A 57258-nucleotide genomic window follows, 5' to 3' on the forward strand; every position below is an offset into this window, starting at 1 on the left:
CCGGCGACGGACGGGTCAGCGCGCGGTGAGGGCCATCGTCGTCGGGAGGATGGGGGACGGGAGGAACGTGGAGCCGGCCAGGTGCTTGTCGACCGCGGCGGCGGTGGCTCGGCCCTCGGCGATCGCCCAGACGATCAGCGACTGGCCGCGCCCGGCGTCGCCGGTGACGAACACGTTGTCGGCGGTCGTCTTCCAGTTCTGGTCACGCACGACCCGGCCCCGCTCGTCGATCTCGACGCCGAGGTCGTCGTAGAGCGCGCCCTTCTCGACGCCGACGAAGCCCATCGCGAGGAAGATCGCCTCGGCCGGGATCTCGCGCGACGAGCCCTCGACCGGCACGAACCTGCCGCCCTCGGAGACGACCTCGTGGAGCACGAGCGCCTTCACGTTGCCGTCCTCGTCACCGACGAACTTCTCGGTGTTGACGGCGTAGACGCGCTCGCCGCCCTCCTCGTGCGCGGACGTCACCCGGTAGAGCATCGGGTAGGTCGGCCAGGGCATGTGCCCGGCCCGCACCGCCGGCGGCTGCGGCATGATCTCCAGCTGCGTGACGCTCTTCGCGCCCTGCCGGTGGGCGGTGCCCAGGCAGTCCGCGCCGGTGTCACCGCCGCCGATGATCACGACGTGCTTGCCGCGGACGTCGATGTGACCGTCCGGGTTCGGGTCCCCGAGCGCGGCCTTGTTCGCGGGCACCAGGTACTCCATGGCCGCGTAGATGCCGTTGAGCTCCCGGCCGGGCGCCGGCAGGTTACGCGGCACGGTGGAGCCGGTGGCGATCACGATCGCGTCGGCGTCGAGCTCCGACACCGGCAGGTCGGTGCCGACCGCGACCCCGGTGACGAACTTCGTGCCTTCGGCCTCCATCTGGGCCAGCCGGCGGTCGATGTTCGACTTCTCCATCTTGAACTCGGGGATCCCGTAGCGCAGCAGGCCACCGATCTTGTCGGCCCGCTCGTACACGGTCACCTCGTGCCCGGCCCGGGTGAGCTGCTGGGCCGCGGCCAGTCCGGCCGGGCCGGAGCCGATCACCGCGACCTTCTTGCCGGACAGCTTCTCCGGCAGCTGCGGAACGACGAGCCCCTCGTCGAACGCCTTGAGGATCGTCTCGACCTCGATCTGCTTGATCGTGACCGGGTCGTCGGCGATGCCGAGCACGCAGGCCGCCTCGCACGGCGCCGGGCAGAGCTTCCCGGTGAACTCCGGGAAGTTGTTCGTCGCGTGCAGGCGGTCGATCGCCAGCGACCACTGCCCGGTGCGGGCCAGGTCGTTCCACTCCGGGATGAGGTTGCCGAGGGGGCAGCCGTTGTGACAGAACGGGATGCCGCAATCCATGCACCGGGACGCCTGCGTCCGCAGGTTCTTCTCCGGGAACTCCTCGTACACCTCGCGCCAGTCCTGGATCCGGATGTCCACCGGACGCCGGACGGGCAGCTCCCGCCCGTTCTTCAAGAAACCCTGAGGGTCAGCCACGTGCCGCCTCCATGATCGCCTCGTCGACCGGACGGCCAGCGGCCTCAGCCTGACGAGTCGCTTCCAGGACCCGCTTGTAGTCGCGGGGCATGATCTTCGTGAACGACCGGACGTGCCGACCCCAGTCGGACAGCAGCCCCTCGGCCACCGTCGAGCCGGTCTCGTCCAGGTGCCGTCCGATCAGCGCGCGCAGCGTCGCGGCGTCGTCGGTCGAGAGCTCCTCCAGATCGACCATCTCGGTGTTGACCAGCACCGGGTCGAGGTCGAGCACGTACGCGGTGCCACCGGACATGCCGGCGGCGAAGTTACGGCCGGTCGGGCCGAGCACGACGACCTGACCACCGGTCATGTACTCGCACCCGTGGTCACCGACGCCCTCGACGACCGCGGTCGCGCCGGAGTTCCGGACGCAGAACCGCTCGCCCACCCGGCCGCGGAGGAAGACCTCACCGGCCGTGGCGCCGTACAGGATCGTGTTGCCGGCGATGACGTTCTCCTGCGGCAGGAACGTCGCCTCGGGCGCCGGCCGCACGACGATCCGCCCGCCGGAGAGGCCCTTGCCGACGTAGTCGTTGGCGTCGCCGAGCAGCCGCAACGTGATGCCGCGGGGCACGAACGCGCCGAACGACTGGCCGGCCGAGCCGGTGAACGTCAGGTCGATCGTGCCGTCGGGCAGACCCTCGCCGCCGTAGCGGCGCGTCACCATCGACCCGAGCATCGTGCCGACGGTGCGGTTGACGTTGCGCACCGGGATCTCGAACTTCACCGGCGAACCGTCGAGCAGCGCGCCTTCGCAGAGCTGGATCAGCGTGTTGTCCAGCGCACGGTCGAGACCGTGGTCCTGCTCGACGACCTGCTTGCGCGACGCGCCCTCGGGGAGCGACGGCACCGCGAAGATCGGCGACAGGTCCAGCCCGTCGGCCTTCCAGTGGTCGATCGCCCCGGCGACGTCGAGCAGCTCGGCGTGGCCGACCGCCTCGTCGATCGAGCGGAAGCCCAGCTCGGCCAGGTACTGACGCACCTCTTCGGCGATGTACTCGAAGAACGTGACGACGAATTCCGGCTTGCCGCTGAACTTCTCGCGCAGCACCGGGTTCTGGGTCGCCACGCCCACCGGGCAGGTGTCGAGGTGGCAGACGCGCATCATGATGCAGCCGCTGACCACCAGCGGAGCGGTCGCGAACCCGAACTCCTCGGCGCCGAGCAGCGCGCCGATGACCACGTCGCGGCCGGTCTTGAGCTGCCCGTCGACCTGCACGACGATGCGGTCACGCAGGTTGTTGAGCAGCAGCGTCTGCTGGGTCTCGGCCAGCCCGAGCTCCCACGGCGCACCCGCGTGCTTCAGCGAGGTCAGCGGCGCGGCTCCGGTGCCGCCGTCGTGCCCGGAGATGAGGACGACGTCGGCGTGCGCCTTGGAGACGCCGGCCGCGACCGTGCCCACCCCGATCTCGGCGACCAGCTTGACGTGAACCCGCGCGGCGTCGTTCGCGTTCTTCAGGTCGTGGATGAGCTGGGCGAGGTCCTCGATCGAGTAGATGTCGTGGTGCGGCGGCGGCGAGATCAACCCGACGCCCGGCGTTGAGTGCCGGGTCTTGGCGATCCACGGGTAGACCTTGTGGCCGGGCAGCTGACCACCCTCACCGGGCTTCGCGCCCTGGGCCATCTTGATCTGGATGTCGTCGGCGTTGACCAGGTATTCGCTGGTCACACCGAACCGGCCGCTGGCGACCTGCTTGATCGCGCTGCGCCGGGTGGGGTCGTAGAGACGCTCCGGGTCCTCGCCGCCCTCGCCGGTGTTGGACTTGCCACCGAGCTGGTTCATCGCGATCGCCAGGGTCTGGTGCGCCTCCATCGAGATCGAGCCGTAGCTCATCGCACCCGTGCTGAACCGCTTCACGATCTCGGAAACGGGCTCGACCTCGTCGATCGGCACCGGGGGCCGCTCGCCGGTCTTCAGCTTGAAAAGACCCCGGAGCGTGCCCGACTTGGCCGCGAGCTCGTCCACCGACGACGTGTACTTCTTGAACACCTCGTACTGACGGCTGCGCGTGGCGTGCTGCAGCAGGAACACCGTCTCCGGGTTGAAGAGATGCACCTCGCCCTCGCGACGCCACTGGTACTCGCCGCCGACCTCGAGCCGCCGGTAGGCCAGCTCGGTGGAGTTCGTCGGCCAGGCCCGCGCGTGCCGCGACGCGACCTCGGCCGCGACCGTGTCGAGCCCGATGCCGCCGAGCGTCGACGTGGTGCCGGTGAAGTACTGGTCGACGAGCTCCTGCGAGAGGCCGATCGCCTCGAAGATCTGCGCACCGGCGTAGGACGCCACGGTGGAGACGCCCATCTTCGACATGACCTTGAGCAGGCCCTTGCCGAGACCCTTGACGTAGTTGCGGATCGCCTTCTGCGGGTCCATCCCGGCCAGCTCGCCGGTCGAGACCATGTCCTCGATCGACTCGAACGCCAGGTACGGGTTCACCGCGGACGCGCCGAACCCGAGCAGCAGCGCGACGTGGTGCACCTCGCGGGCGTCGCCGGACTCCGCGATCAGGCCGACCTGGGTACGCGTCCGCTCGCGCACCAGGTGGTGGTGCACCGCCGCGGTGAGCAGCAGCGACGGGATCGGCGCCAGGTCACGGGTGGAGTCGCGGTCGGACAGCACGATCAGCCGCGCGCCGTCCTCGATCGCCTCGGAGACGTGCTGGCAGATCTGGTCCAGGCGGGCCTTCATGCCCGCGGCGCCGTCCTTCACCCGGTAGAGACCGGAGACCGTGACGGCCTGGAAGCCGGACTTGTCGCCGTCCTCGTTGATGTGGACGATCTTCGCGAGCTCGTCGTTGTCGATCACCGGGAACGGCAGCGTGATCAGGCGGCAAGAGGCCGGACCGGGCTCGAGCAGGTTCTGCTCCGGGCCGATCGCGTTGCTCACCGCGGTGACGATCTCTTCCCGGATCGCGTCCAGCGGCGGGTTCGTGACCTGCGCGAACAGCTGGCTGAAGTAGTCGAACACCAGCCGCGAGCGGTTGCTCAGCACCGCGATCGGGGTGTCGGTGCCCATCGAGCCGAGTCCCTCGCCACCGGTTCTGGCGAGCGGCGTGATCAGAACCCTCAGGTCCTCTTCGGTGTAGCCGAAGGTCTGCTGACGGCGCTGAACGGACTCGTGGCCGTAGGTGACGTGCTCACGGTCGGGGAGGTCGGACAGGTCCATCAACCCGGCGTGCAGCCACTCGGTGTACGGCTCGGCGTCGGCGAGCTCGGCCTTGATCTCGTCGTCGGCGACGATGCGGCCGGCCTCGGTGTCGACGAGGAACATGCGGCCGGGCTGGAGGCGACCCTTGGCCACGACGTCGGCGGCGTCGATGTCCAGCACGCCGGCCTCGCTGGCCAGGACGACCAGGTCGTCCTTGGTCTTCCACCAGCGCGCGGGGCGCAGGCCGTTGCGGTCGAGCACGGCGCCGATCAGCGAACCGTCGGTGAAACAGACCGCGGCCGGGCCGTCCCAGGCCTCCATCATCGTGGAGTGGAACTGGTAGAACGCCCGCCGCTTCGGGTCCATCGCGGTGTTGTTCTCCCAGGCCTCCGGGATCATCATCAGCACCGCGTGCGGCAGCGACCGCCCACCGAGGTGGAGCAGCTCCAGCACCTCGTCGAACGTCGCCGAGTCGCTCGCGCCCGGCGTGCAGATCGGGAAGATCCGCTCGATGTCGCCGCCGAAGGCCTCGGTGGTGCCGGGCGAGCGCAGCAGCGCCTCACGGGCACGCATCCAGTTCCGGTTGCCCCGGACGGTGTTGATCTCACCGTTGTGGGCAATGAACCGGTACGGGTGGGCGAGCGGCCAGGACGGGAACGTGTTCGTGGAGAAGCGGGAGTGAACCAGCGCGATCGCGCTCTCGACCCGCGGGTCCAGCAGGTCGGGGAAGAACAGCGGCAGCTGGCTCGTGGTCAGCATGCCCTTGTACACGATCGTGCGCGCGGACAGCGAGGGGAAGTACACCTCGATGCCGGCGGCGCGGGACTCGTGTTCCACCCGCTTGCGGACGACGAACGCGACCCGGTCGAGCGCGATGTCCGTACGAGCTTCTTCGCCGACCACGCTGTCGGTGAAGAAGAACTGGGCGACGGCCGGCTCGACCGCGCGGGCGGTGGGCCCGATGTCGGCTCCGTCGTTGTCGGTCGGAACGGTGCGCCAGCCCAGCGGCTTCGCACCCTCCTCGACCGCGATGCGCTCGATCAGCTCGACCGCGCGGGCGCGGTCGTCGGCGTCGGCGGGAAGAAAGGCGTTGCCGACGACGTACGCGCCGGCCTCGGGAAGCGGGAAGTCGACGACTTCGCGCAGGAAGGCGTCCGGGATCTGCAGCAGGAGGCCGGCACCGTCACCGGAGTTGGCCTCGGCACCGGCGGCGCCTCGGTGATCGAGGTTCGCCAGCGCGGTGATGCCCTGTTCGACGATGCGATGAGAGCGGCGGCCCTGGGCATCGACCACGAACGCGACACCGCAGGCGTCGTGTTCGTTCGCGGGATCATACAGTCCCTGAGCCGGGGGGAGCGCAGAGAAAGTCACGCGCGGGCTCCTTCCGTCGTCAGCCCGCTGAGATCCGCTGGGTGCGTGATCGACGGGCGAGGTCGATGCGGGACGACGTCGGCCCAGGTTTCCTAGAGGTTACACATGTGGCGACCCGCCGGTAACAAGTGCTGAAGTGAGCAACGTCACCGGCGTGGCGTGGACACCGTGCGGTAACGCGCACTCCAGTTGTTCGCGCTCCCGGGTCGTTTCAACGCTGTGTAATTCCCGGTCACGGCGCTGTTGGGCCTGCCCGAAGGCGCGATCCTTCTACTATGCCCGACGCAGGTCGCATTGACACCGGTCCACGGGTGTGAGGCCGTCAGTCCCGCTCGGGTTTCGCCTCGGTTTCGGTCTTCCCGGCCGACGCCGGTGCGTCTTCCCTGCTCTCCGGCTCCTCGTCGTCATCCACGCCCTCGATGACCTCGGCGCGCTCGGCCGGCGCCGCCGGGGCGTCCGGGTCGAGCACGATGATCCGGCCGTCGTCGGTGTAGTCGAGCCGGGCGGGGGCCTTGCCCCGCTGCAGGAGGAACCAGACCAGGCCACCGAGGAAGACGACCAACGCGGTCCACTCGTTGAGCCGCAGCCCGAGAACGTGGTGGGCCTCGTCGATACGCAGGTGCTCGATCCAGGCCCGGCCCAGCGTGTAACCCATCATGTAGAGCGCGAACACGCGGCCGCCGCCGAGTCGCCACCGGCGCTCGGCGACGATCAGCAGCACCGCGACCCCGATGCACCAGAGCGACTCGTACAGGAACGTGGGGTGGTAGAGGCCCGGCTCCACGTCGACGGCCCGGCCGTCAGCGCCCATCCGGTGCACCTGCAGGCCCCACGGCAGGGAGGTCTCACTGCCGTAGAGCTCGTTGTTGAACCAGTTGCCCCAGCGCCCGACGCCCTGCGCCAGCACGAGCCCGGGTGCGACGACGTCACCGAGGACCATCAGCGGGAGCCCGGACCGGCGGCAGGCGATCCACGCCCCGAGCGCGCCACCGACGACCGAACCCCAGACGCCGAGGCCGCCCTCCCAGATCTTGAACGCGTCGAGCGGCTGACCGTTGGCGCCGAAGTAGTGATCCGGCGACGTGATGACGTGGTAGATCCGCGCGCCCACGATGCCGAACGGCACCGCCCACACCGCGATGTCGACGATCAGGCCGGGCGGGCCGCCGCGGGCCCGGAGCCGACGGTCGGAGATCCACACCGCGACCAGGACACCGGCGAGGATGCACAGCGCGTACGCCCGGAGCGGGACCGGCCCGAGGTGCCACACGCTTGTCGTCGGGCTCGGGAGCGAGGCGTAGGTCACGGGCCCCACGCTAGACGGTCAGCGCCGCACCAGGCGTACCAGGGCGGCAACACCGCGCCAAGTGGCCACCAGCAATCCACCGAACAGCGCACCGGCCACGTTCAGGATGACGTCGTCGATGTCGAACATCCGGCCCGCGATGTGCGTGAGCTGGACCAGCTCGACGACGGCGGACGCGGTGGCCGCCGCCAGCACCGCGGTGACGATGCTCAGCCGGGGGAACGAGTGCGGCACCAGGATGCCGAACGGCACGAACAGCAACGCGTTGCCGACGACCTGCGCGAGCGAGCGGAGCGAACCGTCGGCCAGCGAGCGGTTGATCTCCGCGAACGGCGTGTAGTTGTCGCTGGCGCCCGCACCCGCGGCGGCTTCCGGGTCACCGGGGCCGAGCGTGATCGCGGCCAGGACGGCCAGGTACACCAGCAGGAGCAGCAGCGGCCCGAACCGGAGCCAGGGGCGGCGGTACTTGCCCTTCGCCGGCTTCGGCGTAGACGTCGGGGCCGGCTCGGGTGCGGGTTGCGCCGGGCGGGGCTTGCGGGCGATCTTCGTGCGCAGACGATCAATGGCCTTGGGCGCTGTGGGCTCAACGTTCACGGTCACGAGGTGCCAGTCCCCCGTGGACGCCGTTTTCACACGCGCTTCCGGCGCGCCCCCGCAGCGGGGGCGCGCCGGGCGAATCAGCGGCGGCGGACTCCGGCGGCCAGGTCGGCCGAGAGCTCCGAGATCGCGCGCAGGCCCGCAGCCCGATCGTCCGCGTCGAGCAGGCAGCGGACCAGGGCCGAGCCCACGATCACGCCGTCCGCGTAGCCGGCGACCTCGGCGGCCTGGGTGCCGTTGGAAACCCCGAGACCGATGCCGACCGGCAGGTCAGTGGCCGCGCGCACGCGCTCGACCAGGGGCTGGGCCGCCTCACTGGTGGACTCGCGCGCGCCGGTCACACCCATCACCGCGGTGGCGTAGACGAACCCGCGGCACACCGCGACCGTCGACGCGATCCGCGCGGTGGTGGAGCTCGGCGCGACCAGGAACACCCGGTCGAGCCCGTGCTGCTCGGACGCCGACAACCACGGCTCGGCCTCGTCGGGGATGAGGTCGGGCGTGATCAGCCCCGCTCCCCCGGCCCCGGCCAGGTCGGCCGCGAACCGGTCGACACCGTACTTCTCCACCGGGTTCCAGTACGTCATCACCAGCGCCGGAGCGCCCGCGGAGGCAACCGCCTCGACCGCCTTGAACACGTCCTTCACCCGGACGCCGCCCCGCAGGGCCTGCTCGGCCGCGGCCTGGATCGTCGGCCCGTCCATCACCGGGTCGGAGTACGGCACGCCGACCTCGACGACGTCCACCCCGGCGTCGACCATGGCCTTCATCGCGTCCAGCGAACCGGGGACGTCGGGGAACCCGACCGGCAGGTAGCCGACGAGCACCCCGCGGTTGTCGGCCTTGGCCTTCGCAAAAACCTGTTCGACGCTCATTCAGCGGCCCTCGCTCTTCTCGAGGTCCTGCTGGTCGAGGTACCCGAACCACCGGCCCGCGGTGGCCACGTCCTTGTCACCGCGCCCGGACAGGTTCACCAGGATCGTGGCGTCGGGGCCGAGTTCCTTCGCGATCCGCAGCGCACCGGCCAGCGCGTGGGCGCTCTCGATCGCCGGAATGATGCCCTCGGTGCGGCAGAGCAGGCGGAACGCCTCCATCGCCTCGGCGTCGGTGGCCGGCTGGTAGTTCACCCGGCCGATGTCGTGCAGGTGCGCGTGCTCCGGCCCGACCCCCGGGTAGTCCAGGCCCGCGGAGATCGAGTGCGACTCGATCGTCTGCCCGTCCTCGTTCTGCAGCACGAACGAACGCGCCCCGTGAAGGACGCCGGGCGAGCCACCGGTGATCGCGGCGGCGTGCAGGCCGGTGTCGACGCCGTCGCCCCCGGCCTCGAAGCCGAACAGCTGCACCTCGGCGTCGCCGAGGAACGCGTGGAAGATGCCGATGGCGTTCGAGCCGCCGCCGACGCACGCGCAGACGGCGGTGGGCAGGTGGCCGGTGAGGGCCAGCGTCTGCTCCCGGGCCTCCTCGCCGATGATCTTCTGGAAGTCCCGGACGATCAGCGGGAACGGGTGCGGGCCACCGACCGAACCGATGAGGTAGTGCGTGGTGTCGACGTTCGTGACCCAGTCCCGGAACGCCTCGTTCATCGCGTCCTTGAGCGTGCGGCTACCCGACTTGACCGGCACCACGGTGGAACCGAGCAACTCCATGCGGGCGACGTTGAGCGCCTGGCGCTCGGTGTCGACCTCACCCATGTAGACGGTGCACTCCAGGCCGAACAGCGCGGCCGCGGTGGCCGACGCGACGCCGTGCTGGCCGGCGCCGGTCTCGGCGATGATGCGCTTCTTGCCCATCCGGCGGGTGAGCAACGCCTGGCCGAGAACGTTGTTCACCTTGTGGGCGCCGGTGTGGTTCAGGTCTTCGCGCTTGAGCAGGATGCGCGCGCCGGCCGCTTCGGAGAAGCGGGTGGCGTCGTAGAGACGGCTCGGACGACCGGCGTAGGCGTCGAGCAGGCTCTTGAGCTCGGCCCGGAAAGCCGGGTCGGCCTGCGCCTTGGTGTACTCGGCGTCGAGTTCGTCGAGAGCCGCGATCAGGGCTTCCGGGACGAAACGACCACCGAAACGACCAAAGTGTCCAGTTTTGTCGGGCATTACGGTCATGAGGATCCTTACGAGAGACACGGCGTGGGCGGTTAACTCAGCCGCGACGCCATCGTCTCCCGTCGGGACGAGCCCTGTCGTCCCCGGTGCGGTACGTGGTCGCCATGATTAGCGGGGGCTCCGGGGCGTTGCCGGGTGGCTTCCCGCGGTCACCAGGTCGGCGACGGCCTGGCGAGGGCTGCGATCGGTGACCAGGCCTTCGCCCACCAGCACCGCGTCGGCACCGGCGGCGGCGTAGGAGATCAGGTCGTGCGGGCCGCGGACGCCGGACTCGGCGATCTTCACGACCTGCGACGGCAGACCCGGCGCGATGCGCTCGAACACCGACCGGTCAACCTCGAGCGTCTTGAGATCGCGCGCGTTGACGCCGATCACCCGCGCGCCGGCCTCCAGAGCGCGGCTCGCCTCTTCCTCGGTGTGGACCTCGACGAGCGCGGTCATCCCGAGCGACTCGACGCGCTCCAGCAGGCCGGTGAGGACGTTCTGCTCCAGCGCCGCGACGATCAGGAGCACGAGGTCGGCGCCGTGGGCCCGTGCCTCGTGGACCTGATACGTCGAGACGATGAAGTCCTTGCGCAGGACCGGTACGTCGACCTTCGCGCGGACCGCGTCCAGGTCCTCGAGGGAACCGCCGAAGCGGTGCCGCTCGGTGAGGACGCTGATGCAGCGGGCGCCGCCGGCCTCGTAGTCGCCGGCCAGTGCGGCCGGGTCAGGAATGTCGGCGATCGCACCGCGTGAAGGCGAAGCACGCTTCACCTCGGCGATCACGCCGACCCCGGGCGCGCGCAGCGCAGCCCAGGCATCGCGTGCCGGTTTCGCGGCCGCGGCGAGTTCCTTGACCCGTTCGAACGGTACGCGGCTCTCGCGGTCAGCAAGGTCGGCTCGGACGCCGACCAGAATCTCGTCCAGCGCGCTCGTCATGCGGCTCCATCCCGTGGTGCCATGGCGGAATCGTAACGAGAGTGCCAGACCGTATTGATCCGGGGTGACTCCGGGTGCCCTCTACACGGCTCACCGCCGTACAAACCCCCCAATTTCGCGGCGCTTCGACGCCTCAGGGCTCCCGGGCGAGTTCGCCCAGACCGAGCTTGCGCGCCCCGTCGATCAACCGCCGATCGAACGTATAGAGCGCCCCCTCGAGCCGCTCCGCCAGCAACACGTACGCCGCATCCGGAATAGACAGGTTGCGCCCCAGGGCGAGCAGCTTGGCGGTGTCCTGATGTGGGTCCGGCGGGAAGAGCGAGATGTCCAACCCCCAGATCCGGTCAGCGGCCAACCTCGCCTCCTGCTTGTCCAGCCGCTGCGCCCCGCCGGCCTTGGTGCGGCCGGAGACTCGACCGAGCACCTCGGTGACGAACAGCGACGGCGCCACTAAGCGCCCCTCGTACCGAGCGAGCAGCGCTTCGGCACGGTCGAGTTCGTCCGCCTCGCCACCCAACGCCCACCGGATGACGACCGACGCGTCCATCACGACGGGGGCGCTCATTCCCAACCCGCCGCTCGTCGGTCGGCATGGATGTCGGCAACGATCTCGTCCGCCGAGTAGTCAGCGCCCGAAGCGCGTCGTTCCGCGGCGACCTCGCGGATGAGGCGGCGGCGGCGTTCGCTCTGTTCGCGGTCGTCGGCGCGGAACCGCTCGGCTCGCTCGCGCAGATAGGTCTGCGCCAGCTCGGCGGCATCCACACCGTGCTCACGGAGGACCTTCAGGTCGTCACGATCGAGCCGGACCCGGAGCGTTTCCACCTCATCGACCACCGTCTGAGTGTACCCAACAATTGGCATGGCACCAACGTACCTACGAGTTGTCCTCGACAGCAGTCGGCCGAGAAGGCGGAACGGGGTCAGGCGAACGGCATAGGGCCTTACTCAGCGGGTGGGGTCGTCACCCCGGTCCAGGGCGTCCCAGATCGCGGTGGGTGGCGCGTCGGGACCCGTGGTGGCGTGGGCCTTCTCCCGGGCACCGGGCGCGTCGTACCGGGCGCCCATCGCGGCCCAGTGCCGCCCGCGTGCGAGCGCGAAGGCACCGGCGCCGAGCACGAGCACCCCGCCGGCGACGCTCAGCAGCGGCCAGCCGACCGTCGAGTCACCGAAGAGCCCGCGGAGCCCGCCCGCGACCGCACCGGCACCGGCCAGCGCCACCAGGCACGCCACCGCGAACCGCCCCCGACCGCGGGTGGCCAGCAGCGCCAGCCCACCCGCGATCCCGACCAGCGCCGCCGCCGACGCCCAGGGCACCAGGTCGCTGCCGGTCGTCCGTACGGTCTCGGGCAGCAGGGGCGCGGCCCGCTCGACCGTGGTCGACTCCCAGACCCGCCCGGTGGCGAAGTACGCGACCGCGCCTCCGATCACCGCGGCCACCACCGATCCGGCCAGCCCCCGGCGCTGCCCGCGCGTGGTCCCGGCGTCGGGTTCGGGTGAGGTCATCGGGCGGCCCGGAGGGTTTCGGCGGTGGCGATCGCCGACAACACCGCGGCGGCCTTGTTCTGCGACTCGCGCTCCTCGGCGAGCGGATCGGAGTCGGCCACCACGCCGCCGCCGGCCTGCACGTAGGCCGTGCCGGCACGCATCAGCGCGGTGCGGATCGCGATCGCCATGTCGAGGTTGCCGGCGAAGTCCAGGTATCCGACGGTGCCGCCGTAGAGCCCGCGCCGCGTCGGCTCCAGCGCGTCGATGATCTCCATCGCCCGCACCTTCGGCGCGCCGGTCAGCGTCCCAGCCGGGAACGTCGCGGTGAGCACGTCGAACGCCGAGCGCCCGGCGGTGATCTCGCCCACCACCGTCGACACGATGTGCATCACGTGCGAGTACCGCTCGATCTCCATGAAGTCGACGACGTCGACGGTGCCGGGTTCGCACACCCGCCCGAGGTCGTTGCGGCCCAGGTCGACGAGCATCACGTGCTCGGCGCGCTCCTTCGGGTCGGCGATCAGCTCGGCGGCCAGGCGCGCGTCCTCCTCGGGCGTGGCGCCCCTCCAGCGCGTGCCGGCGATCGGGTGCAGCAGCGCCCGCCCGTCGGTGACCTTGACGTGCGCCTCCGGCGACGATCCGACGATGTCGAACCCGTCGAAGCGCAGCAGGTACATGTACGGGCTCGGGTTCGTCGTGCGCAGCACCCGGTAGACGTCGAGCGGATCGGCCTCGGTGGCCACCTCGAACCGCTGGCTCGGCACGATCTGGAAGCACTCGCCGGCCCGGATCGCCTCCTTGGCGACCTCCACGGCCTTCGGGAACTCACCGTCGGGCGTACGGCTGCGGAACGAGCCGGGGCCGAGCCTGGTCATCGTGGCCACGCCCGGCGGCGTGGGCCGGGACAGGGCGGTGGTCATCGACTCCAACCGGCCGACCGCCCGGTAGTAGGCCTCGGACACGGCCTCGTCCGGTGCGCCCGGGGGCACTATCGCGTTGGCGATCAGCAGGAGCGACCCGTCGGTGTGGTCGAGCACGGCCAGGTCGGTGGCGAGCATCATGCCCAGTTCGGGCAGCTCCAGGTCGTCGATACCGTTGCTGGGCAGTTTTTCGATGCGGCGGACGATGTCGTAGGCCAGATAGCCGACCATGCCGCCGGTGAGCGTCGGCAGCCCGGGCAGCACCGGTGACTCCAGCGCGGACACGACCTCGCCGAGCACGGCCAGCGGGTCACCGGAGGTGGGCACGCCGGGCGGCGGGTCGCCGAGCCAGTGGGCGGAGCCGTTCCGGCTGGTCAGCGTGGCCACGCTACGCACACCGACGAACGAGTAGCGCGACCAGACGCCGCCGTGCTCGGCGGACTCGAGCAGGAACGTGCCCGGTCCTCCGGCCAGCTTGCGGTAGAGCCCGACCGGGGTCTCGCCGTCGGCGAGCAGGCGTCGGGTCACCGGTACGACCCGCCGGTCGCGGACCAGGCGGGCGAACTCGTCGCGGTCGGGGCTGAACGTGCCGTCGGTGCCAGTAGTCACGAACCCATTGTGGCCGACGGGAGAATTCGCGGCAGCCGGGTAATCCTGGGGGCATGGGCGACCTCGGTGAAGAGATGTTCGACGGTCTGCTGCACGATTCCCATCGCTGCCATCCCGAGGACCTGATCGATCTGGTGGCCACCCACTCCGCCCCGGTCGGCCTGCACGACCCGCGGCTCTACCTGGCCGATCTCCAGCAGGTGAACCTCGTCCGGGTGCCGCGCGGGCGGGTGGAGACGCCGGTGCGGCCGACCGAGCGGATCCCGATCGACACCACGTCGGTCGGCCGGGTGTTCCGCCGGACCGGGATCCAGTACGTGCCGGCCGAGGACGGCCGCACCCACATGTGGCTCCCGCTGCTGGAAGGCGCCGAGCGCCTCGGCGTGTTGCGGCTGACGGTCGACGGGCGCGACCGCGACCACGTCGACCCGGTGATCAAGCGACGGGCCCGCCGGCTCGCGTCGCTGGTCGGGCTCCTGGTCGTGACGAAGCGGGCCTACAGCGACACGCTCGTGGGCCTGACCCGGCACAACGACATGACGCTCTCGGCCGAGATGCAGTGGGGCCTGCTGCCGCCGCTGACGTTCGCGACCGACCGGATCGTGGTCGCCGGTGCGCTCGAGCCCGCGTACAAGGTGGCCGGCGACACGTTCGACTACGGCGTGGTCGACGAGGGCGTCCACCTGGCGTTGTTCGACGCGGCCGGGCACGACCTGAACTCGGCCGTGGTCGTGGGCCTGGCCGCGGCGGCCTACCGGCAGGGACGTCGGCAGGGGCTCGAACTGCGTGAGCTCGGGGACGCGATCGACGAGAAGGTCGCCGCCCGGTTCGGGCCGCCGGAGCTGGTCACCGGCGTCCTGGCGCACTTCGACGCGGGCACCGGGAAACTCGAATGGGTGCTGCGTGGGCATCCGCCGCCCGTCCTGATCCGGGACGGCAAGTGGGTGAAGACGCTCTGGCTCAAGCCCGGCCTCCCGATGGGGATCGGGTTGCGTCGCCCCACCGAGCTGGGTTCGGTGCAGCTCGAGCCGGGTGACCGGCTGCTGTTCTACACCGACGGCGTCACCGAGGCCCGCGACGCCGACGGCAACGAGTTCGGGCTGGAGCGTCTCGTCGACTTCGTGATCAAACGGGAGGCCGACGCGCTACCCGCGACCGAGGCGCTGCGCCGGTTGATCGGGTCGATCCTCGAGCACCAGCACGGCCATCTCCAGGACGACGCGACAGTGCTACTGGTCGAGTGGGGCGGTTAGCAGCTTCTTGGCGTCGAAGCAGGTGCGGTCGCCGGTGTGGCAGGCCGCGCCTTCCTGGTCGACGGCGACGAGCAGCGTGTCGCCGTCGCAGTCCAGCGCGACCGACTTGACCCACTGGCGGTGCCCGGACGTCTCGCCCTTCACCCAGTACTCCTTCCGGCTGCGCGACCAGTAGGTCGCCCGGCCGGTGGTGAGCGTGCGGTGCAGGGCCTCGTCGTCCATCCAGCCGACCATCAGAACCTCGCCGGTGTCGTGCTGCTGGACCACCGCGGTGACCAGGCCGTGGTCGTCACGTTTGAGCTGGGCGGCGATCGCCGGATCGAGGTCGGTCACTCCCCGATCTTAAGTCGCCGTTCGTAGACGGCGATCTTGTTGTCGATGACCGCGAGGTCGGCGGTGAGCTCGGCCACCCGGGCGGCGAGCGCGACGCGGTGGTCGCGCAGCAGGTCCAGCCGTTCGGCCTCGGCGCGGTCGGAGCGCACCAGCTCCGCGTAGCGCAGCATCCCGGCGATCGGCATCCCGGTGGCGCGCAGCCGCGTCAGCATCACCAGCCAGTCGACCTGGCCCGACGTGTAGCGCCGGTGCCCGGCGGCGTCACGCGCCACGTCCCAGATCAGCCCGACGCGCTCGTAGTACCGGAGGGTGTGGGCGGTCAGCCCGGTCTTGTCGGCGGTGTCGGCGACGGTGAGCCCTGGCGTCATGGATCCAGTCTCCCTCTTGCCGCGCCCGCCGTATTTCCACTACCGTTGAATTCAACAGTCGATGACTTAAGGAGGAGCCATGGAACCGGCGATAGCGGTCGACGATCTGGTCGTCGACCGCGGGAAGCGGCGGGTGCTGCACGGAATCGGGTTCCGGGCCGCGCCCGGTTCGGTCGTCGGCCTGCTCGGCCCGAGCGGCTGCGGCAAGACCACGCTCATGCGGTGCCTGGTGGGCGTCCAGAAAGTCCGGTCGGGCACGGTCACGGTGCTGGGCGAGCCGGCCGGCGCCACTCCCCTCCGCCGCCGGGTCGGCTACGTCACCCAGGCGCCGTCCGTCTACACCGACCTCACCGTGCGCGAGAACGCCCGCTACTTCGCCACCGTGCTCGGCGTCGCCCCGGCCGAGGCCGACCGCGCGATCGGCGACGTCGGGCTGGAGAGCCACGCCGGTCAGCTGGTCGGCGCGCTCTCCGGCGGTCAGCGCACCCGGGCCTCGCTGGCGTGCGCGCTGGTGGGCCGCCCCGACGTCCTGGTGCTCGACGAGCCGACCGTCGGCCTCGACCCGGTGTTGCGCCACGAGCTCTGGCAGCGGTTCCACGAGCTGGCCGCGGCCGGCACCACGCTCGTCGTCTCCAGCCACGTGATGGACGAGGCCGGCCGCTGCGACCGGTTGCTGCTGATGCGCGAGGGCCGCCTCGTCGCCGACGACACCCCGGCCGCGCTCCGCGCCGAGACCGGCACCGACGATCTCGAGGAAGCGTTCCTCCGCCTGATCCGCTCCGCGTCGATGGAGGTGGCCTGAGATGTCGCCCCGCGTCACCGCCGCCACCGCCCGCCGGGTGCTCACCCAGTTGCTGCGTGACCGGCGCACGGTCGCGATGCTGCTCGTCGTCCCGAGCGTCCTGATGGTGCTGTTGCGTTACGTCTTCAACAGCGAGGCACTGTTCGACCGCCTCGCGCCGGCGCTGCTCGGCGTCTTCCCGTTCATCATCATGTTCCTGGTCACCAGCGTCGCGATGCTGCGTGAGCGCACCAGCGGCACGCTGGAGCGCCTGCTCACCACCCCGCTGGGCAAGCTCGACCTGCTGCTCGGCTACGGGATCGCGTTCGCGCTCGCGGCCGCCGTGCAGGCCGCGGTGGCGTGCGCGACCGCGTACTGGCTGCTCGGGCTCGAGACGCGGGGCCAGGCCTGGCTGGTCGTGGTCATCGCGGTGGCCGACGCCGTGCTCGGCATGGCGCTGGGGCTGTGGGTCAGCGCGTTCGCCCGCACCGAGTTCCAGGCCGTGCAGTTCATGCCGGCGTTCGTGCTGCCCCAGCTCCTGCTCTGCGGGTTGTTCGCGCCGCGCGAGGCGATGGCCGGTTGGCTCGAAGCGATCAGTAACGTGCTACCGATGAGTTATGCGGTGGACGCGCTCAACGAGGTCACCGCGCAGACCGACATCACCGGCGTGCTGGTGCGCGACATCGTGATCGTCGGCGGTGCGGCGCTCGCCGCGCTGGCACTGGCGGCCGCGACCCTGCGGCGCCGCACAGAATAGGAACCGCACTGCATGGCACGTACCGGACGACGACCGGGCGGCGGTTCGGGGACGCAGGAGGCGATCCTCGACGCCGCCCGCGCCGCGTTCAGCGAATCCGGCTACGACGGCGCGACGATCCGGGGCATCGCCGGCAAGGCCGGGGTCGACCCCGCGCTCGTGCACCACTACTACGGCACGAAGGAACAGCTCTTCGTCGCCGCGATGGAGCTGCCGTTCGACCCCAGCTCGGTGCTGCCCGCGATCCTCGAGCCCGGCCTGGACGGCATCGGCGAGCGCATCGTCCGTCTCATGGTGACGATCTGGGACTCCGCCGGCGACTACAACCCGTTCGCCGCGCTGCTGCGTAGCGCGATGACCCAGGAGAAGGCGGCCACGATGTTCCGCGAGTTCGCCACCCGGGCGATCTTCGCGAACGTGGTGAAGGCGATCGACGCCGACCGGCCCGAGCTGCGCACCGGCATGGTGGCCTCGCAGATGGCCGGCCTCATCATGACCCGTTACCTGCTGAAACTGCCGGCGATGGTGCAGGCCACCCCGGACGAACTCGTCGCGGGCATCGGCCCCACGCTCCAGCGGTACCTGACCGCTCCACTGGACCTGCCGAGCGGCTAGTGCGGGTCTAGGCTGCGGACATGCCGACGATCGCCCAGTCCGAGCGCGCCGCCCTCGCCGACCTGTTCGAGGCCCTCGGCCCGGACGCCCCGACGCTCTGCGCCGGGTGGACCACCGCCGACCTGGTCGCTCACCTGGTCGTCCGGGAGCGACGCCCGGACAGCCTGCCCGGCGTCCGGCTCGGCGCGTTCGCCGGGCACACCGACCGCGTCCGGCTGGGCGCGCTGCGCGAGCGCGGCTTCGAGCGGCTGATCTCCGAACTGCGCTCCGGCCCGCCGCGGCTGAGCCCGTTCGGGCTGCCCGGGGTCGACGGGCTCGCGAACACCGCCGAGATGTTCATCCACCACGAGGACGTCCGGCGGGCGCAGGACGGCTGGGAACCGCGTCCGCTGGGCCCGGCCGTCCAGAAAGAACTCTGGGGGACGCTCCGCGCGGCCAGGGCGCTGCTGCGGTCCGCGCCGACCGGCGTGCGGTTGGTCGCACCGGGGCACGGCGAGCGGATCGCCAAGCCGGGCGAGCCGATGGTCAAGGTGGCGGGCGAGCCGGCCGAGCTGGTGCTGTTCTGCTTCGGCCGCCAGGAGCACGCGCGGGTGACGATCGAGGGCGACACCGAGGCCGTCGCGCGGCTGCGTGGCACCGACCTGGGGGTGTGATCCCCGACCCGGAAAACGACAGTCACCCCAATAGCCCCTGGTAACGTGCGTTTCCGGTGCCGGCGATCCGGGTGTTCGCCGGAGCCGCCGCTGGGCCCCGTTTTCCCGGACGATACCGTCGCCCCGCGGTTACCCGAGGTTGCCGTCGGTGCGGGGATCAACCGCCGGCCGGCGCTTCGCGGTCCCGTCATGAGGAGAGGACCTTTCAGATGCAACCCGGTGACCGTTCGCGGACGTCCCTTGCCGGGTCCGACCCGTCGGGCCAGTCGGCCGAGGAGGTCGTCGACAACCTCTGGGCGGCCCTACAACGGAGCAAAGGACAGGAGTCTCGAGTGCCAGACGTCGACACGAGCGACCGGCCGGGTGACAGCACCCGCAGCACGCCGCCGGTGACGCCGGCCCAGCGCGGCCCCGGCTCGCCGGGCAGCACCGCATCACCGTCGTCCGCCCCCGGCAGCGCGTCGAGCGGATCGTCGACGCCGCCGCCCGGCGCCACCAGCACGCCGAGCACGAACCCGACGTTCGGCACCGGATCGCCGAGCAGCGCCGGTGCGTCCGGTACGGGTGTCTCCGCTCCCGGCAGCACCAGCGCGGGTGCGCCCGGCTCGGGTGCCGCTCCCGCCGCGGGGCCGGTCGGCGCGGGTGGCCCCGGGGCCGGAGCGCCGGCCGGTGACGGCACCGCGGGCCTGGTGCCCGCCGGGCGTCCCGCCGGCGGCAGCGGTGCCCGCTCGGGCCTCAACGGCGGACGCGACGCCGGTAGCGCCGCCGCGCGCCCGGACGTCCAGCCGCTGCTGGAGGCCGAGTACGCGGCGACCGTGCGCGAGCGGTGGTTCGGCGTGCAGTCGGCGTTCGTCGACGACCCGGAGAGCGCGGTGCGCGAAGCCAGCGTCGTGCTGGAGGACTCGATCGGCGAGATCGGGCGCGGCCTGGAGCGGCTGCGTCGCTCGGTGACCGACGCCGCCGAGGCCGCCGACGGCACCGAGGACCTCCGCGTCGCCCTGCTGCGCCACCGCGAGGTGATCGGACGCCTGCTGCAACTTTGAGTGCACGGCCCTCTCGGAACACCGCCCTGAGAGGGCTCCACGTCGGAGCAACGGCCCCCGCCTTCGGCGGGGGCCGTCGTCATTGCTAGCGGACCGGCGTGCCGTCGGCGCGGAGGGTGGCTTTGACCTCGCCGATCGTCAACTCGCCGAAGTGGAAGACGCTGGCGGCCAGCACGGCGTCGGCGCCGGCGGCGATCGCGGGTGGGAAGTGCTCGAGCGCCCCGGCCCCACCGGACGCGATCACCGGCACGTCGACGACCTTGCGCACCGCGGTGATCAGCGGCAGGTCGTACCCGTCCTTCGTGCCGTCGCCGTCCATCGAGTTCAGCAGGATCTCGCCGACCCCGAACTCCTGGCCCCGCGCGGCCCACTCGACCGCGTCGATGCCGGTGCCCCGCCGGCCTCCGTGCGTGGTCACCTCGAAACCGCTCGGGGTGGGCGGGCCGTCGACCACGCGCCGGGCGTCCACCGAGAGCACGACGCACTGGGACCCGAACCGCTCCGCGGCCTCACGCAGCAACTCCGGCCGCGCGATCGCCGCGGTGTTGATGCCGACCTTGTCGGCCCCGGCACGCAGCAGCGCGTCGACGTCGTCGGTGGTGCGCACCCCGCCGCCGACCGTCAGCGGGATGAACACCGTCTCGGCGGTGCGACGCACCACGTCGTACGTGGTCTCCCGCCCGGACGAGGACGCGGTGATGTCGAGGAACGTCAGCTCGTCGGCCCCGGCGGCGTCGTAGGCGCGGGCCAGCTCGACCGGGTCACCGGCGTCACGCAGCCGGGTGAAGTTCACGCCCTTGACGACCCGGCCTTTGTCGACGTCCAGGCACGGGATGACCCGGACCGCGACCGTCATTCCGCGACCGCCGCGAGCGCCTCGGGCAGCGTGAACGCCCCGGCGTAGAGCGCCTTGCCGACGATCGCGCCCTCGACGCCGATCGGCACCAGCGTCGCGAGCTCACGCAGGTCGTCGAGCGTGGACACCCCGCCGGACGCGATCACCGGCCGGTCGGTCGCCGCGCACACCGACTTCAGCAGCTCGACGTTCGGGCCGGTCAGCGTGCCGTCACGGCGCACATCGGTGACGACGTACCGCGCGCAGCCCTCGGCGTCGAGCCGGGCCAGCACCTCGAACAGCTCGCCGCCGTCCTTCGTCCAGCCCCGCGCGGACAGCGTCGTGCCCCGGACGTCGAGGCCGACCGCGATCCGGTCGCCGTGCTCGGCGATCGCCTTGGCGCACCACTCCGGGTCTTCCAACGCGGCGGTGCCGATGTTGACCCGCCGGCAGCCGGTGGCCAGCGCGGCACGCAGCGAGGCGTCGTCGCGGATGCCGCCGGAGAGCTCGACCTGCACGTCGACGGCCTTCACGACCTCGGCCAGCTGGGCGGCGTTGGAGCCGCGGCCGAACGCGGCGTCGAGGTCGACGAGGTGGATCCACTCGGCGCCGTCGCGCTGCCAGGTGAGGGCGGCCTCCAGCGGGTCGCCGTACGACGTCTCGCTGCCGGCCTCCCCCTGCACCAACCGGACGGCCTGGCCGTCGGCGACGTCGACCGCGGGGAGCAGCTCGAGCCTGGTCATATCTAGCGCACACTCCGGGAGTAATCAGTACGGGTCAGAGCAAGCAGGACGGGCGTCAGCAGTAACGCGAGGATCGTCGCGCCGATCCGCAGCGACAGTGAGTCGAGCGTGACCCACACGACGAGCAGCAGGACGATCAGGCCGGTCGCGATCGTCGCGACCTGGGCCCGGTCACGCCGCGAACGCAGCTTCCCGGTGCGCCCCCGCCGCCCGGCTCCGGCACGGCCGGGGAGGACGGCGCGGACCGCGCGGTACGGGGCGGTGAGGATCGCCCGCCGCCGGGTGCGGCGCTCGGCCTCGCGCCGCCGCCGCTCGGCCTCCGCCTCGCGGGCGGCCCGCGCCAGCGCCCGCGCCTTGCTGGTCATCGGGGTTCCACCGTGGTCGTCATGGCAGGTCTCGTACCCAGTTCGCGAGAACCGCAGCACCGGCGTCGCCGGACTTCTCCGGGTGGAACTGGGTCGCCGCCACCGCGTCGCGCTCGATCGCGGCCAGGAACGGCTCGTCGTGGGTGGCGGTGGTGAGCACACCCTCGACGCCGGCGGCCGGCGCGGCGTACGAGTGGACGAAGTAGAACCGTTCGTCCTCGACGCCGCGGAACAGCTGCGAACCGGCGCCGACGTCGATCGTGTTCCACCCCATGTGCGGGATGCGCCGCGCGGTGAGCCGGGTGACGCCACCGGCGAAGACGCCCAGCCCGTGGGTGCGCACCCCGTGCTCGACGCCGTAGTCGAACAACACCTGCATGCCGACGCAGATGCCGAGCACCGGCCGGGAATCCGCGACCCGCGCGTGGATGACGTCCTGCGCGCCGAGCTTCTCGATGCCGGCCATGACCGCGGCGAACGCGCCGACGCCCGGCACGACCAGGCCGTCGGCCTCGGCGGCGGCGCCCAGGTCGGGCGTGACCGTCACATCGGCGCCGGCCCGCTCGAGGGCTCGCTCGGCCGAGCGCAGGTTGCCCGACCCGTAGTCCAGTACGACGACCCGCCGGCTCATCCGGACAACCGCCCCTTCGTCGACGGGATGCCCTGCACCCGCGGGTCGTACGCGGTCGCGTCACGCAGCGCCCTGGCCACGGCCTTGAACTGCGACTCCGCGATGTGGTGCGGGTCGCGCCCGGAGCGGACGAGCACGTGCAGCGCGATCGAGGCGTTGTAGGTGAACGCCTCCCAGATGTGGCGGACCAACGTCGCCGGGAAGACGGAACCGGACCCGGTGATCTGGGCGACCTCCATCACCGCGGGTTCCTCGTGCACCAGGTACGGACGCCCGGCCAGGTCGACCGCGACCTGCACCAGCGCCTCGTCGAGCGGCACCAGCGCGTCGCCGAACCGGCGGATGCCCGCCTTGTCGCCCAGCGCCTGGTTGAACGCCTGCCCGAGCGCGATCGCGGTGTCCTCCACCGTGTGGTGCGCGTCGATGTGCAGGTCGCCGACGGTCTGCACGGTCAGGTCGAACCCGCCGTGCTTGCCGAGCTGGTTGAGCATGTGGTCGTAGAAGCCGACGCCGGTGGAGATGTCGCACTTCCCCGACCCGTCGAGGTCGATTTCCACGAGTACCTTCGACTCGCCGGTCGCTCGCTCGATGCGTCCGGTGCGGCTCATTGCTGGCCCTTCTCGGTCAGGGCGGCGTCGAGCGCCGCGAGGAACGCGTCGGTCTCGGCCGGGGTGCCCGCGGTGACCCGCAGGTAGCCGGGCAGGCCGACGTCACGGATGAGCACCCCGGCCTCGAGCACCCGCCGCCAGACCGCTTTCTGGTCGCCGAGGCCGCCGAAGAGCACGAAGTTCGCGTCGCTGGGGACGACGTCGAGGCCGCGGTCGCGCAGCGCGGTGACGATCCGGTCCCGCTGCTCCTTGATCGCCTCCACGGTGGCCAGCAGCACGTCGGCGTGCGCGAGCGCGGCCAGGGCCGTGGCCTGGGTGACCGACGAGAGGTGGTAGGGCAACCGGACCAGCCGGATCGCGTCGACCACGGCCGGATCGGCGGCCAGGTAACCGAGCCGGGCCCCGGCCAGCGCGAACGCCTTGCTCATCGTGCGGGTGACGACCAGCCGGTGGCTCGCGCCGAGCAGCGTCAACGCGCTCGGCGTGCCCTCGCGGGCGAACTCCGCGTAGGCCTCGTCGACGACGACCATGCCGCGGGACGCGCCCAGCACCGCCTCCACGACGTCGAGCCCGAGCGCGGTGCCGGTCGGGTTGTTCGGCGAACAGAGGAACACGACGTCGGGGTCGTGCCTGCGGACGTCGGCGGCGGCGCTCTCGGCGTCGACCGAGAAGTCGGCGTTCCGCCGGCCGTCGACCCACGCGGTGCCGGTGCCCAGCGCCAGGATCGGGTGCATCGAGTACGCGGGCGTGAAGCCCAGCGCGGTGCGCCCGGGGCCGCCGAACACCTGCAGCAGCTCCTGCAGCACCTCGTTGGAACCGTTGGCGGCCCAGAGGTTGTGCACGGTGAGCCCGTGGCCGAGGTAGCGCGCCAGCTCCTCGCGGAGCGCGACGGCCTCCCGGTCGGGGTACCGGTTGAGGCCGGCGGCCTCGGCCCGCACCGCGGCCACGATCGCCTCGACGACGACGTCGGGCACCGGGTAGGAGTTCTCGTTCGTGTTCAGCGCGACCGGGACGTCGAGCTGGGGCGCACCGTACGGTTCGCTGCCCTTGAGTTCGTCGCGGATCGGGAGTTCGGCGAGGGTCACATCGCGCCCCGCCCACCGCCCGTCCGGGCCGGGAGCGGTCATCGGGCGAACCGGGCCCGGACGGCCGCACCGTGCGCCGGGAGGTCCTCGGCGTCGGCGAGCGTGGTCACGTGACCGGCGACCTCGCGCAAGGCCTCCTCGGTGTACTCCACGACGTGGATCCCGCGCAGGAACGTCTGCACGGACAGCCCGGACGAGTGCCGCGCGCAGCCGCCGGTGGGCAGCACGTGGTTGGACCCGGCGCAGTAGTCGCCGAGCGACACCGGCGACCAGGCACCGACGAAGATCGCGCCGGCGTTGCGCACCCGCGCGGCCACCGCGCCGGCGTCGGCGGTCTGGATCTCCAGGTGCTCGGCGGCATAGGCGTCGACCACGCGCAGGCCCTGCTCCAGATCGTCGACCAGGACGATGCCCGACTGCGGACCGGACAGCGCGGCACGCACCCGCTCGACGTGCTTGGTGATCGACACCTGACGCACGACCTCGGCCTCGACCGCGTCGGCCAGCGCGGTGGACGCGGTGACCAGCACCGACGCGGCGGCCGGGTCGTGCTCGGCCTGGCTGATCAGGTCGGCGGCGACGTGCACCGGGTCGGCGGTGTCGTCCGCGAGGACGGCGATCTCGGTGGTGCCGGCCTCCGAGTCGATGCCGATGATTCCGCGCAGCAGCCGCTTGGCCGCGGTGACGTAGACGTTGCCGGGGCCGGTGACGACGTCGACCGGCTCGACCGGGCCCGCACCGTCGCCGGCGTCGTCGAGCCCGTACGCGAACACCGCGATGGCCTGGGCGCCGCCGACCGCGTACACCTCGTCGACCCCGAGCAGCGCGCAGGCCGCCAGGATCGTCGGGTGGGGCAGGCCACCGAACTCCTTCTGCGGCGGCGACGCGACGGCCAGCGACGGGACACCGGCCGCCTGGGCCGGCACCACGTTCATCACGACGCTCGACGGGTAGACCGCCAGCCCGCCGGGGACGTAGAGGCCGACCCGGCCGACCGGCACGAACCGCTCGGTGACCGTGCCGCCGGGCACGACCCGGGTGGTGACGTCGGTACGCCGCTGATCGGCGTGGACCAGGCGGGCGCGCCGGATCGACTCGCGCAGCGCGTCGCGCACGCCGGCGTCGAGGCCGGCCTCGGCCGCCGCGATCGCCTCGGCCGGCACGCGGACGCCGGTGGCCTCCACGCCGTCGAACCGGCGGCTCGCCTCGAGCACGGCGGGCAGGCCCTCGCGATGAATCGCCGACACGACCGGACGGACCTGTTCGACGGCGGAGTCGACGTCGAAGGCGGCGCGGGGCAATACTCCCCGCAGGTCGGCGGTGCTGCGCTCGGCAGCCGTACCGCGGAGGTCGATTCGGGTCAGCACGGGTACGAGTCTACGGAGCGCCCCGACAGGTTTTGCCCCGTGGTGACGCGCCCAACGGTCGCCCCTACCCGAAAGAGAATGTGGTAACCGACGCAGCGTACGGTTTCAGCGCGCACGCTCGCGGCTCCGCTCCTACGCTGGAGACGTGGCCGAGATCATCCCGCTGTTTCCGCTCGGCACCGTCCTGTTCCCGGGAGTGGTGCTCCCGCTGCACATCTTCGAGCCGCGGTACCGGGCCCTGATCCGCGACCTGATGGCCGCCGACACCGGTTCCCGCCAGTTCGGTGTGTGTGCGATCCGGCAGGGCTGGGAGGTCGGCGAGGACGCCGTGACCGCTCTCTACGAGGTGGGCTGCACCGCCGAACTCCGGCAGGTCCACCCCTACCGTGACGGGCGCTTCGACGTGGTCAACGTCGGCCGGGACCGGTTCCAGCTGCTGGAGGTGCTGCCGTCCGGCGGCGACGTGCCCTACCTGCGCGCGCGGGTCGAGCGGCTGCCGGAAGAGACGGCCGACGCACCCGCGGACGAGGAGGCCGAGGTGCTGGCGGCCGGTGTGCGCGAGGTGTTCGCGCGCTGCCGCACGCTCCTGCACGCGACGCTGCGCGCCGGCGAGGCCGGGGACCGCTCCGCGCGCGACGACGACGGCCGCCCCGTGCTGCCGGCCCTGCCGCTGCCCACCGACCCCTCGATGTTGTCCTACCTGGTCGGGTCGGCCGCACCGCTGACGCTCGACGACCAGCAGAGCCTGCTGGCGATCGACGAACCGGTCAGCCGGCTGCGCCGGGAGCTGCGGCTGTTGAAGCGCGAGGCCACCATGCTCTCGCGGCTGCGCGCGGTGCCGGTGCCGCTCGCCGAGCTCCAGGTGGTGCAGTCGCCCAACTGAGCCCTCACTGGTCCGGGGGGCGGGAACCCCAGTGGCGTCCGTGCTCGCGGTTGAGGGTGGGGTCGGCTTTCAGGTCGGGGTAGCGCGACCAGGCCGCGACCAGCACGTACCCGAGCACCGCGACGAGCGGCTCGAGGAACAGCAGCCCCCGGGCGTCCAGCTCCACCGGCATCTCGAACTCGCGGCCCGGAGCCGCGATCTGCAGCAGTGACTCGTACTCCGACTGCCCGACCCAGACGCCGAACTTCCAGCTGATCCACGCGGCCGCCAGGCATCCGGCGGCCAGGCCGATCAGCACGATCGGGCCGCGGCGCCGGCGGATCACGTAGGCGATCGGGCCGGCGAGCAGGCCGACCACGAGCGCGAGCCCCCCGAAGGTCGCCTGCTGACCGGCCGAGGACTCCCCGTAGTACTCGGCGAGGATCGGCCCGTTCGCCGTCATCAGCACCGGGACGTGCGGCCCGATCCAGGACCAGAGCGCGCCGGTGCCGAGCCCGGTCGCGGCGAGCACCAGGGCCAGGATCACGGCCGCCACCAGGTCGCCCCACGCCACCGAGGCACGCAGACCGGCCCAGAGCGCGGCGGGCGAGAGGGCCACCGGGTCATCGGGCTCGTCCTCGGCGCCGTGACGACGACGGGTGACCGGTACGAGCTCGGCGCCGAAGCCGGGATGCGGGCCCGGACCGGGCTCGGGCGCGGGCGGCGGGGTCACGCCGTCCGACGGCCTCGGCGATTCCTGGCGCACACGTCAACCATAGTGCTCATCGTCCCCATCCTTGGACGAGGGCCGCTGACGCATCGAGCCAGGCCCGGCGGGTGACGTCGGCGATCTGCGAGAACGCGATCGTCGACCCGGATTCCAGCGCCGGGTCGTAGGGGATGACGGCGACCGCGCGCGTCCGCTGCGCGAAGTGCTCGACCAGCTCCTCCAGCAGCGGCGAGCGGATCGGGCTGGGGCAGCTCAGCACCGTCACCGCGTCGGCGACCAGGTCGGCGTGGCCGTCCTCCTCGAGCAGGTCGAGCATCCAGTCGGCGGTGAACGCCGCGTCCTCGCGCGGCAGCGTCGTGACCACCATCCGGTCGCTCCGCTGGATCACCGTCTTCCAGTTCGCGCTCTCGACGTTGTTGCCGGTGTCGACGCACACGATGTCGTACGCGCTGGTCAGCAACGTCATCAGGCGCTGCACGACGTCGGGGTTGAGGTGCCTGGCCACCCGCGGGTCCTCGTCGCCGGCCAGCACGTCGAACGACCCGTCGGACGAGTGGCGCAGGTAGTTCTCCAACACCTCCCGGATCGGTTGCCCCTGCCCGATCGCGGTCTCGACGCCGGGCAGGTCACCGATCAGGTGCTTGATCGTGCGGGCGTGCCGAGCAGTGCCCGCGCGCAACCCGAGCGTGCCGCGCAGCTCGTTGTCGTCCCAGGCCAGCACCCCGCCGCCGCGCACGCTGCCGAGCGTCGCCGCGGCCAGCACGGTGGCGGTGGTCTTGTGGACGCCGCCCTTGGGGTTGACGAACGCCACCGCTTTCGGTGCGCCGACGTCGGCCCGGATCATCTCCAGCGCCTGCGTGACCGGCACCGTGCCCACGAGCGCGGGCGGCAACGGCGGCGCGACCGGCTGGACCGGGATCGGGGGTGGCTCACCGACCCGCTGCGCCGGTGGCACCAGCGTCGGTGCGGGGGGTGGCGGAACCAGCGGGGGCGCGAGCGGCGGCGCGATGCCCGCCGGGCGCGGCCGGCTGCGTGGCCGGCCGAGTAACGCGCGCCAGCGCCTGACCGCCTCGCCCCGGTCGGCGGGCTCAGTGGGCCCCACCGGCACCTCCCCGTTCGGACGCATCTGCGATCAGCTCACCGCAAGACTACGTATCTTCTGCCCCGTTGTGCTCGTCCGTCGCGATCTCATCGCTCATCCGGCGAGATCCGCGGTGTAGGGGAACGTCTTCACGAACGGGTATTCGACGGTGTTCGACAAGTCGTGCAGTTCCCGGCTACCGGGGAGCCGGGTGTACCCGAGCCGGGCGTAGAACCGGTGGGCGTCGGCGAAGCGGGTGTCGGTCCACAACTCCAGCTGACGCACCCCGCGGGCGAGGGCCTCGTCCTCCACCAGCGAGGTGAGCACCTCGCCGAGCCCGTGCCTGCGCGCGGCCGCCCCGACGTAGAGGCTCTTGAGCTCGGCGGTGTCGTCGGGGCCGGGCCGCAGGGCGATCGAGCCGACGATCGCGCCACGCAGCTCCGCCACCCACATGCGCCCGCCGTTGGCGGCGTAGTAGCTGCCCGGTGCCCGCAGCCAGGGTTCCTCGCCGTCGATGTCGAGGACGCAGCCGGGGTACTCGCCCCAGGTGGTGCCGATCAGCTCGATCAGCCCGGCCGAGTCGGCATCGGTGACCGGACGGACGAGCGGCAGCTCCTTGCGCATCTCGACGTGCCGGATACCGGCCTCGTCGAACTCCGGCCCGGCCGCCGTGTAGCCGGCCTTCTCGTAGAAATCGGCCGCGTGCCGCTGGGCGTGGAGCACGATCCCGGGGTGGCCGCGGCGCATCGCGGCCCGCTCGAGCCCGCGGAGCACGGCCGTGCCCACACCGCCGCGCCGGGCGTCGGCGCGGACGGCCATCCGGCCGACCCGGCCGGGCTCGGGTGGTTCGCCGACCAGCCGGCCGGTGCCGACCAGCCGCGGCTGCGCCCCGGCCGGTGCCTCCGGATCGACCTCGTAGGCGCCGACGTGCACCGCGGTGTCGTCGAGCTCGTCGCGCTCGATGGCGGCGGGCACCCCCTGCCCGACGACAAAAACTTCGTGACGCAGCGCGAACACCGCGGGCAGGTCCGCACGGGCCACCACCGTCACCCAGAGTGATCCGAGAGGGGTCTTCATGTGCATGCTCGACAGGCCTTTCCAGAGTGAACGAGGGTGGCGCGGAACGACGTTCGGGGCGGTGCGGCTCAGCCGGCGGCCGTCGGGGACGGCGTCGTGCTCGGGCCGGCTGAATTATCGGACGGCGGACCGACAGTTCCGGATTGCTCGGGCAGCAACGGCACGAACGTCGCCCGATCCAGCCGGGAGACCTCCGGCGCCGGGTCGACCACCCGGATTCCCGGCCGCTGCGCCAGCGCACGCAGCCGGTCGGGCGCCGCCCGCACCACGGCCGCGTACACGCACGCGCACAGCTGCCGGTAGGCGACGGCCTCCCGGCGCTGCACGTCGGCCGCCGCCGTGTAGACCGCCGTCAGGTCGGCCGACGGGGCGGACTTCGCGGCGGTGGCGGCGTCCGCGGCGGCCCGCTCCTTGTCCGACGCGATCCGGTTCATCCCGGCCGGGACGTCCACCGCCAGCCGGTCGACGACGAGCGTCACCAGCTGGGTCTGCACACCCGGCAGCGGCACCCGGGCCACCACCCGGCTCACCGCGTAGCCGTCGAGCAGCGCGGGCAGGGCGCCCGGCCGCTGGTAGGCCGAGAGGGCGACCAACGCCCAGACCGGCTGCCCGGCGGGCAGTGCGGCCAGCTCGGCCGACACCGCCGTCCGGTACGCGTCGACCGCCTGACCGTCCGCCGGCCCGACCCGCGGCACGTTCCCGACCGTGTCGTCGACCGGCGCCGTGCGGGTTCCCGCCCGGTAGGCGACGACGACGAGCGCCACCACCAGCACCAGCGTGATCAGCGCGGTCCAGGACCGGGACAGCCGACGGGCACCGCGGCCGAGCCGGAGCAGGACGGCTCTCACGACTCCGCGCGGACCGTGTCCAGCGCCGCCTGCAGGTCGGCCGGGTACTCGCTGGTGAACTCGACCCACTCGCCGGTGTCGGGGTGGTCGAAGCCCAGCCGCATCGCGTGCAGCCACTGGCGCGTCAGCCCCAGCCGGGCGGCCAGCGTGGGGTCGGCGCCGTACGTCAGGTCACCGACGCAGGGGTGACGCAGCGCCGAGAAGTGCACCCGGATCTGGTGGGTGCGACCGGTCTCCAGCGTCACCTCCAGTAGCGACGCCGCCCGGAACGCCTCCAACGAGTCGTAGTGGGTGACGCTCGGCTTGCCCCCGGCCACCACCGCGAACCGCCAGTCCGACGAGGGGTGCCGGTCGATCGGCGCGTCGATCGTGCCGCGCGACGGATCGGGGTGGCCCTGCACCAGCGCGTGGTAGACCTTGCTGACCTCGCGCTCCTTGAACGCCCGCTTGAGCAGCGTGTACGCGCGCTCGCTGGTGGCCAGCACCATCAGCCCGGTGGTGCCGGCGTCGAGCCGGTGCACGACGCCCTGCCGCTCGGCCGCGCCGGACGTCGCGATGCGGTACCCCATGGCCGCGACACCACCGACCACGGTGGGCCCGGTCCAGCCCGGGCTCGGGTGCGCGGCGACCCCGACCGGCTTGTCGACGACGACGATGTGGTCGTCGGAGTAGACGACACGCAGACCGGGCACGGGCTCCGGGTTCGCGGTGGGCGGAGCGGGCGGCGCCGGCAGCGTGACGTCGAGCCAGGCGCCTCCCGAAACCCGGTCGGACTTCGCGGCCGGAGAGCCGTCGAGGTACACGTCGCCGGACTCGATCACCCCGGCCGCCGCGGTGCGCGACAAGCCGAACAGGCGGGCCAGCGCGGCGTCCAGGCGCATTCCCTCCAGTCCGTCGGGGACCGGAAGGGAACGGTGCTCGCCGCGGACGACTTCAGTCATCCCTCAATTGTGCCCCGGCCGGTCTCCGGCCTCCGACGCCCGCCCGGTCTTCGCCGCCCGTGACCCGTCGATCCGGCGTCCGGTCAGCTCCATCCCGACCAGGATCGCGACGCCGACGCACAGGCAGGCGTCGGCGACGTTGAACACCGGCCACGGCGGGTCGAACGGGTCGACGAGCGCGAGGAAGTCGACGACCCCACCGCCGTCGCGGAACAGCCGGTCGACGACGTTCCCGCAGGCCCCGCCGAGGACCAGTCCGAGCGCGACCGCCCACCCGGTGGAGGCCAGCCGCCGCGCGCTACGGAGGATGACCACGATGACCGCGATCGCGATCGCGGTCAGGACGTAGGTGTAGCTCGACCCGAGCGAGAACGCCGCACCCGTGTTGCGGGTGTGCACCAGATAGAGGACGTCGGGCAGCACCTGGACCGGTGGGTGACCGGTGTCCTCGAGTTCGGCGACGACGACCAGCTTGCTGCCCAGGTCGAGCGCCAGGGCCACCAGCGCCACCACCGCGAACGTCCACCGGCCACGGATGGTCGGCGACGCTCCGCGTGCGGGCGCGACCGGCTCGACGGCTTCCCGGCTCAGCGGCGTTCCTCGATCTGCTTGCAGCTCACGCAGAGCGTCACGCTGGGGAACGCCTCGAGCCGGGCCGTGGGGATGGGGTTGCCGCACCGCTCGCACGAGCCGTACTTGCCCTCCGCCAGCCGCGCCAGCGCGTGCTCCACCTGCTGGACGCGTTCACGCAGCCCGTGGACGAGCGACAGCTCCTGCTCGCGCTCGAACGTCTTGGTGCCCGTGTCGGCCTGGTCGTCGCCGGCCCCGTCGGCCACCCGGCTGCGCTGCAGGTCGGTCAGCGCGACGACCGCCTCGTCGTGCTCGGTGGTGAGCTCGTGCAGCCGCGCCTCGAGGACGCCGCGCAACTCGTCGTGCCTGCTGTCGGCGACCGGAGCCGCCGCCTTCCGGCCCGACGCCGCGGCCTCGGACTTGGCCCGGGTACGCGGAGCCGGTGTCTCCGCCGCCGTGCCGCCCGCCGTCGCGGTACGCGTCGTCCGGCGGGTGCCGGTCTTCGCCGCCGCCCGCCGTGGGGTCTCTTTCGTGGCCTTCGCCTGCTCGGCCATACGCGGCCACCTCCGCCCAGGTTCGCCGTGCCTAGCCCGGCGGTTGGTCAGAGCGCTCAGGATACGTAGCCGATGCCCGCCCGACAATGCGACGCGCACCAATGCTGACGCCGTACACGCTCGTGTCGGCGAACAGCCTCCGTCAGTCGGCGCCTGTTCGCACTGTGAGTCTTCTCTCACATACCGTGACGAACGGGATTCTCAAACCTGGCGGGCGTCATTCGCCGCGCAGAACGGCCAGCCGGGACGCCGCATCCGCGGGTGCCGGGGACAGCGCGATCAGCTTGTCGCGGCTGGTGCGGCCGGCCAGGAGCGTCGCACTGGAGGGGCGGACCCCGAAGGCCTCGGCGACGGCCTCGAGGACCGCTCGGGTGGCCCGGCCCTCGACCGCCCGCGCGGTGACCGCGACGACGAGCGCCGAGCCGTGCGAGCCGCCCACCCGAGGACGGGAAGCGCCGGGTTTCACCCGGACGGCGACGACGAAGCGATCGCTGTCGACTTCACGCTGAGTCACCGACGGAGGGTCACCAGGAGTCGGGTCGCGGCCGCGCACCGGCTACACGGAGTGAACCCGAGATCAATCGCGGTGCCGGCGGTGAGCTCGACCGTCTGGCGGTCGTCGAGCTGGGGACAGGGCGCGAGGTGGTAGCGGGGTCGCCCGTCGACCACGAGGACGGGTTCTTCCGCGCCGGCGAGCTTCTTTTTCTCGGAGGAGAGGAGGAGCTCGGCGGCGGGTTCGGGGTCGGTGTCGTCCCCGGTAGGACGGGGAAGGCCGCCCGCGGAGGCGTTCGACCCGGCCGAGGATGCGCCCTGGGCGGTGGTGGGTGATGCGCTCGGCGTGGCCGGGGAGGCCCCTGGGGCGGACGGTGTCGCGCTCGAAGTGGCGTTCCACCCGCTCGGGCCCGTGGGTGATGCACTCGGCGCGGCCGGGGATGCGCCTGGGTCGGACGGTGTTCCACTCGGGGCGGTGTTCCACGCCGTGGGTGAGGTGCTCGGGGGTTCCGGCTCGCGCCGGGGCGGGTTCTGGGTGGTCGCGGACTGGCCGCCGCCCCCGAACCAGCGAGACTCGGCCGCGGCGCGTGCCGTGCCCGCGGGTTCGGCCGGCGCTTCGGTGCGAGTCGGTGCCTCGGTACGGGCCGTCGGGATCGTGAACGGCTCGGTGATCGGCTCGGTATCCCCCGCCGAATCCGGCCCCCACTCCGCCCGACGCTCAGCCTCAGCTCGCCGCTCGGCTTCGGCCCGCCGCTCGGCCTCGGCCTGGCGCACACCTTCGACCCGCCGCTCGGACTCGGCCCGACGCTCAGCCTCCACTCGCCGCTCGGCCTCGGCCTGCCGCACACCTTCGACCCGCCGCTCGGACTCGGCTCGCCGCTCGTTCTCAGCCCAGCGCTCGTTCTCAGCCTGCCGCTCGGACTCCGCCCGGCGGTCGGGCTCGAAGCGCCGCTGGGGCTCAGGCTCGGACTCAGCCCGGCGGTCGGGCTCGAAGCGCCGCTCGGACTCAGCCCGGCGGTCGGATTCGGCCCACCGGTCGGACTGGGCCGGATGCTCGGAACCGACACGGCGATCGGAATCCGGGCGACGGCCCGCCTCGGCACCGCGACTCGAATCGCCGGCACGGCCGGGAGCCCCGCCGCGGCCGGGCGGCCCGCCACGGCTCGGCTCGGTGCCCTGGGTGGGAACGGTGCGGCGGTCGGAGGGAGGGTTCTGGGACGGGGAGTCCGGTTCCACGCGGGTGGAGGACACCAGCAGTACGGGCTGGGCGTCCAGAACAACCGAATCCGTGGGTTCGCCCTCGCCTGCCTGCTCGAAGTCGGGTGGGAGGCTCGACGCCGGGGTGTCGATCACCTCGGCTACGACGTCGGCGTCGGTGACCACGACCGTCTCGGCGGTCTCGGAGGTCGCTCGTTCGGCGGCGGTGGCCCTGGCCTCGTTGATCACGTCGGCCGGTACCGCGTACATGTCGCGGTCACGCTCGGGCCGGATGGATCCGCGCTGCTGCCCCGGATACTGCTGCCCCTGGCTCGACGCCTGCCCCGCCCGCCCCGATCGCCCCGCCCCCGCCGAATGCGGGCCCGAAGGCGGCCCAGCCGAATGCGGCCCAGCCGAATGCGGCCCGCCCGAATGCGGCCCGCCCGAATGCGGCCCGCCCGAATGCGGCCCAGGCGAATGCGGCCCAGGCGAATGCGGCCCAGGCGAATGCGGCGCAGCCGAATCCCGCCCAGGCACATCCCGCCCGGACGAACGCGGACCCGGCGACGGCCGGGTGGACGGGCCGTAGCCGCTGGGACCGGACGCATACCCGGGCGCGGTCCGGTCGCGGACGTCACCATCGCGGGGATGCGGAGGACGGTGCCCGCCGGTCGGCTGGTGCACCGAGGACGGCGAAACGGGCCGACCCGGGGTCGGTTGCTGCGACCGGTTGGGCCGTCCGGCCTCCGCCCAGGGGTCGGACGGCCGCGAAGTGTGCCCGGGCCCACCCGCCGATGCGTGCGCAGGCCCGCCCGATGTCGATCGCGCTGGACCCGTAGGCCGCGCCGGGCTGGTCGGATGCGCCGAACTCGACTGCGGAGAACCCGCATGCGCCGACCCCACCGGCCCAGAACCCGCCGGCCCGGAACTCACCGGCCCAGAACCCGGCGGCCCGGAACTCGGGTGCGAATAGCCCGCCCCCGCCGCTGCCGGCTGCTGATCGGGGCGGCGGTACTGGTCGTGGCGGTAGTCGGGCCGGTACTCCTCGTGCGACCGCTGCGGCCCCGGCCGCCCCGGCTGCTCGGCCCGCGCCGCGTACTCCGGCCGCGCCGCGTACTCCGGCCGCCCCGCGTACTCACCCCGCCCGGAAAACTCCGACCGCCCCGCCGAAGACGCCCCACCGGACGAGAACGGCCCACCCGAGGAAGGCTGCCCACCCGAAGACGGCCCACCCGAAGACGGCCCACCAGACGTCGGCCCGCCCGAAGACGGCGACCCCGCTGAAGAGGACGGGCGCTCCCCGGACGGGCCCCGGTACTGCTGGTCGTCAGAACGCCGACGGTCCGGAGCCGACCGCTGATCGGCCGGCTCCTCCACGGCGATGAGCCGCTCCGCTTTGACCCGTAACAGCGCCGGAGCCGCGTTCGCCTCTGGCTCTCCGGGCGCAGCGGCTGCCGCCACACGGGCGCGTTGCCGGCGGATGCCGAACGCCAGGAACACGCCCGCGAGCAGACAGGTTGCGATGGAGGCCAGAACGAAGCCATCACTCGTCTGCACGACCCCCGCGCCCAATAGCACGGCTGACGCGCAGACGAAAAGGAGGCTGACGACGATCACGGCTCAGCGACACTCCGGGCGCATGGCCAGGTCAGCGACCGTGGGTGTCGGCGATGTCCCCGGAGCGAGGCAGGCCACTGTGCGGGCCGCCGAACGCACCGGAAAGGCTGGACGTGCCGACGCCCTCGCGGCTGATCTCGGCCTCGGTGGCCTGGCCGCGCGCCTCGAGGTCACGCAGCTGGCTCTCCAGGTAGGCCTTGAGACGGGTGCGGTACTCGCGCTCGAACGCCTTGAGCTGCTCGATGTGCTTCTGCAGCGCGGTGCGCTTGGCCTCGAGGCCGCCCATGGCCTCCTGGTGACGCTGGCGCGCGTCGCGCTCCAGGGCCTCGGCCTTCGCCCGGGCGTCCCGGGTGAGCTCCTCGGCGTTGGCGCGTGCCTCGGAGAGCAGCTTGTCGGCCTCGCGACGCGCGTCGGCGACGTGGTCGTCCGCGGTGCGCTGCGCGAGCATCAGCACCCGGAGCGCCTTCTCGCCCTGGTCGTCGCCGCCGCCACCCGGCACCGCGGGCAGGGCACCGCTGGTGACCTGGCTCTGCGCGCTCTGCGCCTGCTGCTGGGCGGCCGCAGCGGCCTGCTTGGCCTGCTGGGCCTCCTGACGGAGACGCTCGACCTGGTTCTTGAGCTCGCCGTTCTCGGCGTGCAGCCGCCGGACGTCGGGGTCGCCCCCGGCCGGTGCCACGGGTGCGGCCGCCGGACCACCGGTACGGCCCCGCTCCACCTGAGCCTTGAGGTCGTTGTTCTCCTCGATCAGCCGGGCGAGCTCCCGCTCCACCTCGTCGAGGAAGGCGTCGACGTCGTCCTCGTCGTAACCGCGCTTGCCGATCGGCGGTTTCTTGAAGACGACGTTATGAACGTCGGCGGGGGTCAGCGGCATCGAAACTCCTCCGGACACATCTGGGTGGCTGGACGGCGTGCGGTCAGTATGCCGTCTCGGACAGCCGTCGGACCACGCTCATGAGGATGGTGACGATCATGAGCAGCAACAGGAAACCGAGGTCGAGGCTAACGCTTCCGATCCTCAGCGGGGGGATCACCCGACGCAGCGCCTTGAGTGGCGGATCGGTAGTGCTGTAAACGACCTCGAGCGCCGCGGACGCCGCGCGGCCCGGCCGCCAGCGTCGTGCGAAGACAAGCACGTACTCCGCTACAAGTCGCCCCAGAAGTACCAAAAGGAACAAATAGAGCAGCAGATAGGCAAGCTGCCACACGAGCAACACGGAGTACGTCGTCCTTAGCTCTGGTTGAAGAAGCCGCCCTCGGCGATCCGAGCCTTTTCCTCCGCGGTGACGGTGACGTTGGCCGGCGAGAGCAGGAAGACCCTGTTGGTCACACGCTCGATGCTACCGCGCAGGCCGAAAGTCAGTCCGGCCGCGAAGTCAACCAGTCGCTTGGCATCCGCCTCGTCCATTTCGGTGAGGTTCAAGATCACCGGAATGTGATTGCGGAACTGCTCTCCGATCATCCGCGCTTCGTTGTAGTTCGTCGGATGAAGCGTGGTGATCCGATACGACGTCTCTTCGGGCTCGCTCACGTCACTCACCACCGCCCTCTCGCGAAGTGACAGCTGCGGCGCGAGTGCGAGGTTGTCGTGGGTCGGCGGCGCCGGCGTAACCGGAACGCGGCTGACCGGCCGGGCCGGAGTGCGCTCCAGGCGCGTGGGCCGGGGCGCAGGCTCCTCGAACTCGTCCTCATAGGTATCGAGATCGTCATCCGCGTAGCGTCGATCGTCGAAGCGCCGCGACTCATACCGACCGTCCTCGTACGGACCGTCCTCGTAGCGCGGGTCGTCCTCGACGAGGCCGAGCCAGACGCCGGCCTTCCGCCATGCACCCATGGAGCGCCCCCTCCTCCTCGTCGGCGATAGATGCGACCGAACTAAATGACACCCGTGTGATTCCGCTTTTTCAAGGCCTCACACTACCGTGTCCGGACACTCGTTTCCCGAGCAAAGCCGATCCGACACGCACATGAGTCGCTCCGTGTCGCACAGCCGACTCCAGATCCCCGCTCATCCCGGCCGAGATCCACGTCGCGTCGGCGTGTTCACCACGCAGAGCGCGGCTCACGTCGGCGAGTCGGGCGAACGCGTGATCCGGATCTCCACCTAACGGCGCGACCGCCATCAGCCCGACGAGACGCAGCGTGTCCGACGCGGCGACCTCCGCGGCGAGCGCGAGCACACCGGCGGGAGCCACGCCGCCACGCCCGGCGGCCGAATCCAGGTCGACCTGCACCAACACGTCCAGCGGAGCGTCCCGGTGCTGGGCCGCCGCCTTCGCCAGCGCGGTCACCAGCTCGGGCCGGTCCACGCTGTGCACGACGTCGGCGTAGCGCACGACCGAGCGGGCCTTGTTGCGCTGGAGCTGGCCCACGAAGTGCCACCGCACGTCCAGCGACTCGAGCGAAGAAGCCTTCGCCCGAGCCTCCTGGTCCTTGTTCTCGGCCACGTCGTGGACACCGAGCGCGGCCAGCTCCGCGACGTCCGAAGCCGGCCACGTCTTGGTGACCGCGATCAACGTCACATCCGCCGGATCGCGCCCCGCGTCCCCACAGGCGGCACCGATGCGATTCCGGACGTCGGCTAGGCTCGCCGCCAGCTCCGCACGACGATCGGAGATCTCAGGCCCCGTTCTTGAGGAAGTCGGGGACGTCGACGTCGTCGAAGATGACGCGCTTGGGCTGCGGAGCGGGCTCCGGGGCCGGGGGCTGCGGAGCAGGAGCCGGAGCCGGCGCCGCCGAGACGGGCTTGTTGGCCGGCTGCCGCGGCGCGTAGCCCGACTGGTCGGTGTAGCGCTGCTGGTGCTGCTCGGCGTAGCTGACCCGGGTGGTCGCCGCCCGGTACGCCGGTGCCCCGCTGTCGAAGCCGGCCGCGATGACCGTCACGCGCACCTCGTCGCCGAGCGCGTCGTCGATGACCGTTCCGAAGATGATGTTCGCGTCCTGGTGGGCGGCGTCCGCGACCAGCGAGGCGGCCTCGTTGATCTCGAACAGGCCCAGGTCGGACCCACCGGCGATGGAGAGCAGCACGCCGTGCGCACCCTCCATGCTGGCCTCGAGCAGCGGGCTGGAGATCGCCGCCTCGGCCGCCTCGACCGCGCGGTTCTCGCCGCGGGCCGAACCGATACCCATGAGGGCGGAACCGGCCCCGCTCATGACCGACTTCACGTCGGCGAAGTCGAGGTTGATCAGGCCCGGCGTGGTGATCAGGTCGGTGATGCCCTGGACACCCTGCAGCAGCACCTGGTCGGCCATCTTGAACGCGTCCATCATGCTGATGTCGCGGTCGCCCAGCGAGAGCAGACGGTCGTTCGGGATGACGATCAGCGTGTCGCACTCGTTGCGCAGGTCGTCTATGCCCGTCTCGGCCTGCACCGCGCGACGACGGCCCTCGAACGCGAACGGCCGGGTGACCACACCGATGGTCAGCGCGCCGAGCTTGCGGGCGATGCTGGCTACGACCGGTGCGCCACCGGTGCCCGTGCCACCGCCCTCGCCGGCGGTGACGAACACCATGTCGGCGCCCTTGAGGACCTCTTCGATCTCGTCCTTGTGGTCCTCGGCGGCCTTGCGGCCGACGTCCGGGTTCGCGCCCGCGCCGAGACCCCGCGTGAGTTCACGGCCGACGTCGAGCTTGACGTCGGCGTCGCTCATCAGCAGTGCCTGGGCGTCGGTGTTGATCGCGATGAATTCGACCCCTTTGAGGCCCACCTCGATCATTCGGTTGACGGCGTTGACACCGCCGCCGCCGATGCCGACGACCTTGATGACCGCCAGGTAGTTGTGCGGAGGTGTCATCGGTGTGCCTTCCTAGTGAGCATGGTCCCGTGAGCGATGGAGGCCAGCGTCACGTGGCCGAACTCTCACCCTCTAGTAGAGCGTTACTGTTATGTCAAGTGTTGATGTAGTCGGACGGTAGGCGTCTGCGCGGCAGTGATTCAAGCAGCCACGCGGGCGTGTCTCGTGAGGATCGCCGCGCCCGCCCCTAATCGACCATCAATGCCACATTGTTCCCTAGAAGAGATAAATGTCCAAAGTGATCGTTGTTGACCGGTCTCAACCGGCCGGCGAGGTCAAGCCTTACGCAACAGCAGAACGGTCCGCCACCCCGTGCAGTTCCGCCACCCCAGTTATAGCGCGAAACTCAACTAACGAACTGTAACGACATCCGGGGCGCTCACGTCGATCCGCTTCCCCGACTCCTCCAGCAGCGCGGTCGCGATCTTCGCCTTGCGCGGGCTGTCGGCCGCTGTGCCCCAGAACACCACCCGCTCGTCGGTGAGCCGCACCTCCACCCGCTGCGAGTTGCCCGCCACGACGACCGAGGTGAGCTCGCGCAGCTCCGGCGTGAGAGCACTCGCGACGGTCAGCGCGGCCCGGGTGGCCGGGTCACCGGGCTTCGGATCGGACACCCGGACCAGCGGCAGCTCCCCCGGCCGGGCCATGACCGTCCGGAACGGAAAACCCTCCGCGTCCAGCAGCACGAAACCGCGCCCACGACCGGCCACCGCCACCGCACGGCGCTCGGAGATCGTCACCACCACGGTGTTCGGCCAGGCCCGCCGCACCTGGACGGACGCGACCGCGGGCAGCGCACCGATCCGGTTGGCCGCCGCGGCGGTGTCCAACCGCGCCAGCGGCGTCCCGACCGGGATCGCCGCCGCGCGGGCGACCTGTTCGAACGTGACCGTGCGCTCGCCACGGACCGTGATCGTGCGGACGCCGAGCAGCGCCGAGCCCAGCAGGGCCCAGACCGCCACCGACGACACCGCCACCACCGCGGCGACGAGCGCGTACGGCGCCACCGCACGCAGGCCGCGCCGGCTCTTGCGCAGCGCGCGCCGGCTCCCGGCCCGAGCCGAGGGGTTGACCGCGTCCCGGCGGAGCCGCCAGCGCCGCGCCGGACGATCCGCCTTGCCGGTCACGCTCGCCTCCTCCGCCGCGGGAAGGACGAGCGTACCGGCGCGGACCTCACCGGGAGTGCCGACCCACCGGCTGCTCCTCGAGCGCCGCCAGGATCTCGGTGCCCAGCATCGAGATCGGCGGCGCGCCCATCGTCACGACGAGATCGCCCGGGCGGGCCCGGCTCACGACCTCGGTGGCCACCGCCGACCACGACGGTTCGAACACGACGTTCTCGGCCGGCAGCGGCACCGCCCGGGCGAGCGGCGCGCCGCCCTGACCGGGTTCGCGCACCTCGCCCGGCCCGAACACCTCCATGACGACGACGTCGTCGGCCAGCGCCAGCGACTGCGCGATCTCGTCCTGGAACGCGACAGTGCGGTACATCCGGTACGGCTGGAACGCGACGATCAGCCGCCCGGTGCCGGCCAGCGTGCGCAGCGTCGTGAGCGCGCCGGTCATCGACGTCGGGTGGTAGGCGTACTCGTCGTACACCCGCACACCGGCCGCGACGCCCTTGAGCTCGAACCGGCGCCGCACCCCGCGGAACTGCCCGAGCGACTCCACCGCCTTGCCCGGGTCGAGGTCCAGCTTGACCGCCGCCAGCAACGCGGCGGCCGAGTTCAGCGCCAGGTAGCCGCCCGGCACCGGCACGCTCACCGCGCCGAGCTTCACCCCGGCCAGCCGCGCCACGTAGGACGTACCGGCGACGTCACCGGCCTCCTCGGTCAGCCGCAGGTCGGCGTGCTCGGAGCGGCCGTAGGAGAAGACCTGCCGCCCGGTGGACCGGGCGTAGTCCCCCAGCCGCACCGCGCCGGCGTCGTCGGCACAGACGACGACGAAGCCCTTCGGGTGGACGCGATCCACGAACTCGCGGAACGCGGCCTCCAGGCCGGCCATGTCGCCGTAGGTGTTGAGGTGGTCGGCCTCGAGGTTGGTGAGGATCGCGACGAACGGCGAGTACAGCAGGAACGACCGGTCGCTCTCGTCGGCCTCGACCACGAAGTGCTGACCGGACCCGTGGTGCGCACCGACCCCGGCGTCGGCGAACTCGCCCCCGATGAAGAACGACGGGTCGACGCCGCAGTGCTGCAGCACGGTGGTGACCATCGACGTCGTCGTGGTCTTGCCGTTCGTGCCGGCGATCGCGATCACCTGGCGGCCGTTCATCGCGGTGACCAGCGCCTCGGCACGGTGCAGCACGCGCAGGCCCAGCCGGCGGGCCTCGACCAGCTCGACGTTGTCGGCCGGGATCGCGGTGGAGTAGACGACCGTGTCGACGCCGCGGACGTTCTCCGCGGACTGTCCGAGCTGGATCGTCGCGCCGAGCGCGCGGAGCGTCTCCAGCGCCGGCCACTCCTTGATGTCACTGCCGCTGACCGGGATGCCGCGGGTGAGCAGCAGCCGCGCGACGCCGAGCATGCCGACGCCACCGATGCCGATGACGTGGACCCGCCCGAGATCCTCCGCCGAGAGCTTCGACAGGTCCTCGGTCATGCTGACACCTCCCGCTGGTTCTCCCGGACCGCCTGGTACACCAGCGCGAGCAGGGCCTCGTCACCGTCCCGGCGACCGTATCGGGCGGCGGCGCGCCCCATGGCGCTCGTCCGGTCGGGTTCACCCAACAGCGGTATCACGTTCTCCTCCAGCCACGACGCGGACAACTCCGCGTCCTCCACCAGCAGTCCTCCACCGGCCCGCGTCACCGGTGCTGCGTTGCGCCGTTGCTCGCCGTTGCCCCACGGCAGTGGGACGTAGACCGCGGGTAAGCCCACCGCCGCGACCTCGGCGCAGGTCATCGCGCCGCCCCGGCACACCATCAGGTCGGCGGCGGCGTACCCGAGGTCCATCCGGTCGAGGAACGGCATCGTCACGTACTTCGTACCGGTCGCCTCGGGCATGATGTCGAGGGTGTTGCGGGCCCCGACGACGTGCAACACCTGGATGCCCGCGGCCGCCAGCGCCGGCGCGGCGGCGGTGACCGCCAGGTTCAGCGAGCGGGCGCCCTGCGAGCCGCCGGAGACGAACAGCACGGGCTTGTCGGGGTCGAGCCCGAAGTGGTCGCGCGCCGCGGCCCGGGCCGCCGCGCGGTCCAGACCGGTGATGGTCGAGCGCAGCGGCACCCCCACCACCGTGCCGTTGCGCAACGTCACGTGCTCGCCGCCGAGGCCGACGAACGGCGTCAGCCGGGCGCCCACCTTGTTGGCGATGCCGGCCGGGTCGTTGACCTCGTGCACCACGAGCGGCAGCTTGGCCCGGCGCGCGGCCAGGTAGGCGGGCAGGGCCACGTAGCCGCCGAACCCGACGACGACCTCGGCGCCGACCCGGTCGAGCACCTCGTTGACGGCCGCCACGCTGCGCCGGATGCGGCCGGGCGTGCGGGCCAGATCGGCGTTGGGGCGGCGCGGCAGCGGATACGCCGGGACGAGCTCGAGATCCCAGCCCCGGGCCGGGATGATCTCGGCTTCCAGCCCTCGCGGCGTACCGAGGCAGGTGATGCGTGCGTCGGGGTGGTAGCGGCGGATGCATTCGGCCAGCGCGAGGGCCGGCTCGATGTGCCCGCCCGTTCCGCCACCGGCCAGGACGACGGAGCGCAACGACGTCACCGACGACCTCCTGTCCTCGCCCGGTAGTGGCCTAACGGGCGCCCGGCCCTGCCAGACCGTAACGCCTGCCGTGCCCGGCCCGGACGCCCGGGCAGCTCCGGCAGCGGAATGCCCGACCACCGCACCCACCAGGCCCGGCCGCGGGCGTGCAACGCGAGCACGGCCTCGGGTTCGTGCCGGGCGAAACTGGCCAGCATGCCGATCACGAACATGGTCAGGATCAGCGAGCTGCCACCGGCGGACATCAGCGGCAGCGGGACACCGGTGATCGGCAGCAGCCCCACCACACCGCCCATGTTCACCAGCGCCTGGCCGGCCAGCCAGACCGTGGCGGCCGAGGCCACCAGGCGGCGGAACGGGTCGTCCACCCGGGACGCGATCCGGATGCCCGCGTAGGTCAGCACCCCGAACAGCAGGACGACGACGAGACAGCCGAGGACGCCCAGCTCCTCGCCGATGATCGCGAAGATGAAGTCGTTGTGGGCCTCGGGCAGGCCACCCCACTTCTCCCGGCTCTGCCCCAGGCCGAGGCCGAGCCAGCCGCCGGTGCCCAGCGAGTAGAACCCGCGCACGACCTGGTACCCGCAGGTGTCCTGGTGCGCGAACGGATCGGTGAAGCAGGTCAGCCGCGAGATGCGCTCCGGTTTCGTCGCCACCAGCGGCACCAGGCCGACGAACGCGATCGCGCCGAGCGTCGCGAACACCCGGAACCGCACCCCGGCGGTGAACAGCAGCGCGACGAGGATGAACAGCAGCAGCATCATGCCGCCGAAGTCCTCCAGGCCCACCAGGCCGAACAGCACCGCCGACCCGGCCAGCAGCGGCACCGCCAGGTGGCGCCACTCGGTCAGCAGCGGCCGTTTGCGCACCAGCACCGCGGAGCCCCACAGCGCCAGCGCGAGCTTGGCCACCTCGACCGGCTGGATCTGGATCGGACCCAGCGCCAGCCACAGCTTCGCGCCGTTCACCTCTTTGCCGAAGAACGGCAACATCACCAGCAGGATCATCGAGACGACGACGAGCGGCCAGCCGAACAGCGGCCACAGGCGCATCGGCACGCGCAGCGCCAGCCAGAACGCCGGTATGCCGAGCAGTGCGAACGTCAGCTGTTTGGTGAACTGCGTGAACGCGCTGCCCGAGTTGGCGTACGAGTCGATGCTGGAGGCCGAGAGCACCATGATCAGACCGAGGCCCAGCAGCAGCCCGGCGCTTCCCAATAGCAGGTAGTAGGAGGCCATCGGGCGGCGCAGGAGGCCGGCCACCACGCCGACGGCCCGCCCGGGTGCGACGTGGGCATCCCGGTCCAGGCCCGCCGGCGCCGCCATCGTCAGGAGCCCCGGTGCTTCTCGACCGCGTCGGCGAAGGCGAGCCCGCGGGCGGCGTAACTGCCGAACATGTCCAGGGACGCGGCGGCGGGCGCGAGCAGCACGGTGTCGCCGGGGCCGGCCAGCGCGGCGGCGGCGGCCACGACATCGGTCATGGCCCCATCATCGGTCCTGTCGACCTCGCGCACGGGGACGTGCGGCGCGTGTCGGCGCAGCGCGTCGGCCACCTCGGCCCGGTCGACGCCGAGCAGCACCGCGCCGACGAGCCGGTCCGCGACCGTCCCGACCAGCGGCGCGATGTCGACGCCCTTGAGCTGACCGCCCGCGATCCAGACGACCCGCGGGTACGCCGAGAGCGACGCCTCGGCCGCGTGCGGGTTGGTGGCCTTGCTGTCGTCGACCCAGGTGACGCCGTTCTTCTCGGCGACGAACGCGTTGCGGTGCGGCTCCGGCCGGTAGACCGCCAGCCCGGCCGCCACCGCGTCGGGATCGACGCCGTGCGAGCGGGCCAGCGCGGCCGCGGCCAGCGCGTTCGCGACGTTGTGCGGGCCGGGCGGGCGGACGTCGGTGACCGACCCCACCTCGAACGCCTGCGACGGGTCGGCGGTGAAACCGCGGTCGACGAGCAGCGTCTGCACGACGCCGAACTCACCGGGCAGCGGCGCTTCGAGCGTGAACCCGACGGCCCGGCCGGGCGCCGTCGCGAGCAGCGCCGCCACGCGGGGATCCTGGGCGTTCCCGACGGCCACCGTCGAGGGGAACTGCCAGAGCTTCGCCTTCGCGGCCGCGTACCGGGCGAAGTCTCCGTGCCACGAGAGGTGGTCGTCGGCCAGATTCAGCAGCGCGGCGGCGGCCGGGGCCAGCGTCGAGGACCAGTGCAGCTGGTAGCTGGAGAGCTCGACCGCGAGCACGTCGTACGGCTCGGGGTCGAGCACCGCGTCGATCAGCGGCACCCCGATGTTGCCCACGGCCGTGGTACGCAGGCCGGCCGCCTCGAGGATCGTCGCCAGCATCGTGGTGGTCGTGGTTTTGCCGTTCGTGCCGGTGACGGTGAGCCACGGGGTGTCGTTGGGGCGCAGGCGCCAGGCCAGCTCCGGCTCGCTGAACACCTCGATGCCGGCCGCCAACGGGCCCGCCAGCAGCGGGTGGTCCGGCCGGAACCCCGGCGAGACGATCACCTGGTCGGTGTCGCCCGGGAGCTCCGCCGGGTCGACCAGCACCTCGGCGCCCGATTCCGCGAGCTCCTGCAGCGCGGCGGAGTCGACCCGGTCGAACACGGTCACCCGCGCGCCGACCGACTGCAGCGCCCGGGTGACCGCCGCACCGGTCACCCCGGTGCCGCCGACGAGGACGTGGCGACCCGGGTACCAGGAGCGCGCGGTCATTGCTGCAGCACGTTCAGGTAGTCGGCGAAGAAGATGCCGAGACCGGCCGCGACGAAGAAGCCGGCGATGATCCAGAACCGGACGACGATCGTGGTTTCCTGCCACCCGGCCAGTTCGAAGTGGTGCTGCAGCGGCGCCATCCGGAACACCCGCTTGCCGGTGCTGCGGAACGAGATGATCTGGATGACGACCGACATCGTCACGATGACGAACAGGCCGCCGAGGATCAGCAGCAGCAGCGTGGTGCGGGTGGTGAGCGCCAGGCCGGCGATCAGGCCGCCGATGCCGAGCGCGCCGGTGTCGCCCATGAACAGCCGGGCCGGGGGCGCGTTCCACCAGAGGAACCCGGCCAGCGCGCCGGCCGCGGCGGCGGCGATCAGCGCGGTATCGAGCGGGTCGCGGACGGTGTAGCAGTAGCCGTTCGGGCCGGCGACCTCGCCGCAGATGTGCCGGTACTGCCAGAAGCCGATCAGGACGTAGCCCAGCAGCACCATGATCGACGGGCCGGTGGCCAGACCGTCCAGCCCGTCGGTGAGGTTCACGCCGTTGGCCGCCGCGATCACCACGAACGCGAAGAACAGCGCCGCGCCCACCTGGGTGAGATGCGCCCAGTCGAGGTCCCGGATGAACGAGAGCTTCTCCGACGCGATCGTGTAACCCTGCTCGTCGGGCAGGTTCAACGCGAGGAACGCGAACGCGGCCGCGACGACGGCCTGGCCGATCAGCTTGCCCCGCTTGTTGAGACCGAGGCTGCGCTTCTTGCGGATCTTGATGTAGTCGTCGACGAACCCGACCGCGCCCATGCCGACGAACAGGCCGAGCAGCGTCACCGCGGTCGGGCTGATCCGGTGGTCACCGATGACGATCTGGGCGACCACGTACGCGATGACCGTGGCGAGGATGAAGACGATGCCGCCCATCGTGGGCGTACCGCGCTTGGACTGGTGGTGCTTCGGGCCCTCTTCGCGGATCTCCTGCCCGAACTTCAGCCGGTGCAGATAGCGGATCGCGACGGGCGTCCCGAAGATCGAGACGACGAAGGCCACGAACGCCGCGGCCAGAACACTCCTCACGCCCGGCCACCCCCGGGCGCCGGCGTGGCCACCGGCCCGGCCAGCAGGGCGTCGACGACGCGGTCGAGCCGCGCCGACCGGGACGCCTTCACCAGCACCACGTCGCCCGGTGCGAGCTGGCTGCCCAGCAACTCCACCGCGGCGTCCACGTCCGGCACGTGCACCGACTCCTCTCCCCAGGACCCTTCCAGAACCGCACCGGCGTGGATCGCGCCGGCCTCCGGGCCCACTACGACCAGACGGTCGATGTCCAGACGGACGGCCAGCCGCCCGATCGCGTCGTGCTGTTCCCGGCTGGTGTCGCCCAGCTCGGCCATGTGGCCCAGTACCGCCCAGACCCGGCGCCGCCCCCGCGGCTCCTCGCCCTGCTTCGGCGCCGGCGTGGCCATCGCGCGCAGTGCCTTGAGCGCGGCGCGCACCGAGTCGGGGTTCGCGTTGTAGCTGTCGTCGACGACGGTCACGCCGTCGACCCGCTCGGTGACCTCCATCCGGCGCCGGCTCACCGGGGTGGCCCCGCTCAGCACCGTGGCGACCTCGTCCAGGCCGAGCCCCAGCTCGAGGCCGACCGCGGCCGCCGCCAGCACGTTGCCGACGTGGTGCTCGCCGTGCAGCTTCAGCTGGACGTGCGCGTGCGCGTCGCCCACGTGGAGCGTGAAGCCCGGCCGGCCGATGCCGTCGAGCGTGACGTCGCTCGCCCGCACGTCGGCGTCGGGAGCGAGGCCCACCTGGACGACCCTGGCCTTGGTACGCGACGCCATCGCACGCACCCGGCCGTCGTCGGCGTTGAGGATCGCGAGCCCTTCCGCGGGCAGCGCCTCGACCAGCTCGCCCTTCGCCTGCGCGGTGGCCTCGATCGAGCCGAACTCACCGGCGTGCGCGGCGCCGACGTTGAGCACGACGCCGATCCGCGGCGGGGCGATCTCGGTGAGCCACCGGATGTGCCCGACGCCGCGCGCGCTCTTCTCCAGCACCAGGTACCGGGTGTCGGCGTCGGCACGCAGCACGGTCCACGGGTGGCCGAGCTCGTTGTTGAACGACTCCGGCGGGGCCACCGTCGGGCCGAGACGCCCGCACACCGCGGCCAGCAGGTCCTTGGTGGACGTCTTGCCGCTGGACCCGGTGACGCCGACGATCGTCAGGTCGGGCAGGCGGTCGACGACCGCGCGCGCCAGCTTGCCCAGCGCGACGAGCGCGTCGTCGACGAGGATCGACGGCACGCCGTCGAGCGGACGGGTGGCGAGGACGACCGCCACCCCGGCCTCGACCGCGCCGGCCGCGTAGTCGTGGCCGTCGACGCGCTCGCCGGTCAGCGCGACGAAGACGCCGCCGGCGGTCACCTTGCGCGAGTCGTACTCGACCGTCCCGGTCAGCACCGTGGCCGGATCGGCGTTGCGGAGGTCACCGTCGGTCGCGGCCGCGACCTCGGCCAGCGTGAGCGCGATCATGCCCGTGCCCCCCGGGTGCCGACGGCGGCCAGCGCGGCCGCGAGCACCTCCCGGTCGTCGAACGGGTGCACCACTCCTGCGACCTCCTGGCCCTGCTCATGTCCCTTGCCCAGCACGGCGACGCAGTCGCCCGGCCCGGCCTGCTCGACCGCGGCGGCGATCGCTGCCGCCCGGTCACCGACTTCCACGACCTCGGCCCGTTCCGCGGCCGGCACCCGGGCGACGCCGCCCAGCATGGCGGTGCGGATCGTCGCCGGATCCTCCGAGCGCGGGTTGTCGTCGGTCGCGACGAACACGTCCGCTCCCCGCGCCGCGGCCTCGCCCATCAGCGGACGCTTACCGGCATCCCGATCGCCCCCGCAGCCCAGCACACAGATCAGTTTTCCGGCCGTGAACGGGCGCAGCGCGGCCAGCGCGGCCGCGACCGAACCCGGGTCGTGCGCGTAGTCCACCACACCGGCCGGACCCTCCGCCGACCCGGTCGGGCCTCCGGCCGCGCCGGTGACCCGCTCCATGCGGCCCGGCACCTGTCCGGCGTCGGCCACGGCCGCCACGGCGACGTCCAGCGGCACCCCGACCGACCGCAGCACGGCCAGCGCCAGCACGGCGTTCTCGATGCTGTAAGCGCCGGGCATGGCGACCCGGGCCGCGGTGTGCGCGCCGTCGGGGCCGTCGACGACGAAGTCCTGGACGAACCCGTCCGGCCCGCGCTCGACGACCCGCCAGGTGGCATCGGGCGCACCGGCGGCCGAGACCGTGGTGACTCCCGGGCGCACGAGACGCCGGCCCGCGGCGTCGTCGACGTTGACCACCGCGTGCTCGGAGCGGCCGTCGAACAGCCGCGCCTTGGCCCGGAAGTAGTCCTCGACGTCGGTGTGGAAGTCCAGGTGGTCGACGCCGAGGTTGGTGAACGCGCCGACCGCGAACCGCACCGCGGCCACCCGGTCCAGCGCGAGCGCGTGGCTGGAGACCTCCATGACCACCGCGGTGACACCGCGCTCCCGGGCGACCGCGAGCAGCGCCTGCAGGTCGGGCGCCTCCGGGGTGGTGCGTGCCGACGCGAGCCGCTCGCCCGCGATGCGTGTCTCCACGGTGCCGAGCAGGGCCGTGACGTGCCCGGCGGCGCGCAGCCCGGCCTCGATCAGGTAGGCGGTGGTGGTCTTGCCGTTCGTGCCGGTGATGCCGACGACGGTGAGCGCGGCGCTGGGGTCGCCGTAGACGCGTGCGCTGACGGTGCCGAGCACCGCGCGCGGATCGTCGACCACGATCAGCGGGACACCGTCGACGAACTCGGCGCCGGCGGCGTCGGTGAGGACGGCCACCGCGCCCGCTTCGACCGCGCGGGCCGCGAACCGGGCCCCGTGGGTGCGTGCGCCCGGAAGCGCGGCGAACAGATCGCCGGGACGAACAGCTGAGCTGTCATGGGTGACTCCGGTGACGACCGCGTCACCGGTGGTACTGCCGCCGACGAGCCCGGCGAGTTCCGTCACCGGAACGGCTGCCGGGGACGCAGGCCGCGGGACGCTGGCGTTGGACACGGCCACAGACCCTACCGCCGACCTACCCGTACAAGGTGATCGGTGGGGCCGGGGCACCGGATGGTGACACCCCGTAGCGCCGGAGCGTGAAGCCGGCCAGGTCGGCGAAGGTGGGACCGGCGATCGCGCCCCCGACCCCGTTACTGGGCGTGTGGACGATCACGCTGATCACGTAGCGGGGCGAATCGGCCGGCACGACACCGATGAACGACGTCACGTTGCCGTCCAGGTAGCGGTTGCCCTCGGCCCGCGAACCGGTGCCGGTCTTGCCGGAGACGATGTAACCCGGAACCGCGGCCAGCGGCGCCGTGCCCTCGTCGGTGGCGATCGCGGTCATGTCGCGCACGACCGTGTCGGCGGCCTCCTTGCTCACCACCCGCTTGGCCTTCGGCCGCTCGACGGGCCGCGCGGTGCCGTCCGAGCCCACCACGCTCTTGACCAGCGTCGGCTGCACCTTCATGCCGCCGTTGGCCAGCGTCGCGTAGAGCGCGGTCATCTGCAGCGGGGTCACCGCGACGCCGAGCCCGATCGGGATCGACCCCGCCGACGAGCCGCTCCAGTTCGACGGCGGCTGGACGATGCCCGCGGACTCACCGGGCAGCCCGACACCGGTCTTGCTGCCCAGACCGAACGCGCGCTGGTAGTCGTAGAGGCGCTTGGCCCCGAGCCGGTCGGCGATCTCGATCGTGCCGACGTTGCTGGACTGGGCGAGTATCCCCATCAGCGTGTAGTCCGGCTTCGCGTGCTTGTGGGTGTCCCGGTAGGTGTAACCGCCCTTGGTGACGGTCTCGGGCAGCGTGAGCACCGAGTCGGGTTCGATCACGCCCGCGTCCAGGCCGGCGGCCACCGTCAGTGCCTTGTGGACCGAACCGGGTTCGACGACCGCGGCGGTGGCCAGGTCGAGCGTCGTGCCCTTCTTCGCGGTCTTCGGATCGGACGCGTCGTAGGTCGGCACGCTCGACATCGCGAGGATCTCGCCGGTGTGCGCGTCCATCACGATCGCGGTGCCCATGTAGGCCTTCGTCGCCGCCACGCGTTCGGCCAGCAGCTTCTGCGTCTGGTACTGCAGGTCCCGGTCGATCGTGAGGACGAGATCGGAGCCCGCCTTGGCCGGCGTGACCTTGTGGTAGCCGTCCGGAATCTCCTGGCCGCCGGCGCCCTTGTCGAAGATCCGCTCGCCGTTGGTGCCCTCGAGCAGCTTGTTGTAGCTGGACTCGAGGCCGGCCAGGCCGATGCCGTCGGCGCCGGTGTAACCGAGCAGGTTCGCGGCGAACGGGCCGCCGGGCACCTCGCGGACCTGGTCCTCCTGGACGATCAGTCCCGGGATCTTCTCCCGGAGCGCGTTGATCCGGTCGCCGACCGCGAGCGGCACCTTCTTCTTCAGGACGACGTAGCGGTTCTTGGTGCCGTCCGCGTGGGTGTCGTGGGAGAGCTTCTCCGCGACGGTCGCGACGGGCATACCGAGCACCGGGGCCACGGCCGCGGCGACCTCGGCACGGTTCTTGATGTAACCGGGGTCGGCCGCGATCGTCGCGCCCTGCACGTCCTGCGCGAGGACGTTGCCGTCGCGGTCGAGGATCGAGCCCCGCGGGGCGAAGATCTCGACCTTGTCCCGGCGGGAGTTGGCGGCGAGCTCGGCGTACTGGGAGCCCTCGGTGGACTGGATCTGCACGACGCGGCCGCCGACCGCGGCGAAGAGCGCCAGCAGAACGGCGAGGCCGACGCGGAGGCGGATGCTCGGGTTGCCGAGGCGGGCGATGCCGCGCGCGCGGCGGGGTGGGGGGTGGAGCTGGCGCCGGCGGGGCGGTGGTGGGCCTTCCGCGTGCCGCGTGGTGACGCTGCGGGCCGGGCGGCGGCCGGTGCCACCGCGCCGCACGGTGCCACCGCGCGTCGCCGTGGCCCGCCCGGCTGTGCCCCGTGTTTGCGCGGCCGTACCCCGACCGCCGGTGCTCCGGGCGCCGGTGTTCCGGCCGGAGGCGCTCCGAGCCGACCCGCTCCGGCCGGAGGCGCTGCTCGTCGATCCGCCGCGGCCGGAGGCGCTGCTGGTCGTGGCGCCGCGACCGGAGGAGCTTCCGGACGTGCTGCGGGTGGACGTGGACCGGCTGGAGCCGCCGGTGCGGTTCGCGGCCGAGCGGCCGGTCGATCCGGACCGGGCCGCCGCGCCTCCGCTCTCGGCCGACTTCCCGGACGCGGCGGAACCACGGCCCCGGCCGGAGCCGGCCGCGGACTGACGCGGGGTGCGTGTGGGCTCGGCGCCCTCGCGGACCGTGCGGCCGCGCGGGTGGTACTGCTGTGCCTCCGAGAGACGGCTCCGCCGCTCCCGCGACCGTGCCCCGCCCGCTTCCCGTGACCCGCCCGGTTCGCGGGGCCGGAAGGGCACCACGTTCTCGTCGGCCGACCGCCCGGAGCCGCCGGCTTTCCGGCGCCCGTCGCGCGGCGGTTGCGGCGCCATCACCGGCCCGCCGACGGCGTCGGCGTGGTCCCGTCCGCCTCGTCACCCGCGGTGTCGTTCGTCCCGTCGGTTCCGGCGGCGTCGGTTCCGGCGGCGTCGGTTTCAGCCGCGTCGGTTTCGGCGGCGTCGGTTCCGGCGGCGTCGGTTCCGGCGACTGAGGACGGGGACGACGAGGAGCGGGGCGAGGTCGCGGACGGTGTGGGCGACGGCGGAGCCTTGGCCGGCACCGGCGTGCCCACGACCTTGCCGTCGGGCAGCACGACGAACCCGGGATCCCCGGCCGGCACCAGCCCCATCTTCTTGGCCCGGTCCGCCAGCTTCTTCGGCGACTCCTGGTCCTGCAGCGCCTGCTGGAGCCGCTGCTCCTCCTTGTCCAGGCGGGCCTGCTCGGTGTCGAGGTCGTGCAGCCGGAACGCGTTCTCGTTGACCGCGGTGTTGAGCAGCACCAACCCGATCAGCCCACCGGCGGCCAGCACGAGCACGAGCACGATGAACGGGGCCCGCGACCCGGTGGTCGCCCGCCGGGACGGCGTCGACGGCGAGGGCGGCACGCTGATCGGCGCCGCCTCCCGGCGTCGCTGTGCGGCCGGCCGGCCGGCCTTCGTCGGCGTGCTCTTCGGCAGCGGGCGTCCTTCTCGGACCACACCCGGACGCGACCGCAGGCCGGCACGTGAGCTCGACATCAGTTCACCTCGCCCTCGTTGGATTCCCTCAGGAGTCGTTCAACTGCTCGTAGCCGCACCGAAGCGGCCCGGGGGTTCTCGGCGATCTCCGCCGGGCTCGCGACCTCGGCGCCGCGGGTCAAAGTGCGGAAGCTGGGCCCGTACTCCGGCAGCGGCACCGGGAGCTCGGGCGGTGTCCGGTCCTGGGTGACCTCGGCGAAGGCCTGCTTGACCAGCCGGTCCTCCAACGACTGGTACGACATCACGACGACGCGCCCACCCGGCCGGACGGCGTCCAGCGCGGCGGGCAACGCGTTGCGCAACGCGTCCAACTCGCCGTTGACCTCGATGCGCAGCGCCTGGAACGTCCGCTTGGCCGGGTTGCCCCCGGTGCGGCGGGCCGCGGCCGGGATCGCGTCGCGCACCAGTTCGACGAGTCGCGCGCTGGAGTTCAGCGGTGCCCGCTCCCGTTCGCGCAGGACGGCCGACGCGATCCGCGGCGCGAACTTCTCCTCGCCGTACGTGCGCAGCACCCGGGCGAGGTCACCGTGCGAGTACGTGTTGAGCACGTCGGCCGCGGTGATCCCGCGTGACGTGTCCATCCGCATGTCCAGCGGTGCGTCGCGGGCGTAGGAGAAGCCCCGGTCGTCCTCGTCGAGCTGCAGCGACGAGACGCCGAGGTCGAACAGGAACCCGTCCACCGCCCGCACGCCGGCCTGCTCGAGCGCGTAGGGGATCTGGTCGTACACCGCGTGGACGAAATGGACGCGGCGCGCGTCGGCACCCAGCCGTTCGGTGGCGCGGCGCAACGCGTCCGGGTCACGGTCGATGCCGATCACCGTCGCGTCGGGATGCGCTTGGAGCATCGCGGCCGTGTGGCCGCCGAGGCCGAGCGTGCCGTCGACCACCACCGCGTTCGGGCGGCTCAGGACGGGCGCGAGAAGGTCGAGACAGCGCCCCAGAAGCACCGGAACATGAATAGCGGCGTGAGGAGTCACCTCGTCCTCGGCCATGCCGCCCCCTTGGATCCGGTGCCCGGTCGCATCCGGTGTACGAAGGGGCCGGGCGCTCACCGTGTCGCCAGGTCCCCATCCGCTTCGCGTGGCCTGGCGCCGGGGAAGGTGCGCCAGGAGTGTCGCCAAGCGGCTGGAGACCTCACGTCACGGGACTCGGCCGGCCCCGAACAAATCTCGCCGCGGTCAGAAAATCCCGGGCAGCACCTCCTCCTCGACCTCTGCGAACGCTTCCTCGGACTCGGCGAGGTAGTTGTCCCACGCCTGCCGATCCCAAATTTCGACCCTGGTGCTGGCCCCGATCACCACGCAGTCCCGATCGAGGCCGGCGTACTCCCGCAGATGAGCGGGGATCGTGATGCGCCCCTGCCGGTCAGGGACTTCGTCGTGTGCGCTGGCGAAGAACACCCGGCTGTAGGCGCGGGCGGCCTTGTGGGTCATCGGAGCGGCGCGAAGCTGCTCGGCGACCCGGCTGAATTCGGTCATCGGGAAGACGAAGAGGCATCGTTCCTGCCCTTTCGTCACCACCAGGCCTCCTGCCAGCTCGTCACGGAACTTCGCCGGCAGGAAGAGCCGACCCTTGTCATCCAGTCGGGGCGTGTGCGTGCCAAGGAACACGGCACCCGCCTCCCCCTGGATTGGAGCATCCCAGACGCTCCATCACGCCCCACTGTACTCCACTTCCCCCCACCGTCAACGACTCAAACCCGTAGCCGCCAGGTGTCACACGGATGTCTTCGCAGGTCAGCGTGGTGGAGCGTGAGTGGGGCGAGTTGGCACTCCGGTGGGGCACTCCCCCACCCACGCTCCGGTGTCCATCGGGAAGTGCAGCGAAAGGGGTTCCCGGGCGCTAACACACTTCGGGCCGGTGACCCCGACCACTCGGGGGCACCGGCCCGGTGAACTACATCACGCTTACTAGACGACGACCGTCACGATCCGGCCCGGCACGACGATCAGCTTCCGGGGCTCCTTGCCGCCCAGGAACGCGGCGACCTTCGGCTCGGCCAGCGCCGCGGCACCGACCGCAGCCTGATCGGCGTCGGCCGGGACCGTGATGCGGCCCCGCACCTTGCCGTTGACCTGCACCGGGTACTCGATCTCGGCGGCGGTCAGCAGAGCCGGGTCGGCGACCGGGAACTGGTGGTAGGTCAGCGTCTCCTCGTGGCCCAGCTTCGCCCACAGCTCCTCGGCCAGGTGCGGCGCGAACGGCGCGACCATCAGCACCAGCGGCTCGACGACCTCACGGGGCGTCGCGGCCTTCGCGCTGTAGGTGGAGGTCACCTGGTTGGTCAGCTCGATCAGCTTGGAGACCGCGGTGTTCGTACGCAGCCCCTCCAGGTCGCCCCGGACGCCGTCGATCGTGCGGTGCAGCAGGCGCTTCGTCGCGTCGTCGGCCTCGTCGTCGGTGACCCGCAGGTCGCCGGTCTCCTCGTCGACCGCGGTACGCCACAGCCGTTGCAGGAACCGCATCGACCCGACGACCGCCCGGGTCTCCCACGGACGCGAGACGTCCAGCGGGCCCATCGACATCTCGTACACCCGGAACGTGTCGGCGCCGTACTCGGCGCACATCTCGTCGGGCGTGACGACGTTCTTCAGCGACTTGCCCATCTTGCCGTACTCGCGGTTCACCGGCTGGCCGTGCCAGGTGTAGACGCCGTCCTGCTCCACCACCTCGTCGGCGGGCACGTAGGCGCCGCGCGCGTCGGTGTACGCGTAGGCCTGGATGTAGCCCTGGTTGTACAGGCGACCGAACGGCTCGGACGAGCGCAGGTGCCCGCGGTCGAACAGCACCTTGTGCCAGAAGCGCGCGTACAGCAGGTGCAGCACGGCGTGCTCCACGCCGCCGATGTACAGGTCGACGCCGCCGGCCGGCTTGGCCGCGGTGGGGCCCATCCAGTACTGCTCGTTCGCCGGATCGACGAACTCGCCCTCGTCGGTCGGGTCCAGGTAACGCAGCTCGTACCAGCAGGAACCGGCCCACTGCGGCATGGTGTTGGTCTCGCGGCGGTACTGCTTGGGGCCGTCACCCAGGTCCAGCGTGACGTTGACCCACTCGTCGGCGCGCGCCAGCGGCGGCTCCGGGTCGGTGTCGGCGTCGTCCGGGTCGAACGTGCGCGGCGAGTAGTCGTCGATCTCCGGCAGCACGATCGGCAGCATCGACTCGGGCACCGCGACCGGCAGCCCGTCCTCGTCGTACAGCACCGGGAACGGCTCGCCCCAGTACCGCTGCCGGCTGAACAGCCAGTCACGCAGCTTGTAGGTGGTGGTGGCCTCACCGTGGTCGTTCTCGACCAGCCAGTCGATGATCCGCTTCTTGGCCTCGGCCACCCCCAGGCCGTCCAGGAAGCCGGAGTTGATCGCCGGGCCGTCGCCGGTGAACGCCTTGCCGTCGAAGCCCTCGCTGGGCTGCACGGTGCGGACGATCGGCAGGTCGAAGACCTCGGCGAACTCCCAGTCACGCTCGTCCTGACCGGGCACAGCCATGATCGCGCCGGTGCCGTAGCCGGTCAGCACGTAGTCGGCGACGAACACCGGCACCTTCGCGCCGTTGACCGGGTTGACCGCGTAGGAGCCGGTGAAGACACCGGTCTTCTTGCGGGCGTCGGCGGAGCGCTCGATGTCGGACTTCGCCGCGGCCTGGGCCTGGTAGGCGGCGACCGCGGTGGACGGGTCGTCAGCGGTCTTCCAGGCCGGCGGGACGTCGGCCGGCCACTCGTCCGGCACGATCGCGTCCAGCAGCGGGTGCTCCGGCGCCACGACCAGGTAGGTGGCGCCGAACACGGTGTCGGGCCGGGTGGTGAACACCCGGATCGTCGCGTTCGGTGCGCTGTGCCGCTTCTTGGGTGCGCCGTCGGCGATCGCGAAGTCGATGTACGCGCCGGTCGAGCGTCCGATCCAGTTGCGCTGCATGACCTTTATCGACTCCGGCCAGTCGACCTGGTCCAGGTCGTCGGCCAGCCGGTCGGCGTAGGCGGTGATGCGCATCATCCACTGACGCAGCCGCCGCTTGAAGACCGGGAAGTTGCCGCGCTCGGAGCGGCCGTCGGCGGTGACCTCCTCGTTGGCCAGCACGGTGCCCAGGCCGGGGCACCAGTTGACCGGCGCCTCGGACAGGTAGGCCAGGCGGTGGGAGTCGATCAGCTTGCGCTGTTCGGTGCGTGACATCTGGTCCCACGGAGTTGCCGCGCGCCGGGCGCCGGACGCGAACTGCGCCTCCAGCTCCTCGATCGGGCGCGCCCTACCCGTCTCGACGTCGTACCAGGAGTTGTAGATCTGCAGGAAGATCCACTGCGTCCACCGGTAGTAGCTGACGTCGGTGGTGGCCAGCAGGCGACGGCTGTCGTGGCCGAAGCCCAGCCGGCGCAGCTGCGCCTTGTACCGGTCGATGTTCTCGTCGGTGGTCTTGCGGGGGTGCGTACCGGTCTGCACCGCGTACTGCTCGGCGGGCAGGCCGAACGAGTCGAAGCCCATCGGGTGCAGGACGTTGTAGCC

The 57258-nt window shown here is 72.0% G+C and carries 55 protein-coding genes (1 of these 55 only partly in view); 8 read left to right on the forward strand and 47 right to left on the reverse strand.

The annotated features are described in order from the left end of the window. Positions 1-15: 15 nt before the first annotated feature. The 11 genes from ABD437_RS00685 to ABD437_RS00735 all read right to left on the reverse strand — a co-directional run bounded on the left by ABD437_RS00685 (position 16) and on the right by ABD437_RS00735 (position 13959). On the reverse strand, positions 16-1470 hold the full coding sequence (locus tag ABD437_RS00685) for a glutamate synthase subunit beta (RefSeq protein WP_344646723.1): 1455 nt from the start codon (positions 1468-1470) through the stop codon (positions 16-18). Continuing rightward, positions 1463-6025, reverse strand: coding sequence for a glutamate synthase large subunit (gltB, locus tag ABD437_RS00690; protein ID WP_344646724.1), 4563 nt, complete (start codon positions 6023-6025; stop codon positions 1463-1465). The genes ABD437_RS00685 and gltB overlap by 8 nt, the downstream gene beginning before the upstream one ends. A gap of 322 nt (positions 6026-6347) precedes the next feature. After that, on the reverse strand, positions 6348-7331 hold the full coding sequence (lgt, locus tag ABD437_RS00695) for a prolipoprotein diacylglyceryl transferase (RefSeq protein ID WP_344646725.1): 984 nt from the start codon (positions 7329-7331) through the stop codon (positions 6348-6350). Between the two features lie 18 nt (positions 7332-7349). Then, a complete protein-coding gene (locus ABD437_RS00700) occupies positions 7350-7931 on the reverse strand; it encodes a VanZ family protein (protein WP_344646726.1) in 582 nt (193 codons plus the stop codon). A gap of 77 nt (positions 7932-8008) precedes the next feature. Further along, complete coding sequence (trpA, locus tag ABD437_RS00705) at positions 8009-8803, reverse strand: tryptophan synthase subunit alpha (protein ID WP_344646727.1); 795 nt, start codon at positions 8801-8803, stop codon at positions 8009-8011. Continuing rightward, positions 8804-10024: a tryptophan synthase subunit beta gene (trpB, locus tag ABD437_RS00710; protein ID WP_344646728.1), complete on the reverse strand. Its 1221-nt coding sequence runs from the start codon at positions 10022-10024 to the stop codon at positions 8804-8806. It lies immediately after the preceding gene. Between the two features lie 108 nt (positions 10025-10132). Beyond that, complete coding sequence (gene trpC, locus ABD437_RS00715; RefSeq protein ID WP_344646729.1) at positions 10133-10945, reverse strand: indole-3-glycerol phosphate synthase TrpC; 813 nt, start codon at positions 10943-10945, stop codon at positions 10133-10135. Between the two features lie 133 nt (positions 10946-11078). Further along, positions 11079-11510, reverse strand: coding sequence for a type II toxin-antitoxin system VapC family toxin (locus ABD437_RS00720; protein ID WP_344646730.1), 432 nt, complete (start codon positions 11508-11510; stop codon positions 11079-11081). Continuing rightward, positions 11507-11779 carry a hypothetical protein gene (locus tag ABD437_RS00725; protein ID WP_344646731.1) on the reverse strand — a complete coding sequence of 91 codons (273 nt, stop codon included), beginning with the start codon at positions 11777-11779 and terminating at the stop codon, positions 11507-11509. Before ABD437_RS00725 ends, ABD437_RS00720 begins: the two co-directional genes overlap by 4 nt. 111 nt (positions 11780-11890) lie before the next feature. Further along, positions 11891-12448, reverse strand: coding sequence for a Trp biosynthesis-associated membrane protein (locus ABD437_RS00730; protein WP_344646732.1), 558 nt, complete (start codon positions 12446-12448; stop codon positions 11891-11893). After that, the gene (locus ABD437_RS00735; RefSeq protein WP_344646733.1) at positions 12445-13959 is read right to left on the reverse strand and encodes an anthranilate synthase component I; all 1515 of its coding nucleotides are present in this window, start codon (positions 13957-13959) and stop codon (positions 12445-12447) included. The genes ABD437_RS00730 and ABD437_RS00735 overlap by 4 nt, the downstream gene beginning before the upstream one ends. 53 nt (positions 13960-14012) lie before the next feature. On the opposite strand from ABD437_RS00735, the gene ABD437_RS00740 reads away from it, so the two are divergent. After that, positions 14013-15212, forward strand: a complete 1200-nt coding sequence (locus ABD437_RS00740) for a PP2C family protein-serine/threonine phosphatase (protein WP_344646734.1) — start codon at positions 14013-14015, stop codon at positions 15210-15212. Here ABD437_RS00740 and hisI read toward each other — a convergent pair. Continuing rightward, positions 15189-15545, reverse strand: a complete 357-nt coding sequence (gene hisI / locus ABD437_RS00745) for a phosphoribosyl-AMP cyclohydrolase (protein WP_344646735.1) — start codon at positions 15543-15545, stop codon at positions 15189-15191. The two genes, ABD437_RS00740 and hisI, sit on opposite strands and share 24 nt — an antisense overlap. Continuing rightward, positions 15542-15913 carry a MerR family transcriptional regulator gene (locus ABD437_RS00750; RefSeq protein WP_344646736.1) on the reverse strand — a complete coding sequence of 124 codons (372 nt, stop codon included), beginning with the start codon at positions 15911-15913 and terminating at the stop codon, positions 15542-15544. Before ABD437_RS00750 ends, hisI begins: the two co-directional genes overlap by 4 nt. Positions 15914-15992: 79 nt before the next feature. Between ABD437_RS00750 and ABD437_RS00755 the strand changes: the two genes are divergently transcribed. The 5 genes from ABD437_RS00755 (at position 15993) to ABD437_RS00775 (ending at position 19762) form a co-directional block, all read left to right on the forward strand. Then, positions 15993-16715 (forward strand): ABC transporter ATP-binding protein, encoded by a 723-nt coding sequence (locus ABD437_RS00755; protein ID WP_344646737.1) that lies wholly within the window; start codon positions 15993-15995, stop codon positions 16713-16715. A 1-nt stretch (position 16716) separates the two neighbouring features. After that, a complete protein-coding gene (locus ABD437_RS00760) occupies positions 16717-17451 on the forward strand; it encodes an ABC transporter permease (RefSeq protein ID WP_344646738.1) in 735 nt (244 codons plus the stop codon). 12 nt (positions 17452-17463) lie between these two features. Continuing rightward, positions 17464-18066: a TetR/AcrR family transcriptional regulator gene (locus tag ABD437_RS00765; RefSeq protein ID WP_344646739.1), complete on the forward strand. Its 603-nt coding sequence runs from the start codon at positions 17464-17466 to the stop codon at positions 18064-18066. 20 nt (positions 18067-18086) lie between these two features. Beyond that, positions 18087-18719, forward strand: coding sequence for a TIGR03085 family metal-binding protein (locus tag ABD437_RS00770; protein WP_344646740.1), 633 nt, complete (start codon positions 18087-18089; stop codon positions 18717-18719). 332 nt (positions 18720-19051) lie between these two features. After that, a complete protein-coding gene (locus ABD437_RS00775; RefSeq protein ID WP_344646741.1) occupies positions 19052-19762 on the forward strand; it encodes a hypothetical protein in 711 nt (236 codons plus the stop codon). Between the two features lie 85 nt (positions 19763-19847). On the opposite strand, the gene hisF is transcribed toward ABD437_RS00775, so the two are convergent. The 7 genes from hisF to hisD are packed head-to-tail and all read right to left on the reverse strand — an operon-like array spanning position 19848 to position 25396. After that, on the reverse strand, positions 19848-20618 hold the full coding sequence (gene hisF, locus ABD437_RS00780; protein WP_344646742.1) for an imidazole glycerol phosphate synthase subunit HisF: 771 nt from the start codon (positions 20616-20618) through the stop codon (positions 19848-19850). After that, positions 20615-21340 carry a bifunctional 1-(5-phosphoribosyl)-5-((5-phosphoribosylamino)methylideneamino)imidazole-4-carboxamide isomerase/phosphoribosylanthranilate isomerase PriA gene (gene priA, locus ABD437_RS00785; RefSeq protein WP_344646743.1) on the reverse strand — a complete coding sequence of 242 codons (726 nt, stop codon included), beginning with the start codon at positions 21338-21340 and terminating at the stop codon, positions 20615-20617. The genes hisF and priA overlap by 4 nt, the downstream gene beginning before the upstream one ends. Positions 21341-21342: 2 nt before the next feature. Then, positions 21343-21705 (reverse strand): hypothetical protein, encoded by a 363-nt coding sequence (locus ABD437_RS00790; RefSeq protein ID WP_344646744.1) that lies wholly within the window; start codon positions 21703-21705, stop codon positions 21343-21345. A 19-nt stretch (positions 21706-21724) separates the two neighbouring features. Further along, positions 21725-22336 carry an imidazole glycerol phosphate synthase subunit HisH gene (gene hisH / locus ABD437_RS00795; protein WP_344646745.1) on the reverse strand — a complete coding sequence of 204 codons (612 nt, stop codon included), beginning with the start codon at positions 22334-22336 and terminating at the stop codon, positions 21725-21727. Beyond that, positions 22333-22944 carry an imidazoleglycerol-phosphate dehydratase HisB gene (hisB, locus tag ABD437_RS00800; RefSeq protein ID WP_344646746.1) on the reverse strand — a complete coding sequence of 204 codons (612 nt, stop codon included), beginning with the start codon at positions 22942-22944 and terminating at the stop codon, positions 22333-22335. The genes hisH and hisB overlap by 4 nt, the downstream gene beginning before the upstream one ends. Then, positions 22941-24071, reverse strand: a complete 1131-nt coding sequence (locus ABD437_RS00805) for a histidinol-phosphate transaminase (RefSeq protein WP_344646747.1) — start codon at positions 24069-24071, stop codon at positions 22941-22943. Before ABD437_RS00805 ends, hisB begins: the two co-directional genes overlap by 4 nt. After that, positions 24068-25396 carry a histidinol dehydrogenase gene (hisD, locus tag ABD437_RS00810; protein ID WP_344646748.1) on the reverse strand — a complete coding sequence of 443 codons (1329 nt, stop codon included), beginning with the start codon at positions 25394-25396 and terminating at the stop codon, positions 24068-24070. Before hisD ends, ABD437_RS00805 begins: the two co-directional genes overlap by 4 nt. A gap of 145 nt (positions 25397-25541) precedes the next feature. On the opposite strand from hisD, the gene ABD437_RS00815 reads away from it, so the two are divergent. Then, positions 25542-26279: an LON peptidase substrate-binding domain-containing protein gene (locus ABD437_RS00815; protein WP_344646749.1), complete on the forward strand. Its 738-nt coding sequence runs from the start codon at positions 25542-25544 to the stop codon at positions 26277-26279. A 4-nt stretch (positions 26280-26283) separates the two neighbouring features. Here ABD437_RS00815 and ABD437_RS00820 read toward each other — a convergent pair whose 3' ends face one another. The 23 genes from ABD437_RS00820 to ABD437_RS00930 form a co-directional block, all read right to left on the reverse strand. Then, complete coding sequence (locus ABD437_RS00820; protein WP_344646750.1) at positions 26284-27024, reverse strand: DUF2567 domain-containing protein; 741 nt, start codon at positions 27022-27024, stop codon at positions 26284-26286. A 16-nt stretch (positions 27025-27040) separates the two neighbouring features. Further along, complete coding sequence (locus ABD437_RS00825) at positions 27041-28090, reverse strand: MinD/ParA family ATP-binding protein (RefSeq protein WP_425558060.1); 1050 nt, start codon at positions 28088-28090, stop codon at positions 27041-27043. A gap of 93 nt (positions 28091-28183) precedes the next feature. Next, entirely contained in the window at positions 28184-29146 is a 963-nt protein-coding gene (locus ABD437_RS00830; protein ID WP_344646751.1) for a GNAT family N-acetyltransferase, read from the reverse strand. Positions 29147-29214: 68 nt separating this feature from the next. Then, positions 29215-29994, reverse strand: a complete 780-nt coding sequence (locus ABD437_RS00835; protein WP_344646752.1) for a hypothetical protein — start codon at positions 29992-29994, stop codon at positions 29215-29217. After that, the gene (locus ABD437_RS00840) at positions 29991-30935 is read right to left on the reverse strand and encodes an RluA family pseudouridine synthase (protein WP_344646753.1); all 945 of its coding nucleotides are present in this window, start codon (positions 30933-30935) and stop codon (positions 29991-29993) included. Before ABD437_RS00840 ends, ABD437_RS00835 begins: the two co-directional genes overlap by 4 nt. Before the next feature lie 3 nt (positions 30936-30938). Continuing rightward, positions 30939-31445 (reverse strand): signal peptidase II, encoded by a 507-nt coding sequence (lspA, locus tag ABD437_RS00845; protein WP_344646754.1) that lies wholly within the window; start codon positions 31443-31445, stop codon positions 30939-30941. Between the two features lie 77 nt (positions 31446-31522). Continuing rightward, positions 31523-32059, reverse strand: coding sequence for a TraR/DksA family transcriptional regulator (locus tag ABD437_RS00850; RefSeq protein ID WP_344646755.1), 537 nt, complete (start codon positions 32057-32059; stop codon positions 31523-31525). Between the two features lie 217 nt (positions 32060-32276). Continuing rightward, on the reverse strand, positions 32277-32573 hold the full coding sequence (locus ABD437_RS00855; RefSeq protein WP_344646756.1) for a DUF167 domain-containing protein: 297 nt from the start codon (positions 32571-32573) through the stop codon (positions 32277-32279). Beyond that, positions 32570-34018 carry a hypothetical protein gene (locus tag ABD437_RS00860; RefSeq protein WP_344646757.1) on the reverse strand — a complete coding sequence of 483 codons (1449 nt, stop codon included), beginning with the start codon at positions 34016-34018 and terminating at the stop codon, positions 32570-32572. The genes ABD437_RS00855 and ABD437_RS00860 overlap by 4 nt, the downstream gene beginning before the upstream one ends. Before the next feature lie 1378 nt (positions 34019-35396). Continuing rightward, positions 35397-36236, reverse strand: coding sequence for a DivIVA domain-containing protein (locus tag ABD437_RS00865; RefSeq protein ID WP_344646758.1), 840 nt, complete (start codon positions 36234-36236; stop codon positions 35397-35399). 43 nt (positions 36237-36279) lie between these two features. After that, a complete protein-coding gene (locus ABD437_RS00870; RefSeq protein WP_035857056.1) occupies positions 36280-36579 on the reverse strand; it encodes a YggT family protein in 300 nt (99 codons plus the stop codon). A 14-nt stretch (positions 36580-36593) separates the two neighbouring features. Further along, positions 36594-37196 carry a cell division protein SepF gene (locus tag ABD437_RS00875; RefSeq protein ID WP_035857057.1) on the reverse strand — a complete coding sequence of 201 codons (603 nt, stop codon included), beginning with the start codon at positions 37194-37196 and terminating at the stop codon, positions 36594-36596. Positions 37197-37266: 70 nt separating this feature from the next. Continuing rightward, a complete protein-coding gene (locus tag ABD437_RS00880) occupies positions 37267-37980 on the reverse strand; it encodes a YggS family pyridoxal phosphate-dependent enzyme (protein ID WP_344646808.1) in 714 nt (237 codons plus the stop codon). Position 37981: 1 nt separating this feature from the next. Then, positions 37982-39157, reverse strand: coding sequence for a cell division protein FtsZ (gene ftsZ / locus ABD437_RS00885; RefSeq protein WP_344646759.1), 1176 nt, complete (start codon positions 39155-39157; stop codon positions 37982-37984). 350 nt (positions 39158-39507) lie between these two features. Further along, the gene (locus ABD437_RS00890) at positions 39508-40284 is read right to left on the reverse strand and encodes a cell division protein FtsQ/DivIB (protein ID WP_344646760.1); all 777 of its coding nucleotides are present in this window, start codon (positions 40282-40284) and stop codon (positions 39508-39510) included. A 46-nt stretch (positions 40285-40330) separates the two neighbouring features. Further along, positions 40331-41758: a UDP-N-acetylmuramate--L-alanine ligase gene (gene murC, locus ABD437_RS00895; protein WP_344646761.1), complete on the reverse strand. Its 1428-nt coding sequence runs from the start codon at positions 41756-41758 to the stop codon at positions 40331-40333. Further along, on the reverse strand, positions 41755-42867 hold the full coding sequence (locus ABD437_RS00900; RefSeq protein WP_344646762.1) for a UDP-N-acetylglucosamine--N-acetylmuramyl-(pentapeptide) pyrophosphoryl-undecaprenol N-acetylglucosamine transferase: 1113 nt from the start codon (positions 42865-42867) through the stop codon (positions 41755-41757). The genes murC and ABD437_RS00900 overlap by 4 nt, the downstream gene beginning before the upstream one ends. Further along, positions 42864-44192, reverse strand: a complete 1329-nt coding sequence (ftsW, locus tag ABD437_RS00905; RefSeq protein WP_344646763.1) for a putative lipid II flippase FtsW — start codon at positions 44190-44192, stop codon at positions 42864-42866. The genes ABD437_RS00900 and ftsW overlap by 4 nt, the downstream gene beginning before the upstream one ends. A 2-nt stretch (positions 44193-44194) precedes the next feature. After that, positions 44195-45577: a UDP-N-acetylmuramoyl-L-alanine--D-glutamate ligase gene (gene murD / locus ABD437_RS00910; protein ID WP_344646764.1), complete on the reverse strand. Its 1383-nt coding sequence runs from the start codon at positions 45575-45577 to the stop codon at positions 44195-44197. Continuing rightward, entirely contained in the window at positions 45574-46650 is a 1077-nt protein-coding gene (gene mraY, locus ABD437_RS00915; protein ID WP_035857065.1) for a phospho-N-acetylmuramoyl-pentapeptide-transferase, read from the reverse strand. The genes murD and mraY overlap by 4 nt, the downstream gene beginning before the upstream one ends. Continuing rightward, complete coding sequence (locus ABD437_RS00920) at positions 46647-48095, reverse strand: UDP-N-acetylmuramoyl-tripeptide--D-alanyl-D-alanine ligase (RefSeq protein WP_344646765.1); 1449 nt, start codon at positions 48093-48095, stop codon at positions 46647-46649. Before ABD437_RS00920 ends, mraY begins: the two co-directional genes overlap by 4 nt. After that, on the reverse strand, positions 48092-49639 hold the full coding sequence (locus ABD437_RS00925; protein ID WP_486304004.1) for a UDP-N-acetylmuramoyl-L-alanyl-D-glutamate--2,6-diaminopimelate ligase: 1548 nt from the start codon (positions 49637-49639) through the stop codon (positions 48092-48094). The genes ABD437_RS00920 and ABD437_RS00925 overlap by 4 nt, the downstream gene beginning before the upstream one ends. A 16-nt stretch (positions 49640-49655) precedes the next feature. Beyond that, a complete protein-coding gene (locus ABD437_RS00930) occupies positions 49656-51509 on the reverse strand; it encodes a peptidoglycan D,D-transpeptidase FtsI family protein (RefSeq protein ID WP_344646767.1) in 1854 nt (617 codons plus the stop codon). A 70-nt stretch (positions 51510-51579) separates the two neighbouring features. Here ABD437_RS00930 and ABD437_RS00935 point away from each other — a divergent pair, with 70 nt between their 5' ends. Further along, positions 51580-51864, forward strand: a complete 285-nt coding sequence (locus ABD437_RS00935) for a hypothetical protein (RefSeq protein ID WP_344646768.1) — start codon at positions 51580-51582, stop codon at positions 51862-51864. A gap of 220 nt (positions 51865-52084) precedes the next feature. Here ABD437_RS00935 and ftsL read toward each other — a convergent pair whose 3' ends face one another. The 4 genes from ftsL to leuS form a co-directional block, all read right to left on the reverse strand. After that, positions 52085-52768 (reverse strand): cell division protein FtsL, encoded by a 684-nt coding sequence (ftsL, locus tag ABD437_RS00940; protein WP_344646769.1) that lies wholly within the window; start codon positions 52766-52768, stop codon positions 52085-52087. Next, positions 52768-53760 (reverse strand): 16S rRNA (cytosine(1402)-N(4))-methyltransferase RsmH, encoded by a 993-nt coding sequence (rsmH, locus tag ABD437_RS00945; protein WP_344646770.1) that lies wholly within the window; start codon positions 53758-53760, stop codon positions 52768-52770. Before rsmH ends, ftsL begins: the two co-directional genes overlap by 1 nt. Before the next feature lie 186 nt (positions 53761-53946). Further along, positions 53947-54378 (reverse strand): division/cell wall cluster transcriptional repressor MraZ, encoded by a 432-nt coding sequence (gene mraZ, locus ABD437_RS00950; RefSeq protein WP_035857067.1) that lies wholly within the window; start codon positions 54376-54378, stop codon positions 53947-53949. Between the two features lie 300 nt (positions 54379-54678). Further along, positions 54679-57258, reverse strand: the 3' portion of a protein-coding gene (gene leuS / locus ABD437_RS00955) for a leucine--tRNA ligase (RefSeq protein WP_344646771.1). Its footprint extends 285 nt past the window's final position; the window shows 2580 of its 2865 coding nt (coding positions 286-2865); its start codon lies beyond the right edge, outside the window; its stop codon occupies positions 54679-54681.

Origin of the sequence: Cryptosporangium japonicum (assembly GCF_039524755.1) — a bacterium.
Taxonomy (GTDB): domain Bacteria; phylum Actinomycetota; class Actinomycetes; order Mycobacteriales; family Cryptosporangiaceae; genus Cryptosporangium; species Cryptosporangium japonicum.

Bases quoted from the DNA above. Each gene is read 5' to 3' on its own strand.
- priA (WP_344646743.1), bottom strand. From the start codon at position 21,340: ATGACCAGGCTCGAGCTGCTCCCCGCGGTCGACGTCGCCGACGGCCAG.
- ABD437_RS00740 (WP_344646734.1), top strand. From the start codon at position 14,013: ATGGGCGACCTCGGTGAAGAGATGTTCGACGGTCTGCTGCACGATTCC.
- ftsZ (WP_344646759.1), bottom strand. From the start codon at position 39,157: ATGACACCTCCGCACAACTACCTGGCGGTCATCAAGGTCGTCGGCATC.
- ABD437_RS00730 (WP_344646732.1), bottom strand. From the start codon at position 12,448: ATGACCTCACCCGAACCCGACGCCGGGACCACGCGCGGGCAGCGCCGG.
- ABD437_RS00865 (WP_344646758.1), bottom strand. From the start codon at position 36,236: ATGCCGCTGACCCCCGCCGACGTTCATAACGTCGTCTTCAAGAAACCG.
- ABD437_RS00755 (WP_344646737.1), top strand. From the start codon at position 15,993: ATGGAACCGGCGATAGCGGTCGACGATCTGGTCGTCGACCGCGGGAAG.
- ABD437_RS00765 (WP_344646739.1), top strand. From the start codon at position 17,464: ATGGCACGTACCGGACGACGACCGGGCGGCGGTTCGGGGACGCAGGAG.
- hisB (WP_344646746.1), bottom strand. From the start codon at position 22,944: ATGAGCCGCACCGGACGCATCGAGCGAGCGACCGGCGAGTCGAAGGTA.
- ABD437_RS00720 (WP_344646730.1), bottom strand. From the start codon at position 11,510: ATGAGCGCCCCCGTCGTGATGGACGCGTCGGTCGTCATCCGGTGGGCG.
- ABD437_RS00760 (WP_344646738.1), top strand. From the start codon at position 16,717: ATGTCGCCCCGCGTCACCGCCGCCACCGCCCGCCGGGTGCTCACCCAG.
- rsmH (WP_344646770.1), bottom strand. From the start codon at position 53,760: ATGGCCGAGGACGAGGTGACTCCTCACGCCGCTATTCATGTTCCGGTG.
- ABD437_RS00860 (WP_344646757.1), bottom strand. From the start codon at position 34,018: ATGTACGCGGTACCGGCCGACGTGATCAACGAGGCCAGGGCCACCGCC.
- ABD437_RS00805 (WP_344646747.1), bottom strand. From the start codon at position 24,071: ATGACCGCTCCCGGCCCGGACGGGCGGTGGGCGGGGCGCGATGTGACC.
- ABD437_RS00750 (WP_344646736.1), bottom strand. From the start codon at position 15,913: ATGACGCCAGGGCTCACCGTCGCCGACACCGCCGACAAGACCGGGCTG.
- ftsL (WP_344646769.1), bottom strand. From the start codon at position 52,768: ATGTCGAGCTCACGTGCCGGCCTGCGGTCGCGTCCGGGTGTGGTCCGA.
- ftsW (WP_344646763.1), bottom strand. From the start codon at position 44,192: ATGGCGGCGCCGGCGGGCCTGGACCGGGATGCCCACGTCGCACCCGGG.
- ABD437_RS00830 (WP_344646751.1), bottom strand. From the start codon at position 29,146: ATGAAGACCCCTCTCGGATCACTCTGGGTGACGGTGGTGGCCCGTGCG.
- trpC (WP_344646729.1), bottom strand. From the start codon at position 10,945: ATGACGAGCGCGCTGGACGAGATTCTGGTCGGCGTCCGAGCCGACCTT.
- trpB (WP_344646728.1), bottom strand. From the start codon at position 10,024: ATGACCGTAATGCCCGACAAAACTGGACACTTTGGTCGTTTCGGTGGT.
- hisH (WP_344646745.1), bottom strand. From the start codon at position 22,336: ATGAGCCGGCGGGTCGTCGTACTGGACTACGGGTCGGGCAACCTGCGC.
- ABD437_RS00790 (WP_344646744.1), bottom strand. From the start codon at position 21,705: ATGACCAGCAAGGCGCGGGCGCTGGCGCGGGCCGCCCGCGAGGCGGAG.
- ABD437_RS00875 (WP_035857057.1), bottom strand. From the start codon at position 37,196: ATGGGTGCATGGCGGAAGGCCGGCGTCTGGCTCGGCCTCGTCGAGGAC.
- ABD437_RS00840 (WP_344646753.1), bottom strand. From the start codon at position 30,935: ATGACTGAAGTCGTCCGCGGCGAGCACCGTTCCCTTCCGGTCCCCGAC.
- ABD437_RS00920 (WP_344646765.1), bottom strand. From the start codon at position 48,095: ATGATCGCGCTCACGCTGGCCGAGGTCGCGGCCGCGACCGACGGTGAC.
- murD (WP_344646764.1), bottom strand. From the start codon at position 45,577: ATGACCGCGCGCTCCTGGTACCCGGGTCGCCACGTCCTCGTCGGCGGC.
- ABD437_RS00850 (WP_344646755.1), bottom strand. From the start codon at position 32,059: ATGGCCGAGCAGGCGAAGGCCACGAAAGAGACCCCACGGCGGGCGGCG.
- hisF (WP_344646742.1), bottom strand. From the start codon at position 20,618: ATGACGGTCGCGGTCCGGGTCATCCCGTGCCTGGACGTCGACAAAGGC.
- murC (WP_344646761.1), bottom strand. From the start codon at position 41,758: ATGACCGAGGACCTGTCGAAGCTCTCGGCGGAGGATCTCGGGCGGGTC.
- trpA (WP_344646727.1), bottom strand. From the start codon at position 8,803: ATGAGCGTCGAACAGGTTTTTGCGAAGGCCAAGGCCGACAACCGCGGG.
- ABD437_RS00770 (WP_344646740.1), top strand. From the start codon at position 18,087: ATGCCGACGATCGCCCAGTCCGAGCGCGCCGCCCTCGCCGACCTGTTC.